Genomic DNA, 57,671 nt, shown 5'->3' on the forward strand with positions numbered 1-57,671 from the left:
GAACGGATTTTTGCCCAATTGTTAGGGGTGTGGCAGAGAGCAGATGCACAGACACGGGCGCGGTTTTATGATTATTTGAACAAGCAATCGGGGGAGGAGCAGGCATGAAGATGCGTGGTTTTCAACAGCTTGATTTTTTTCAAAAGCCCGTTTTTCCTTGTCGCGAACCAGTGGCGCAGATTGATTTAGAGCGGTTTCGTTCTCGCATTAAGCGTGCCATGGCGCGGGCTTTGAGAGAATGCCGGGTTGAGCGCAGTGTGATTGCAGAGCGTATGGCGCATTATTTAGGGATTGGGTGTTTAAGTAAGGCAAGCTTGGATGCTTATGTAGCGGAAAGTAAGCAGGTTGATATTTCCCTGCCGCGGTTTAAGGCATTTGTGCGGGCGACAGAGGCATTTTGGCTCTGGGATGAGGTGGTGAGTGAAGATGGTTTATTGCTGTTGCAAGGGGATGAGGCGCGGTTAGCAGAGATTGCACGGTTGCAGCAGGAACAGCGTGAGATTGCGGCGCGCTTGAAAGCGATGCGTGCAACACCAGTGCGCATTAAAAGTGGGCAGCCATGAAGGAATGGTTTTGTATTGCTGAATTGGCTGAGGCGGCTTTGCCAGGGTTGCCAAAGAGCAAAAGTGGATTTCGTAGGATTTTATCGACGAAATGGCGACATCAAAGTGAATTGCACGTAAAGTTAAAGGGGTTTCTCGTCCTGTTGTAGAGGTTCACATTTCCTTATTACCGGAGGGAGCGAGGACAAAGTGGCAAAGGTGCAAGTTGCACCTTTGCCAAATGATGGTGTCTTAAATGGCAAAGGAACAGTTTTATCTTTTGCCGAACATGTGGCGGACCGTATTGGTTTGTCCTCAAAATCAGTAAGACGTCTTAACAACATTGTTCAGCATCTACAGCCGGAGTTGCGGTCGGTTTTGCGGGGGACGGCATTGGCAGATAATCAAGCGCAGTTGTTAAAATTAGCGAAGATGGAGCCGGTTGCGCAACGGCGTGTGGCAATTGCTTTGCAACAGGTTGAGGGGGATTTACGGCGGGCTGTTGATTTGGTCAATGGGATTAATACGCCTCCGCAAATTAATGAACAGGAACGGATTTTTGCCCAATTGTTAGGGGTGTGGCAGAGAGCAGATGCACAGACACGGGCGCGGTTTTATGATTATTTGAACAAGCAATCGGGGGAGGAGCAGGCATGAAGATGCGTGGTTTTCAACAGCTTGATTTTTTTCAAAAGCCCGTTTTTCCTTGTCGCGAACCAGTGGCGCAGATTGATTTAGAGCGGTTTCGTTCTCGCATTAAGCGTGCCATGGCGCGGGCTTTGAGAGAATGCCGGGTTGAGCGCAGTGTGATTGCAGAGCGTATGGCGCATTATTTAGGGATTGGGTGTTTAAGTAAGGCAAGCTTGGATGCTTATGTAGCGGAAAGTAAGCAGGTTGATATTTCCCTGCCGCGGTTTAAGGCATTTGTGCGGGCGACAGAGGCATTTTGGCTCTGGGATGAGGTGGTGAGTGAAGATGGTTTATTGCTGTTGCAAGGGGATGAGGCGCGGTTAGCAGAGATTGCACGGTTGCAGCAGGAACAGCGTGAGATTGCGGCGCGCTTGAAAGCGATGCGTGCAACACCAGTGCGCATTAAAAGTGGGCAGCCATGAAGGAATGGTTTCGTATTGCCGAATTGGCTGAGGCGGCTTTACCAGGGTTGCCAAAAACATATAAAAGTCTTGAAAACCACGGACGGGCATATTGGAGAAAAAATTCTAAACTCTCGAGGAAGGTGGGAGGCAAAACCAAGCCGGTTTGGGAGTATCACATTTCCTTATTGCCGGAGGGGGCGCGGGCGGCATTGTTGGTGCGGGCGGGTGGTGTTGATGTTTTGCAAAAGGCAGAGCTGACGAGACAAACAGAAGCGCTTTGGGTGCGTTATGAGGGGCTTTCCAAGGCGCATAAAAGGCGCTGTGAAGAGCGTTTGAAGGCGCTTTGTTTTTGGGAAGATTTGCTCCATGGCGGTATGGGTGTGCATGATGCGGCAAGTTTTTGTGCGGTGCAATTTGGAGTGAGCCGGATGTCGCTTTTTAATTGGCGGCAGATGGTTGAAGGGTATGAGCGCCCTGATTGGTTGGCAGCGCTTGCGCCTTGTTATGGTGAGGAGACTGTTTCACAATTTGCGCCGTGTCATGAGGGGGCGTGGGAGGTTTTATGTTCGGATTATTTGCGCTCGTCTCGCCCTGCTTTTTCGGCGTGTTATCGGCGGATGGTTTCGGTTGCGCAGGAGAAAGGTTGGGCGCCCATTCCTTCTGAGCGGGCTTTGCGTCGTCGTTTTAATGCGCAAGTTTCCAAAGCGGTTGTGGCGTTAGCGCGTGATGGCGAAGAAAAGGCAAAAAAGCTTTATCCGGCACAACGGCGTGATCGCTCGAGTTTGCATGCTTTGCAAGCGGTGAATATGGATGGGCATAAGCTAGATGTTTTTGTGCATGTTCCTTGGGGGCAAAAGCCTGTGCGGCTTTATCTGATTGCCATTCAAGATCTTTATTCTGGTAAGATTTTATCGTGGCGCTTATCGGATGCTGAGACTTGGGAAATCGTGCGTTTGGTGATTGGGGATATGGTGGAGGCTTATGGGATACCGGAGCGTATGACCTTGGATAATGGGCGTGCTTTTACCAGCAAGTGGATTTCTGGAGGTGTGCAAAACCGTTTTCGTTTTAAGATTAAGCCGGATGATCCGCAAGGGCTTTTGACGAGTTTGGGTGTGCAATTGCAATGGACGACCCCTTATAGCGGACAGTCTAAACCAATTGAGCGGGCATGGCGTGATCTGGCAGAAGCGATTTCCAAACATCCCTTTTGTGCGGGGGCTTATACGGGTAATAAACCGGATGCTAAGCCGGAAGATTATGGCAAGCGCGCGATAGGATTTGAAGCGTTTAAAGCCCATGTTGGTGCGCAAATTTGTGCACACAATGCGCAAGCGGGGCGTAAGGCGGTTAATTGTGCGGGGCGCAGTTTTGATGAGACCTTTACTGAGAGCTTGCAAGCCGCGGGGACGATAGTTCGGCAAGCGAGCGCAGCACAACGGGCTTTATGGCTTTTAACCTCTGAGGCGTTGCGTGCGCAAAAGGGTACGGGCGAGATCCATTTTTATGGCAATCGTTATTGGGCGCGTGAACTTAACCAGTATGCGGGGCAAAAGGTGATTGTACGCTTTGATCCGGATAATTTGCACCAAGATTTGCGGGTTTATGATTTGAATAATCGGTTGCTTTGTTTGGCACCATGCCTTTGTGATGTAGGTTTTTATGACCAGCATGCGGCGCGCTTGAATGGGCGTTTGCGTAAAGAATATGTGAAGGCTGTTAAAGCAGAAAAACAGCTAGCAGCAAAGCTTGCGCCTGATCAGTTGGCTGATGTTTATGGGCGCTTTGAGAAAAAGGATGAAGCGTTGAAATCCAAGGTTCCGATAAAGCCAAAGGTGAGCCGCTTGATGCCAAACCATGCGGGGAACTTAGCTGTGAAAGTGCAGGATGATGAGGCTTTGGACGCCCAAGAATTCAGTCAACACTTGCATAAAGCTTTAAGAAAGTTTTCCGCCTCTGATGAGGGGCGTGAAGTGATTAAGTTTCCTAAACGATAGGAAAGGAAAGAGGGGGGATTTGTAAGAATTCTCAAAAGGAAGCTGGTTTTGTATCGCGTACCAGCTTGAAGATTTAACAAAGAAAGGGGGGGAGAAGTCTTAATCCTTTAAAAGTTTAAATCAATACAATTAAATTTTTAGGCAAATCTTCAGATGCCTTTACCTGATTAGGTGAGGAACATGGAGTGATTCAACTTTCCCAAAAGACGAAGGAGAGGGGGATTTTATAAGGTTAGCCGTTTTAGTATCGCGTACGGCTTTAAATGTTTATTGAAGACAAAAGATAAGGGGCGGGTGGGAGCCCTTCCCCTTATCAGTAGTCTAAAATCAATACGAAAGGGGAATATACATGAAAAACGCGATAAATGCAACGGTCGATAAAAATCCTTGGGCGCGACCTAAAATCCAGCCCAGTGGGACAGCCCAAAACCGCAACAGTGATGACATTGCTTTATGGAATGAACTTGTGGATGCAGTGAGAGCTTTGGGGCAAATGAATGATTGGTCGAAAGCGGAGGTGGCGCGGCGCATAGGCATGCCGGATGGGACGTTTTCGCAATGGTATGCGGGCAGTTATGCGGGGCAATTGGGTAAGCAAAATGCGAAGGTTCAACAATGGGTTGAGGTTTTTAAAGAAACGGCGGGGTTTTTGGAAAAGATCCCTGAAAAACCAGCCTTTCAGAGGAATCGCATTGCCAGTGAGATTATTGATACTTTAACATTGGCACAAAGTACGGGCGATATGGTGATGATTACGCTTGATGCGGGCAGTGGTAAGACCGAAACCTGCCGCCATTACCGCGCAACCCGTCCGCATGTTTATCTGGTGACAGCAAGCCCGCATACGCGCAGTGTTCACGGTATTTTGAATGATATGGCAGCAGAATTGGAAGTGGTGGAATATAATCCCACCCGCTTAACCCGTGCCATTGGCAAGAGATTAGAGCGCGTGGGTGGTGGGACGCTATTGATCGTTGATGAGGCGCAAAATTTAACGGATGAGGCGATTAATCAGTTGCGCCATTTTGTTGATATTAATGGCACGGGGCTCGCTTTGGTTGGGAATGATGAAATCTCTGGGCGGTTGGTTCACCGTCAAAATGGTCCCTCTTATGCGCAAATTAAAAGCCGATTGGCAATGCATCTGAAGCGCCGCAAACCCTATAGTGAGGATATTGCAGCGCGTATTCATGATTGGGGAATTGAAGATGTTGGGGCGATAAAGTTTTTGACAGGGATAGGCTTAAAGGCTGGGGCTTTGCGGCAAATTGATAAAACCATGATGTTGGCACGTATGGCAGCGCTTGGGGATGGGTGTGAGGTGACATTGAAACATGTCAAAGCGGCATGGAAAAACCGTGACGTGGAGGAATTGGCATGATCCCTTTATGCGACAAAGAATTATCCGATACGCTTGTTGGTCTTTATGACGATTATCAATGTGGTTTTGATATTGGAGAAAAGCTTAAATTGTGTGTTGATTTGGCGTTATTGCTTGAATTGGAGTTGAGTGTTCACCGTTTGGGGGAGGCGGATGCGGTTTTGGAAGCTGAAGTTGCAGAAGTTTTGGCTGAGTGTGAAGGCTCTGATCGAGATGAAGATAAGACCAATCGTGTGATTTATATGGATTTTGGAGGCGGAAAATGATGGAACGGAACCCTTATATGGTGAGAGAGTGCTTGATTGCTTTGCGCTCTGCCTTGTTAAAACATGAAGTGAATGGGATTTTTTTGCATGGACAAGATGTTCGAGAATTAAATGAGTATTTGCGCCGCCTAGCGGGCTATAACCACATTTTGGGTCATGAGCTTATGCGGTGTCGTTGGCAATTGAAAGCGGGATGTGCGCCTTCTTCAGGGGATGTTGTGCCGTTTCGTCGTTTTCAAAAAACATAAGGAGGAAGTTGGTGATGAATCCACAAATTGAACTTGAAGGCACACGTTATATGAAGGATGCAAAAGGGGCTTTGGTGCCGGTAAGCTTGATCCGCCCTGCGGATTTGTTAGAAGATGAAACGGTGCGCAAAATTATGGGTTTTGCGAAAGAGTTATCGGCAAGGATTGCGCGTTTTAACAACCATACGATTGCGGATTTGAGTGGTTTTGATAGCTTGCTTGCGCAAGAATATGGTATGGAGCGGCGTGGTAAAAAGGGCAATTGTACTTACACAAGCTTTGATGGTTTGCAACGCATTAAGGTGCAGGTACAGGAAAGTGTTGATTTTGGACCGCAATTGCAAATTGCCAAAAGCCTTCTTGATGAGTGTTTGAATGAATGGTCTGCGGATGCACGCCCTGAAATCCGTGCGATTATTACGCGTGCTTTTAATACGGATAAAGAAGGCAAGGTGAATCGGGGGGAGATCTTTATGTTGCTGCGTTTGGATATTGATGATCCACGCTGGAATGAGGCTATGCGGGCGATCCGTGAAGCGATCCGTGTGACGACATCTAAGGAGTATGTGCGTTTTTATGAGCGTGAAACATTAGAAAGCGCTTGGCGCCCTGTAACCATTGATCTGGCGAAGACGTGAGGGGGTGAGATGTCTTTAGCTGTCCTTCATATGGGAAAACGCGCGTTAGGTCTTGATGATGAGACCTATCGCGCACTGCTCTATCGCTTGACGGGCAAGCAATCGGCGAAGGATTTGAACTATTCAGAAAAGCGCTTGGTCGTCGCTGAAATGAAAGCGTTTGGTTTTGAGCCGAATGGGAAGCGTTTAGAGGGTAAATATGCCAAGAAGCTCCAGGCGCTCTGGATTGCTGGGTGGAATCTTGGCATTATTCGTGATCGTTCAGATAAAGCGTTGCTTGCCTTTGTGAAGAGACAGACAGGCGTTGATCATGTTCGTTTTTTACGCGATAGCGATGATGCGTGTAGAGCTATTGAAGCGTTGAAAGGTTGGTTGCAGCGTGATGGTGGGGTTGACTGGAAAGGGAAAAAGATTCAAGATTCATGGCAAAAAATGCCAGGATATTTGATTTTGTATGCCCAATGGAAGCGTTTGAATCCTGCTGTTGTGTTTGATGTGGAAGCTTTTCATCAAAGTGTTATGGCGTTAAGTGGTAAAGCTTTGGGTGAGATGGACGAGGGTGATTTTAGAGAAGTGATGAATGTTTGGGGGCGGAAAATCCGTAAAGGTGTTACAAGCGAGGGGTAAGCATGCATGCAAGAGGAAATCTATAGCGATTTTCCTGCCTTATTGCGTGAAATAGCCGCTGTTGCGGGCAGTGAGGCGGCATGGAATATGATGCGTGCTTTTGGCGGACGAGAAGTTTATATCCCTGGGCGTCTTGAGAATGCGGATTGGTTGATTGAAATTGTTGGGTTTGAAGAGGCGGAGCAATTGATCAAGTATTTTTGTTTTAATGGTTCTGGTGTGCGCCTTCTTATCCCCCTTGGTAGAGATGCTGAACGGCGGCAAAAAATGCTAAAAGCGTTGCAAAAAGGCTGGTCTGTGGATGCTGCAGCTGCTGTTTCTGGTATGCATGTGCGCACGGCTTATCGCTTGAAAAAGAGAATTTCTTCACAAGAACCACAAGGTTTATTATTTCCAGAGCTTTATGAGTATTGAGATCAATGACTGACAGTGTCAGGCTTATATTGGGGGAGTGAGACCCGATAAACTGCGGATGAATTTTTATTCATTGAGTGGTTTGTTATGATTTCAATAGATGCCTCTTTTCTTCATTGCCTTGCGCCTAAACTGGCACACCATGCGCGCCAAGATTTTATTATTGTTGAAATGGCACGAGCGTTGCCTAAAGCTTTGTCTTATGGTGCGATCACGACAGGTTTGCGTGTTGCACATTTTTTAAGCCAATGTGCCCATGAGAGTGATGGATTTTATACGGTGTGTGAATATGCCTCTGGGCGCGCTTATGAGGGGCGGCGTGATTTAGGTAATGTCAACCCTGGGGATGGGGTGCATTTTAAGGGGCGTGGTTTGATCCAATTAACGGGGCGGAATAATTATCGCCGTTTTACGAATTTTTGGCGCTTAGTCGATGAACAAGCGGTTGATTGTGAAGCATTTCCAGAAGTGGTGGAAAGATTTCCAGCAGCGCTTTGGTCTGCCATTTGGTTTTGGCAGATGAAAGGTTTGAATAGGTTTGCTGACCAAGATGATTTACTCAGAATTACTAGAGCAATTAATGGGGGCAAGAATGGACTTGTGCAACGTTTGACGTATCTTAATCGCGCTAAAAAGCTTTTGGGGCTGTCATGCGAGGTGAAGTCATGAAACCGTCTTATCGTGGTTCTCGACGTTATTTATGGTGGTCCTTTTGGTTTGCTTGGGGGGTTATTTTTTTGCTCATTTCTGGTGGTTTGTGGGGTGCACCGCATATTGTTGATATGGCCAGCATTTCTATTCCTTCGATGGTTGCGATTATCGTTGGCAATTTGGGTGTGCACCGCGGTTTTGGTTCTGTGGATTTTTCCAATAGGAAACATTCCCATAAGCGGCATAGCAGCTCCTATGATGGGGTGGAGATAACGGGGTGGGGGGATAAGCGCAATGTTTAATCCACTTTCAAAACTGTCTTTTGGTTTGTTGTTTTTGGCAAGTGTGATGTTTACGGCTTTTGGCTTTATGAAAGCGCAAGTTTTAAAGGCGGAAAAGGCGCGTGATTTGTATTGGCAGTTGGAGATTGCCAAGGTTTCAGCACGTGCACAGCTTGAAATGGAGCGACAAAGGCAAGCCGCGTTTGAAGCCGAGCATCAAGCGCAAGGGGTGATTTCGGCTCTGGAACAAAAGCTAGTGAAAATGGAGAAGGTCAATGCAGTATTGCCAACTACTGGCTGTGGTATTGGGCTTGAGCGTGTGCGCTTGCTCAACACCCAAGCCAAGGGATAGTTTTGCGTATCAGTTTTTATCGGTTGAATTGCCGCCTGTTGTTCGCATGGCGTGTGCCCGCCCATCTTTACTGCCAGAGCGTGCTTTGAATGGGCGCGAAGTGGTGCACTATTGGAGCCGTGATCGCGCAGCTTTATTGATCTGCGAACAGCGCAGAAAAGCAGCGGAGAGAGCGCTTTTAGGCAATAGGGAGGGGGCTTTCAAGTGAACTTGGATATCAGTGTGGCGAATGGTTGGTTGTCTTTGCTTTTATCGGTTATTGCGATTTGTGGGGTTTTGAGAGCCTATTTTTCTTCTGGTGCGCGGGAAATGCTGAAAGACATGACAGTGCTTAAAGAGCGTGTGCAAAAGTTAGAGACGGAGATGGACTTTTTGCCTGATCGTGATGCGCTGCAAAGGTTGGAAGTAAATATGGAACGTTTAGATGGTCGTCTCAATACGCTTTCTGCACAATTACAAACGGTGGGGGCGATTGGTGAGCGCTTGCAAGAGTTTTTATTGGAGAATGCCAAGAAATGAAAGCAGATATGGATAAAATCATCCGTGAAGAAGCGCGGTTGATTATTTTAAAAGGGCTTGCTTGTGAGCGCAGTGAAACTTTATCGAGTGCGATGATTGAGCGGCTTTTATACAGTTATGGTATTCGGCGTGATCGCGATTTTGTGCATAATGAACTGGCTTTTATGGAAGATCAAGGTGCTGTCACATTAAAACAGGCAGGTTCAGTTTTTCTTGCGGCATTAACAGAACGGGGAGCGCGTCATTTAGACCGAAGCTTTTCCATTGAGGGGATTAAGCGGCCTAAACGTTCATCAATAAAAGACGAGGTAAAAGATGCGCAAGGTCGGGCGTGGACGTTTAACGGCGATTGATTTATTGCCGCAAGCTTGTGATCAAATCATTGCTGTGGCTGCTGAGGCTTTAAATGGGCGTGAGAAGACACAAATGGCTATTTATGGTGAGTTTAAAGCGGCTTTGAAGGCTTTACAAAAGGAAACGGGTTTAAGTTTTTCCATTCCCTCTTTTTCCAGTTTTAATCGTTATTCTTTGCGTTTAGCGGTGATGTCACGGCGCTTAGAACAGACAAGAGAAATTGCAGCAAGCCTCTCGCAGCGCTTTGATGCCAAAGCTTCTGACAATATTACTCTTTTGACGGCGGCGGCGATTAAAGAACTGATTTTTTCGACATTGAGCAGTGGAAAAAGCCTTTCACCAAAGGCAGCCCAAGAATTGGCTAATGCGCTTAAAGGCGTGTTGGCGGCTGAACATTTGTCGACCACCAGACGGCAAAGATTAGAGAAGGATTTTGCCTCCAAAGCAAGTAAAGCGGTTGAGGTGGCAGCAGTCGCAGCGGGGCTCTCAGAAGAGACGGCACGGGCTATTCGCGCGCAAGTGTTGGGGGTTAAAAATGACTGAAAGGCTTCCCTTAAAAAGTCATGTCTTTGATCATCAAAGTGGTTTTGATATTTGGCAGGCGAGTACTTTTCCAAAAGAGCAAGATCCTTTAGCGGAAGGGATTTTGATGGCGCATCAACGCGCATGGATTGAAGATAAGTCCCCATTAAAATTGGTTGAAAAGGGGCGGCGGACCGGCATTACTTTTGCGGAAGCTTTGGATGATACCCTTATTGCAGCAGCAACGCGTGAAGCTGGTGGCGATAATGTTTTTTATATTGGAGACACCAAAGAAAAGGGACGTGAATTTATTGGTTATGTGAGCAACTTTGCTTCAGCACTTACCAGAAATAGTGGGGATGTGGAGGAATTTTTATTCTCTGATCAAAAAGAGGATGGGTCAACAAAATATATCTCTGCTTATCGGGTACGGTTTGCTTCAGGGTTTCGCATTGAAGCGCTCTCAAGCCGCCCTGAAAATATTCGCGGACTACAGGGCATTGTGGTGATTGATGAGGCGGCGTTTCATCAAGATGTGCGCGCTGTTTTGGATGCGGTCAATGCTTTGTTGATTTGGGGAGGCAAGATCCGTGTGATCTCCACCCATAACGGTGTTTTAAACCCTTTCAATGAATTGATCCGTGAGGCGCGCGCAGGCAAAGTGCCTTTTTCGGTGCATTGTTACCCCTTTGGTGAAGCTGTTAAAAATGGCTTGTTTAAACGGGTTTGTGCCATGAAGGGGAAGGTGTGGAGTTTAGCATCTGAGCAACAATGGGAAAAGCAAATCCGTGCCTCTTATGGGGTGCGTTTGGCTGCTATGCGCCAAGAATTAGATGCGATACCGGCCGATCAAGAAGGGGCGGCTTTAACACGCTTACAGATTGAAAATTGTTGTGCGCCTGATATTGCGGTGTTGCGTTTTGCTTGTGTGGATGATTTTAAAAATCAATCGGATGATCAACGAAGTCAAGCTGCTCTTCATTGGTGTGAGGGGTGCTTAAAGCCTCTTCATATTGGTCTTGACCGGCGGCGCCAACATGTTTTTGGCGTTGATTTTGCCAGATCGGGTGATGCGACGTCGATTGTTGTGATGGAAATTGGGCAAGATCTGGTGCGCCGTGTCCGGTTTATGGTGGAATTGCGCAATACGCCGTTTGACCAACAAAGAGAGATTTTATTTTATGTGGTGAATGGCTTGCCGCGTTTGTTGGGGGGCGCTTTGGATGCACGGGGCAATGGGGCTTATTTAGCCGAAAAAGCGGCGCAGCGTTATGGGGGGCTGGTGCGGGAAGTGCAATTGTCGCAAAGTTGGTATGGCAAAGAGATGCCGGCTTATTTGGAAGCTTTTGGGGATGGGTCCATTGTTTTGCCGCGCGATAGTGACATTGTTGCGGATCATCAAGCGCTTGCTTATGTCAATGGCATTGTGAAAATTCCAGACAATCATCGTTTTAAAGGCAGTGATGGTTTTATGCGCCATGGTGATAGCGCCATTGCTTGTGCTTTGGCTTATTTTGCTAGCCGGCAGACGCCTGAAATTTATGATTATACACCTGTGAGAGAGGCTTATGGTTTTGATGAAAGCTCACTCTTTTCAACGCCTTTTTTTTCAACAATGCGATCAAAGATTTATTGATGGGATAATGAGATGGTAAAACTTTTAGATCAGTGGGGCAGGGCGCTTAATATCAAAGGGTTGGAGCGTGAAGTTGCAAGCCCTACCATTAATGGTGTTCGTGATGTATGGTCACAAACCATTGTGAGTGGTCTAACCCCTGCGCAACTTGCCGATATTTTGCAACAGGCAGCACGGGGTTATCCAGAACAGTTTTTCCAACTTGCCGATGATATGGAAGAGCGTGATTTGCATTATCGTGCTGTGCTTGGCATGCGTAAAAATGCTTTGACAGGTGTGGAGCCTGGAGTGATTGCAGCAAGCAACAGTGCACAGGACAAAAAGATAGCAGATGCGGTGCGAGAAATGATTAGTGCACCCACCTTTGTTGATGATTACGTGACGGATTTATTAGATGCTTTGGGTAAAGGTTATGCGATTGTTGAAACCTTGTGGGACAAGAGTGCTAAGGAATGGTGGCCGGTTGCTTGGAAATGGCGTGACCAGCGGTTTTTTCAATTAGATCGACGGGATGGTTTTCATTTGCGTTTAAAAGAAGAGGGGTCTCACTATGGGATTGAGTTGCCTGCTTATAAATTTTCCATTCACCGCCCAAAGTTAAAAAGTGGTTTACCTATCCGCACGGGGCTTGCACGCCTTGCAGCTTGGGCATTTCTTTTCAAGTCTTATACCTTAAAAGATTGGATGGCTTTCTTAGAAGTTTACGGCATGCCGTTGCGTGTGGGCAAATATGGTGCGAGTTCTTCTCATGAGGAACGGCGGGTTCTCATTCAAGCGGTGCGTGATTTATCTAGTGATGCGGCAGCGATTATTCCCAAAGAGATGGAGATTGAATTTATTGAAGCGGCAGGGGGCAGTGGCAATGCGGTTTTTGCCGCAAAGGCTGAATATTTAGATCGGCAGATCTCTAAAGGAGTATTGGGGCAAACGATGACGACGGATGATGGCGCGTCCTTTTCGCAAGCGCGCATTCATGAAAATGTGCGCCATGATATTGCCAGAGCTGATGCACGGCAATTGGCTTTGACAGCTAATCGTGATTTGATTGTGCCTTTTGTTGAGATTAATTTTGGGCGCCAAGAGCGCACCCCCCTTGTCTATTGGCCGATTTCGGAAAATGAAGATATTAAAGCCATTAGTGATGCTTTAGAAAAACTTGTGCCTCTAGGATTGCGTGTTGGGGCGCAAGAAGTGCGCAATAAGATTGGCTTTTCGCAACCAACAAAAGAAGAGGATGTTTTAAGGGCTGCTTCTCTTAGTCCTGATGATGCGGGGCAACAAAAGGCTCATGTTTGTGCTGATTGTGGGGGTGCTTTTGATGTTTCTGTGACAAGAGAGGGTAAAAGTGGAAAAGAGCAGGGTGGGAAACATCACGACGAATTGGACCGACTTTCTGAAGAGGCTTTAAGTGACTGGGAAGAGGATTTAGAGCCCCTTTTAGAGCCTTTTAAAAAGCTTGTGAGAGAGGCTAAAAGTTATGAGGATATCCTTAAAGGCTTGGATGAATTGTTAGGTGAGATGGATCATCATGCCTTGGCAGCACGCTTGGCAAAGGTGCAAATGATTGCGCGGGGACTGGGGTATCATGGATGAGGAACTTTTTAAAACAGCACCCAAAGAGGTCACCCGTTATTTTGCCGCCAAAAATATTGTTCCAAGCTTTGATTGGCGGGATATAGCACCAGAAGAGCATGCCTTTTCCTTTACGGTAGCAAAATCGGTAGGTTATGACATTTTGGATGAGTTTAAGCGAGCCGTTGGAGATGCCATAAAGCATCAAGTTCCTTTTCAAGAGTTTCAAAAAAATTTAATGCCGATTTTACAGGAAAAGGGTTGGTGGGGGAAAAAGGCCAGCATTGACCCGAAAACGGGTGAAAAGAGTGTGGTGCAATTGGGCAGTCCGCGGCGTTTAGAAACGGTCTATTGGGCGAATACCATGAGTGCCCATGCGGCAGGTGAATGGGAGCGCACACAAAATAATAAAGAATTTTTGCCCTATCTCACCTATGCTTTGTCAAGTTCAGAACATAAGCGTTTAGAGCATGAAAGTTGGGTGGGGTTTACGGCACCTGTTGATGATCCCATTTGGGATTGGCTTTATCCCCCCAATGGTTGGCGGTGTAAATGCAGTGTGCGACAGGTAAGCCGTTATGAGGCGGACAATTTAGGCTATGAAGAGGGGGTAGAGCCACTTCATGTTGAAAAGCAGGTTTGGCACAATAAACGGACGGGGAAAGTTGAGAAGATACCAAAGGGGATTGATCCTGGATGGCATTCTAATCCTGGGAAACATCGCTCACAAAATTTAAGCCGATTTTTGAGTGATAAAGTCTCTGTAATGGGGGACAATCGCAAGCGCATTGCCATTGAAGATATTGTGGGCTCACCACTTTTGGAAGCCATGTTTGAAGGACGTATGCCTCGCGGGTTTATACCCATTGCACCTATACCACAAAAGGTGCGTGATGTTTTTGCAGCGGAAAATTCTCTTATTCGCTTATCTTCAGACAGCGTAAAACATATTTTGTTAGAGCATCAAGCGCGGTCTCTTCACTTGGAGGATTTTCGAGGTGCCATTCAAACACTTATCCGCCCTCATGGCGTTATCAGACGTAAAGATACGCAGGGTGTTATGTTTTTTGGTGAAAGTGGTGGGGCATGGTGGCGCTTTGCAGTCAAATGGGTAGCAAGCAAACAAGAATGGTGGCTTATCTCGATGCATAAAAAGAGCTTTCGCGAAATTCAACGTTTGTTAAACGCGGCTGAAAAAAAGGGCGAGAGGTTGTTGTAAAGAGAATACCGTAAAGCTCTGTTGGTGTTTGTGAGAAGGAACCGGTGTGTGAGGAAAAACGAGAAGGCGTGGAGGGCGGTCAACTCCTCGCAGGTCCGGTAAAACCGTCCTGGCAAAACTGGCTCACGCCTTACATTCAATGATATAATGTTTTTAAGCCAAAAAGCAATCTTTAAAAAACGGCTTGAGAGAGGCTTTTTTGTGTGGAGTGATAAATTGTACCTTTCACTTCACAACGGCGCTCTATCGCCTTTGAAGTGCCTTTGAAAACGATTTTATGGGATGGTTTGGCACGGGGGTTTTACTCACAAGGAGAATAATAGGGAAAAGAGTGCTTTTTTGAGAAATGCTCTTTTGACTGACAGTGTCAGACTTATAGTGGGAGTAAGTTTCATGCATTGTATTGCCAATGACAATTGTAAAGCAATAGGCAATGTATGGAACAGGAATTTCACGAAGATCCAGAAAACAGGGATCCAGAAAACAGGGATCCAGAAAACAGAGATCCAGAAAACAGAGATCCAGAAGATGGGGATGCAGAGACAGTTCATGATGAGGCATTTCATGCTGAGTTTATTGATCTTTGCCAAGATATCACCGTTAGCCAAGCGCCTGAGTGGGTAGAGCTTTTGCCCAAAGCGCCTCATGTGAAGGCACGTGATGGACGACAATGGCATTATAACCCGCAAACGATTTTAAAAGCCTTTGCAGCCAATAAAGGACCGCTTGTGATAGATTATGAGCATGGGCAACATCACCGTGCGAGAAATGGTTTAGAAGCGCCTGCCAGTGGTTGGATTGAAGAATTAGCAGAGCGGGATGGTGCGATTTGGGGACGCGTTAAATGGACCGATATGGCAGCTAAAAAAATTATTGCCCGAGAATATCGCTATCTTTCGCCTGAGTTTCGCCATTCCAAGAAAGGTGAAATTTTGAATTTAGCCGGTGCTGGTTTGGTGAACCGTCCAGCCCTTGTCATGACGGCTTTAAGCCGTGAACAGCCTTCCCCTATAACTTTGACGGAGAAAAAGATGGATTTGACAGCCATTGCCAGTGCACTATCGCTGGCAGAAGATGCTAAAGCGGATGAGGTTTTAGCAACGCTTAAAGCGCGCGAAAAGGAACGCGTGGAATTAAACGCCCAATTAACAAAAGCGCAAGAAGATTTAGCGCTTTTGCAAGAAGAGCAAAAAAACAGTGCCATTGAGAGTCTTTTAGATAAGACCATTGAAGAGGGCAAGATTTTGCCGGCTGCGCGCGAGGAATATCGTGCACTTTGTGCCCTTGAAGGGGGGATGGAACATTTTCAAAGTTTGGTTGAGAAGTTGCCGGCGCTTGCCACAACAAGCCCTTTAGAAGTGTGTGCCTTAGCACAAGAACCAAAGCTTGCTCCAGAAGTTATTGCGCTTGCGGCACGCCATTATCAACAAGAGCAGAAGCAAAAAGGCTTCGACATCACCATTAGCCAAGCGGTTGAGTATATTAGCGAGCAAAAGGAGCGCCAATCATGAGTACGATGATTTTGATTAAATCTTTTCGCGCTGGAGATGTGATCTCACCTTATTGCATTGTTGCAGCCCGCACTGAGGGAATGGTGGCAACGGCTTCTGGAAAAAGTGATAAATTATTAGGCACTGCCGGGTCTTGTGAAGCCAAGGCTGGTGAGATGATTGATGTTGGCCAATGTGGTTGGGGTGAAGTTGTTTGTGGGGGCAATGTTTCCTTTGGTGATTTTTTAACCTCTGACCCCAAAGGGCACGCCATAAAGGCAGAAGCAGCAGACCGCACCATTGGTATTGCCATGAGTGATGGTTCTGCTGGTGATGTTATTTCTTTTAAAATTAATTAATCGAGGCTTAAAATGAACAGACCTTTTCCCATTGATCCAACACTCACTGCTATTGCTATTGGTTATCGCAATCCAGCAGGTTCTCTTATTGGCGATAAAATTTTGCCACGCGTTTGTGTTTTAAGTGAGGTGTTTAAATATAGTGAATTTCCTTTAGCGGAAAATTTTACCGTGCCTGAACTTGAGGTTGGGCGAAAAGGGCGCCCGAATGTGGTGGAATTTTCTGCCTTTGAACGGGAAGCCAGTGTCAAAGATTACGGACTTGATGATCTTATCCCCAATTCAGATATTGAAGCAGCGGCACGCGCCAGGGCTGAGCGACGCTCTCGTTATAACCCCGAAAAGACAGCCGTGGAAGGACTTGCCAATTTGCTAGAATTGGGGCGTGAAGTGCGTGTTGCAGCCCTTGTGCAAAGAAGTGAAAATTACGCACCAGAGCGCGTGATAACGCTCAAAGGTGAGAATAAATTCAGTGATTATGAAAAATCTGACCCTTATGCCACTTTAGATGAGGCGATGGATAAAGCTCTCGTCTATACGCCCAACACCCTTGTGATGGGTAAAGTTGTTTGGTCAAAACTCAAACGTCATCCCAAAATCATTAAAGCCGTTAAAGGGGGTGGCACTGCTGATGGTTTTGTCACCAAGGCGCAATTTGCTGATCTGATGGAAATACACCCCGATCGTTTACTCATTGGTGAATCACAAGTGAATTTGGCTCGCAAAGGGCATTCGGCACAATTGGCACGGGTTTGGGGCAATAAGATTGCACTGCTTTATATTGACCCCACCAAACAACAGGCGGATGGATCGGTCATCAGTTGGGGCTTTAGCGCTCAGTTGGGTGAACGTTTGTCTGGAGTGATCACTGATCCAAATATCGGCTTGTCAGGCGGTAAACGGGTGCGTGTGGGGGAACGTGTGTGTGAATTGGTCGCCGCAAAAGATGCCGGCGTTTTGTTGCAAGACGTTGTCTAAGGGAAACTTTGAAACATGGCTTATGCAAGCAAAACACTGATTGAAGAACTCTGGGGTGATGACTTCTTGGATGATTTGTGCGGGATGGATGAGAATTCTGATCCAGTTTTTTCAGAGCAAGCCATTGCCCGCGCTCTAAACCAAGCAAGCGGTGAGATTGATGTGCATTTGTCTCATCGCTACTTGGTCCCCATTGCTGGACAGCCGGCGGCTCTGGGTATGATCTGTGTCAATATTGCTGTTTATAATTTAGCCATACGCCATACGGCACTGACCACGACCATTGAAGATCGTTACAAACAGGCGGTTGAACTCTTGAAACGCATTGCGGAAGGCAAAGCGGGTTTGGGGGGCGATGAGCCTAAAATTATGAGCGAAGAGGGACCGGTTCGTGATGGGGCTTTTTTCCATGCTAAGCCGCGTTTGATGGGAAGATAACATGTCTGTTTCAACCCATATTGAGATTAAAGAGACAGGGCTTGAAGCGGCTTTATCCTTTTTGCAAAAGGGCGCTGATCGCTCGATGGGAACTTTAGCACAAGGGGTTGGGCGCCTTATCCAAGAGAGTACTAGACGGCGGATTCAAAGTGGAAAAACAACCATGCCCGTACCTCCATTCTTTTTGCTAGTGGGGCGCTTTCACGCTCCATTGATATGAAGGCTTCACCAGAAAAGGTGATTGTGGGGAGTGGGTTGGTTTATGCGCGGATTCACCAATTGGGTGGGGTTATTCGCCCGAAAAATGGCAAGACACTGCGTTTTTTTCTTAAAAGTGGCAATGTACACCGCTTTGTTTGTGTACGCCAAGTGACCATGCCGGCGCGTGCCTATTTGGGGCTTTCAGAGCACAATAAAGTGGAAATTGTCAAAGCGGCAGAAGATTGGCTGGAAAGGGTCTTTTCATGAGTCAAACGATCACACAAGCAGGGCGCATTAATCAGTTTCGTGAAGCGGTGATAAGAAGCCTTAAAGGGGCTTTGCCAGATGTGCGCGATTGCGGCTGTCAATTTGGACGTTTTAACTTAGAAGAATTGGAAACACAGATGCTGGTGGCTCCAGCCATACGCGTTGCAGTGTTAGCAAGCCGTTTCAATTCTGTTGCTTCTGGACAGATGAGTGCCGATCTTCATTTAGGGGCTTTTATTATCACCACGGGCAAAGAGCGTGATGTTTCCAGTTGGCTTTTGGCAGAAGCCATTGCGGTGCTTTGTCATAGCGGGCAATTGTGGGGGCTAACGCATTTGAGTGCCCCGCGGGATGTCGAGATCGAACCGATTATCTCTGCGGCGATTAAGCAGCGTGGTGTATCGATAAGCGTGGTGGAATGGCACCAAGATTTGCATCAGTTGGGACAGGATATTTTTTGCGATGAAGGACAACTCAAAGCTGGTTTGATCTCATGTGATGATGAGGTGGAGGCATGAATGATGCGCACCTTTTGAGTGACACTTTGCGGCAAATGATGAAGCGTCTTGATGCGCTTGAACGCTGTCTTGCCAACCAGCACATGATTGGGCGGGTTGCAGAAGTTGATGGTCATAGGGTGCGGGTAAAACTTTCCGAACAGGGTTCCAATGGACAAGCGGTTTTATCGCCTTGGCTACAAGCGCAAGAAGCTTCTGGTGCTGTTTCAAGCAATATGCCCCTCCATGTTGGTGATCCGGTGCGCTTGTTAAATCCCCATGGCGAAATTGGTTCTGCCTCTCTGGTGGTGCGCGATAGTTATAGTGAGGATGCACCTAATTGCGCACGCTCTTTCCAAGAATTTGCTCTGTGTTATGCCGGTGGTGCTTTGCGTATCACGAAGGATGAGCTTATTCTTTCCCATGGGGAAAACCAAATTCATTTGAGTAGCCAAGGTTTGGTGCTTTCTCATCAATCAACCCGTGTTGCATTAACGGGCAGTGTGCAGATTCAAGCAGAAGATTTACAGCACAATCAAAAATCGGTTGGCGCAAGCCACAAACATGGTGGGGTCAAAATGGGTCCCTCCACAACCTCTAGTCCTCTTTAAAGGAGTTTTTATCATGCGTGAGAATACTTATGTTATTTTAACCAATGCAGACTTTGTTGCAGGTAAGCGTTCACCGGGCAAAGGTGAAGAAATTTGTTTAAGTGAGGAAGCGGCTAAATATCCGTTGCTGCTTGGTCAGATTGCTGAAAAACCAGCCCCTGTTGTTTCTGCGCCCCCAACGGTTTCTACCACAAAGACAAGCAAAGGGGCTTAAAGCATGCGGTGCGGGATGAGCGAAAAGGACGGCTCTCTTTTATATGGCTTTGCGCATTGCCAACAGTCACTGCGTAAATGTCTGACGACAAGAATTGGGACACGGGTTTTGCGTCGTCATTATGGGTGCGATGTTGGAGCATTCCAAGACGCCAATGCTGATCCTGCGACGATGATGCAGCTTTATCAAGCAATTGTTGAAGCACTCGATGATCCAGAGTGTGGAGAGCCTGGGTTTTCACTGCAGAGGATTGATCTGACAAAAGCAACGCGTGAAGGCACATTCCATTTTGTTTTAACGGGTGTTTTTTATCCCGATGGGCATTTGGGCGATTGGTCACACAAAGAGCCAATGAGCATCAATTTAGAGGTTGGTGATGACAGAGTTTGAACCTTTTCCACTCCCACAAATTCCCTCTCCACAACTCCCCCCTCCACAACTCCCTTTGCCACAAATTATTGAAGAGCTTTCTGTTGAAGCCATTTTAGAGCAAAAGATCACGCGTTTGACTGAGCTTTTTGCAGCGCATCATATTCCGTATAATGTGGAAAAGACGGCTTATGATCCGGTAGTCATTCAATTACAAGCGGCTGCTTATGAAGAGTTGCTGTTGCGCCAGCGGATGAATGAAGTGGCACGGGATAATTTACTCGAATTTGCGCGTGGAACAAGTTTAGACCATTTGGGAGATTTCCATGGGGTCACACGCCTTTTAGATGAGGATGATGAGCGTTTTCGCCGCCGCATTCGCTTAAATAGACAAGGACACTCCACAGGGGGCACAGCGTCCCGTTATCAATATTTTGCCCTCTCCAGTGATCTCCATGTCAAAGATGCTTTTGTTTATCGGGTGGGCAAAAGCCCGCTTATTCATGTGGCGCTTTTTAGTGACGCCCCTTCAGGGGTGGCTGATGAGGCTTTAATTGCCAAGGTACAAGCAGCCCTTGATTGCCCCCATGTTAAAATGACCAATGACCACATCTTTGTGAAAAGCGCGGTGCAGCGGATGATCGATATTTCTGCTGATTTTTGGTTGTTACCGGATGAAGGCTCCTTTGTTTTGGAAAGAGCGGAGCAGAATTTAAGAGCAGAATGGGCGCGTGCGCAAAGGCTTGGGCGTGATCTCTCAATAAGTTGGATATTAAGCCGCCTGATGGTTGAAGGCGTTCACCATGTGAACATAACGCACCCTTGTGAGGATATTTTGGTCGCACCGGATGAAGCCGTCGCACTAGGGGATATTGTCTTGTCTGAACGGGGGCGCGCTTTTTGATGCTTTCCTCACTTTTGCCCCCGAATTCGAGCTTGTTTGAACGTTGTTTTGCCGAAGCAATGGCTCTTGACCCTCATGTTAAAACGGCACTCGAAGAAATACCCCGCGCGAAATTTATCACGCGTCCGCCTTCTTGGTTGCCCTTTTTAATAGACGAATATGGCTTACAAGAATTAAACCCTTATGTTCCAAACCTCTATGATTTGATTGATCAAGGGCTTTCATGGAAGAGGGTACGTGGCTCCCTTGCGGCAATAGAGATGGGGCTTGAATGGCTAGGGATTTCAGCACGCTTTCAACCCGCCTGGACGGGGCGCGCATGGTGGAATTCCTTTCAACTTGATTTTGATCACTTGCCTGAACGCAAAAGCCTTGAAGCTATTGAAGCGATTACCGACCTTTCCAAAAGTTTGCGCTCTGATTTTCGCCGTGGGACCTATGGTTATGATGTGCAAGCTATGGAAGCCAATATGTCACGCCTTGATGACAGCATGTTGGATTCTGAGAGCGGTGTTCGCTTAACAGCTGGAGGAACATTGTTTTCCTTTGGGCGCACGACAGAGATAGAGAATGATACTAAAGATAGAAACTGGTTTTTAATTGATGCCTTCATATTTTTATTCCAATTTAGCATCAAAAATTTTACAATGACGCGTACAGTACTGGTGCATCCTAATCATAAATATGCTGCTATATCAGGGTTATTTTAATTTATAGACCACAAGAAAAAGAAAAGATTTTATGAGGAAAATAATGCTATAAAGTCAGAAATTTATACGCAATAAATTAGAGAGATAGATCGAAGTTTTATAAAATACTTTATGAGACAACAGCCGAACATATCTGGCGTTACTTTTACTTATTTTTACAAACGTTCATTTATGTCTTTGCGTTATATTCGTAAAGATCAGATTAATGGTAATCTATAGATAACTCTTGGTTGACAATATGAAAGGAAAGCGTGATACTATAGTAGAGTTTTGCCTGTCTTTATCGTTTAACCAGTAAAAGTGATTACAAATCCGTGATTTCTCCAAAAGTGATTTTTTCATACCTATAAACAAAAGTTAGATCAAAACGACTTTTTTCTCTTAAAACTGTAAACAAATATATTGTAGCCGTATAGCTTGAACGAAGTTAGATATTTACCTGAATAACTACAGTATCTATTTTAAGAATAGAGAAGATATTTCATATCGCTATGATGTTATTAAAGAGCTCTTAAAACAATGATTCCTGGTGTTTTTGAAACATAATCCATAAAAGGAGAATCAACGACTTTTTCGTTTTCTTTTCGTGAAGAAGCATTTCTTAACATTGGCCCTTTATCTGTCATGATAAAGAAGCCCACGTGTGTTACGTCCAATCCAGCAAGTTTCGTATAAATACCAATGAAATCACCAGATTGTAAACGACCTATAACCTCCTCATTAATAAAGTTACTTGGAATGTAGGTTATCGTGCGCTTCACAACTGGCAATCCAGGTAGATAGCTTCCACCATCAGCTTTTTTGTTGAGATATTTTTCTGTTTTTACCGCATGGGGACTTATTTCAGCGGTAATATCAGTGGCGAGTTTATATTCTCTATAAGCCCAGTCCGTAAAAAAATGTTTCCGATTTAAAAAATCAATATTACCGTTAATATAACGCGTTTTTATGACGTTATTTATGAATTCTGTTTGGGATGTTGACTTGCGCAATGCTTCAACATAATCTAGATAAGTAAAGCAATCTAAGCCTCTAAAATCAATAATCAGTTTTTCTGGTGTATTTTCTGAGCCATGTAACATATTTGCTTGGTAAGGTGTCCCTAAAAAAGCTTCAGAAAGAAAGTCAATTAGCGCCCCTTTTTCCTGATAATTGGTCTCTGAACGTTTTTTGAGAAGAGCATTTAATTTATTTAGAGTATAGGGATCTAGGTTTACGTTGGTTGTTTGTTCTATTTCTATTTTATTTTCTAAAACACTCTCTTGTGAATCAGAATCCTGAACATCACATCCTGTTACCAACATTAAAATGAAAATTAATAGGGATATTTTTCGCATTTTATACACCATTTTTGAATTAAAAATTCATGACGAACTATTTCTAAAAGTGCTATTTTTTTTAATGCTGATCATGATCATCGTTAAATTTAATGGTAGCATATAATCATTAGGAGTACCAATGAATATAAAGATAAAATCATGATTTTTAAGGTTACACAAATTGCAAGCGATATGAATATTTTCTAAAATTATAGAATTAAAGAGTTTTTCTCTATAATATACTTATTTTTTTAAGAGCTTATCTTTTAAAAGGTTTCAATTGCTATAGGATATCTAACGTATCCAATGGAATTGAGATTCCTGAAAACGGTGGTATGAGAGGGGGAAATGATGTCTGATAAAATTCATCATAATGTCTCTAAAACTATTGAAAATACTCTGTGTTTCATGAAATTTTGTTCATGAGTTTGTCACATAAATATTTTGTTCGTATAATGCGAAAAATATTTTTTATGCTTTGACAATGATATACCAATTAAAACGTAATTTTATAGTTTTATCTTGACTCTTACTTAAATTTTTACTTTGTTATTATTTTATATGTGAAAAGTATACGGTATAGAATACTTTTAAAAGGAAAAGGGAGTTAAAAGAGAGGGGGGAGTAATTGTATGCGTAAAATAGTGTGTATGTTATGCAAGACCAAATGCTCAATCCGAAATTTGTTCAGCGTGGGCTCATTTTAGTGTTCATCACTTTATTGTTAGATATTCTTGGCATTGCAATTATTTGTCCTGTTTTGCCTGAATATTTTTCTCAATTAACTGGAAAAGATGTCAGTACAGCTTTTGTAGAAAGAGGAAAATTACTTGCAGCTTATTCAGTGATGCAGTTTTTGTTTGCTCCTGTTATTGGCAATCTTTCTGATCGTTATGGTCGTCGTCCTATTTTGCTTGTCTCTATTATCTGCTTTGCTCTTGATAATCTGATATGTGCTATAGCATGGAGCTATTCTATGTTATTTATCGGGCGTCTTTTGTCAGGGATAAGTGGTGCTAGTTTTGCAACTTGTACAGCTTATCTTGCGGACATATCCAATGATAAAACCCGTACACGTAATTTTGGTCTGTTAGGTGTTGCATCCGCATTGGGGTTTATTTTAGGATCGTTTATTGGTGGTTTTTTAGGTCAGTTTGGTCCGCGTATACCGTTTTATTTTGCTGCTGGTTTTTCACTCATTATTTTATTTTTGCTTGGCTTATGCTTCCAGAAACTCTTTCTCTATGGAATAGGCGCTTTTTTGATATTAAGCGGGCAAACCCCTTAGGTGCTTTTTGGCATCTGAAACAATACCCGATGGTTCTTTGGGTGTTATTGGTCTTTTTTCTTTATTGGTTTGCGGAATCTGTATGGTTAAGCATTTGGGCTTTCATTGCAAAAGAACGCTATGATTGGAGTTCTTTTTCTATTGGGCTCTCCTATAGTGTTTTTGGGATAGGCCAATTTATTGTAGTCGCTCTCATTTTGCCTTATTTTTCTAAACGATGGAGTGATTGGCATATTGTTATAGTGGGGCTTTTGTTTGCTTCCGTTGCTATGCTAGGCTATACATTCGCGACGCAGGGGTGGATGGTTTATATGGTTTGTGCGTGTACAATGCTTGAATATCTTGTTCATGCACCTATACGTGCTATTGCTTCAGCGCAGGTACCGACAAATGTACAAGGAGAACTGCAAGGAGCGATGACATCTGTTATTTCGTTAAGTTTAACATTTGGTTCTGTTTTTTATGTGTTTCTTTTTGAATGTTTTACAGATAAAAATGCACTGTTTTATTTTTCGGGTGCTCCTTTTGTTGGAGGCTTTTTTCTTCTTGTCGTTGCAACAGTTATTTTTGCCTTGCGGGTACGTTAGTTTGTTGAAAGGGGCTGGTACATACTATTTTGCTAGAAGAATGCACAAGATAAACAAAATGTATCATTTTATAGGCAGAAAGTTTTTTGTGATATTTGTTTCACAAAGTGTTGTATAAAATATCGATATATTCTTCTCATTTAGTGCAAATAATTTTTTTATTTTGTGATATTGTTTGTATAGTAGAGTCCGTATTTTTTCTATTGCTTGCAAATTAATATCCAGTGCTAATGCAGCAGCATATTGAAAACAAAGATTAAAACGTATCTGCGTTAGATGTATCAGTACTGTATGAACAATTCCAAATTTTATATGGCAAATTGGAAGTAAAATATTGCGTATATTTGTTTGCATCACTTCTGGAATCGAAAGAAAACCTCATTTTGGAAGAATATAAAGTTGTAAAATTGAAAAGCCGTTTCCTGTTTTGACATCACTTTTTTATTCGGCTTTACAGCTTTCAAAACCATCTAAAGCAATATCTTTTAAAAAGTAGAGATTTGTTGCATTGTCTCACACTTTAATTTTTTTATTCTTTAATAGGAATTATGCTTTTCATGCAAAATAGAATGCTTAGAATTGTATTGTGAATCCAATACTTATTTGAAGGTTAGACACTTTACTCTTTTTAAAAATGGTTTTTATCGGCACATTTATCTTGCTTGGGGGGAGAAGCCAATGATTTTGATGGATACGACCTTAAGAGAAGAGGAATGAGAAAAATTTAAGCTATTCAGTGTTCTCTTTTTAGTGGCAAAACGATAAATAAGATCACTTATTCAATAAGTTGTCGGTATAAAAATAATATAGTTGTGTGTGGGAAGATGATATAATTTAAAGGAGAGAAGCTAGAAGGGGGGATATTTTATTTTAAGATATTTTTTTATAATTCATAATGAGATCACAGAAATGCTGAAAGAGATAGTGGCTATCTTGTGGTCCAGGAGAAGCTTCAGGGTGATATTGAACAGAAAAAACTGGTTTTCCAATGATTCGGATACCACAGTTTGAACCATCAAAGAGAGAAATATGTGTTTCTTGGACATGTTGGGGTAAAGTGGTTGCATCTACAGCAAAACCGTGATTCATCGATACAATCTCAACTTTTCCAGTGTTAAGGTCTTTAACTGGGTGGTTGGCACCGTGATGTCCTTGGTGCATTTTCACGGTTTTTGCACCAACCGTAAGAGCGAGAAGTTGATGACCAAGACATATTCCAAAAATTGGTAAATTATGATCAATTAATGTTTTGATCGTTGGAATGGCATATTGAGCGGTAGCTGCGGGGTCTCCTGGTCCATTAGAAAGAAAAACGCCATCAGGGTTCATTGCTAGAATTTCTTTTGCAGTTGTGTGGGCAGGCACAACAGTAATGCGTGCTTTTTGTGTTGCCATAAGGCGAAGAATATTACGTTTAATACCATAGTCAATTGCAATGATATGAAGATTGTGCACATTGTTTGTACCATATCCTTTATTCCAACTCCATGGTTTTTCATCCCATTGCATTGATGATTGGGATGTCACGTCTTTCGTAAGGTCAAGATTGATGAGACCGTGCCATTTTTGCGCACGTTTCTTTAAAGAAGGAATATCAAAATTTCCATTAGAATCATGTGCAATGACAGCATTTTGTGCACCTTTTTCACGAATAAGAATTGTAAGCGCACGTGTATCAACACCACAAAGTGCAATAATTTTACGCGTTTTAAGCCATTGATGAAGATTTTCATTGGCACGATAATTTGAGGGATGTGTAATGTCTGCCTTGAATATGGCGCCAACAGCACCATGACAATTGAGAGGAGTGAGAGCTTCAATATCTTCACTATTTGTCCCTACATTTCCTATATGAGGAAAAGTAAAATTAACGATTTGTTGTGTGTATGACGGGTCTGTGAGGATTTCTTCATAGCCTGTGATGGCGGTGTTAAAACATACTTCAGCTTCAGCGATACCTGTAGCACCTGCTCCTTTGCCTTCAATAACGGTTCCATCAGCTAAGACTAAAAGGGCTGTAGTTTTTTTGATCGTCCAAGGGAGGCTGGGTGAAGTAGTTTGTATCATAGTATGTATCCACAATTTATTCTCTGAAAGGTATAATGATCAACTTTACACAAAAACCATATCTTTAACAGATGCTGTGTATATTATTCTGGTAACGTTTCGCTTGAAATAGGCAGTATAAGTATATTCCATGAAGAGGTAAAGTTTTGTTTTATCTTTTCGAAGATCGAGTCCTTAATTATTTTTTTATCCTCCATTGCAAGATGGATAAAGATTGGTTAAAAGGCATTTTCTTCTTGGACAAAATTGGGTAAATTTATGTTGCGTAACCAGATTGATGGGGCTCTTAGGGCTGCTTTGAAAGCGGAAGATAGTGCGCGTCTTGCTACACTTCGTTTAATGAATGCTGCAGTGAGGGATCGTGATATTCTTTATTATGATGAAGGGAAGCTAGAAGTGGATGATCAGCAGATACAATCTGTTTTCACTAAAATGCTTCGACAGCGTGAAGAATTGATACGAGTCTATAAAGAGTCTGGTTGCTTGGAATTGGCAGAGAGAGGACAAGCAGAAATAGAAGTTATTCGTGAGTTTCTTCCCTATCAACTTAAGGAGAGGGAAGTAGAACAGGTTCTTTGTGAAGCTTTGGCACATACAAAGGCTGAAAAATTACGTGATATCGGTAAGGTGATAGCATGGCTTAAGGAACGGTATGCGGGGCAAATGAATTTTTCTAAAGTGTGCAATAGTCTTCGTAAAAAATTGCAATAGATCTTATTAATTCAAGGGGACTAGAAAATATTTTGTATTGTGCTTCGCCTTTGTAAGTCAGTAGGATGTTGATAAATATCATTTATCTTATACATACATAACTATTATCAAAAAATATTTTTTATTGAAATAAACGAATCTTTTTTGAAGCTCATAGAGCCATAAAAACATCTTTTATGTATTATATTTTTCTGTTCTTCAAAACTGTTAGATCATTAACAAAACAAAAAAATTATAGAGTTTTTACTTTTTAAAAAAGATCTATTGTCTGCACTGTTAAAAATTTTAAAATAGGATGATTAGGCTAATTGATACAGATTTCCAATTTTGGGGAGTGTGTTGTTGTCTTTTTTGCTGTTTCAAAGCATTTCTTGATAAAGAGTTGCCGTATTTTTAGAGTGGTGATTATTCAGCAAGAAATTTAAATGTAGATGGTTTTATCAATATAGTGTGTATCTTCTTAATTCAAGCGCTGGTTTTAATGATAAGAAAATCAGAACTTTAAAACGTTTTTTCTATGGGAGACATTTTTAAGCTGAGTTGATGAAATGAAAAGATATTTTGAAAAGAAGTCTTTGTTTGTACTGTGTTTTGAGATGATTTTGAAATTCTTTTCTCTGATTAAATCCCTTATAAGTTATATAAAATCTATAAATTGTGTAGAATAAAATGAGTAACCTTTATTTGTGGGGATACAGTGGTGAATCCGTTAAAAATAGTTCAGTTAGCAACAATGGCTTACTCGTTAACCGCAAACGGGAACGGCGTGCCCATAGCGCACCTTGTTGACCAATATGAATGTAATCGCGGGTTAATTGGTCATGGTTAAATAAATAATGTCCTAGAGGTACAGTTCCCAAATGCATCAAGGCTTGATTGTGTAGGAGGGTTTCTTGTGGAATTACAGTGCGTCCAAGGAGCCAAGGTTTATTATCTCCCATCAATATAATTTCGCGTAGCCAATAACGCGCACTTTCAGGGAGATGCTCTGCTTCTTCCGTTAATTTATCTTGCGTAATAAAACATTCGCGTTGTGGTTGAACTTGGAGGCAGGTACAATATTCCTTTAATCGAAGCGTCATTGAGCCCGATTCCATGAGCCAATTGCGAATGTTTTCTGGTATTGGAGGATTTTGATCAGAAAACCACTTTAGAGGTGGTAAGATGGAATCTTCAAGATCAGACATCATTTTACTCCACATTTAAAGTCTTATTCCATATGTTATGTTGGGTGAATTAAATAAATAGCTCTATTGTAATACAAGGAGTATAAAAGCAGCAAGATTTTGACAAGAGGATAACAAAGGGAAAGTCGAAAGCAAAGATCTTTAAAAGAAGATAGGCGGGAAATATATTATAGGATCATTTTCATTAAACAAGAAAAATAAGGTATTATGTTTTGTCCAAGGCGCTTTCACACAATGCATTACGGATTTTTTCTTTATCGCATGAGCAATGGGAAAAGTGTTTTGTGCTTTAAAATTCGTTTGTAGCGCATATAAATTACATCTATGTCAGATGATATAAAGAGGAAACTTTAAGAGGCACAAAACTTTATTTTCTACTTTAGAAAGTGAAGAGAGATTTAAACCTTTTGAATTGAGATGTAAAGGAGATCGTATTCTTTATAAACAGGAAGTTTACAGTGATGCATATATTTTATAAAAAATTAAAATAGATTATAGTATTAAAATTGTAAAAAATTAATTCATATTACATAATATGTAGTAATTCTATAATAGAATACATTAATATTATACATATTTATTTTATTATGTTCTTTTCTTTTAAAGATTAGGAAAAAATTCTTTATCATTTTTTTCTTACTTCTCTCTTTATTTCTTAAGAATGCAAAAGAGTTCTTCGAGTTTTTTAGTAAAAAGAGTAATGTTGATGAAGTGTATAGGTGTTATGCGATGGAATATTTAATCATCGTTAGTGATTTTTGTAACCTTATGGGTTGTTATTACAGTGAGATGAGCTGGATTTGCGCACGTAGTACAAAAATAAGTTCGTATTTCGTTAAAATAACGCAACATATCTTTCCTGATATGCGTAAGTTTATATAGGTATGAAATGGTGCGTTATAAAGGTCTTTACTGCATTTCGTTTTAAAATACGGTGATAGTGTATGCCCAAAATCGCAGCTTAAGCATCTCACCATCGTATCAAAACTGGTAATAACGAGTTACAAGGAAATGTTTCAAACTTTGCTAGTTGTTTCCCAGTTTTTTATTGAATTTCAAAAGATATAAGAAACAAATGTTTTATGATCGAATTTTTTGTCCTATCCATATAAGAATACAGGCTCCTATAAAACCTGAAATAAGATAGCCAAGCCAACCAGCAAAACTTACACTTAAAAGACTAAAAAGAAAGCTTGCTAGCGCAGCGCCAATAATCCCTAAGATAATATTTAACAATATTCCTGTTTGGCTTTTCATAATATACTGTGCAGCCCAACCTGCAATCCCGCCGATAATAATAGCTGCAATCCAACCGATGTTTGCATCTTCCATGATACCCTCCTTTGCCTGAATTTAAATTGTAACTAGAGTAAACTTTGTCAAAATCAAGGCTTATTCCTTTTTTACCCAATGGAAAGGATATTTCTGTTAGAGATCTTATTTATTACTTTCATTTATATTAAAATAATATTAACACTTATATCACAATACTACTTAATAAGTATAAATATATAATATATTTCAATTTATAAATAAATTACTTAATTGAGAAATATGAATAAAAGAAGAAAATATTAATGAAAGTATTTTAATAAGTCATAAAGTTTATTTATATGCTTTTTTAACCTCTCTCTTAAGTAAAAAAAACAATTGTGATTAAAGCAATAAGTAAAATGGATATTTAAAAGTTTGGAGTTTGCCAATTGATATCAATGATGGTTGAAATGAAATTAAAACTGTTTTGTTGACACGTTATAGAATGCTTGTATAGGTTGAGCCTCTACCAATCTTGATATAAACGTTGCATTTTGTGGGGATTTGCATTCCTTATAGAGCATTTCTGTTTTTGCTGCTGCTGTGGGGCAATTCTCTTTTTACAAGGCGAGTTTAGGTTGAAACCATTATACTCTTGACTTCCTCTTTACGTGTTTACCAGTCTTGGCTTGGGGGTGGTTAGGCATTTTTACGTCTTTCTTCAAGAGTTCTATTCTATATGCTGCTTTATTTGTAATGTGCAAGAAGATGACTTTGAGTAATTCATCATGACTGGATTTTAAATGAAAGAAATCTATGATGAAGAGAGCTTTTTTAAATTGTCAAATAATAAAATATTTTTATAAAATCAACATCTTGACCATATTCAAAATCGAGTCATCGATGAGATGTGTTTCTTATTCAAGTTATTTTAAAAGTTTAAGGTTTTTCTGTTTGTTCTTCAGCAGGATTGCGTAGGCGAGAACTTTGAAGAAGTCCCTGTTCTTCTAAAATGGGGTAGATCATTGAGGTCAAAAGAGAGTTGATTTGTTTGAGGTCGCGGACAGTGTCGAGATGAAGACTGGATGATTCTACATTTTTGAGATCCCCTTCACGCAAACGTTTAAAATGTTTTAAACTCATCTCTTTTTCTAAGTTTCGTAGTTGATCTTTTTTTTGTACCAATAGGTGTGCAGTGTGTGTATCACGTGAGACGAGAACGTTAAATGCTATATGCGCGTTGGCTAGTACAATGGCGTGGAAACGAAGGAGATCACTCCAGCCCTCGCTGCTGAACTGTAAACCTTTTTGTTGTTTCTTTTTAACCAGCATCAGCATATTATGAATAATGATATCGCCTGCTTGGTCTAATTTTATACAGGCGCCTAGAAGTTCTTGCGTTTGAAGAGCTTCTTCGTCAGATAATTTTTGTCCCGCTAATCGTGCAAGATAAAGTTTGATGGCGATATGTTTTTTGTCCAATATGGTGTTGAGATGGTTGAGTTCACGAATAATATTGGGATCAGGATTTTCATAAAGCCCCATGATTTTTTCTAGCATGATGTCCACAAGATCACAAATATGAATGACTTCACGCATGACATTCGAGAGAGCGAGAGAGGGGTGTTCAAGAACACTGTCATCAAGAGCTGTTTGATCCGATAAATTGAGTGTTTTATCGGCTTGCGTTTTTTTTGCACTTATATGAACAATTTGAGAGGTTAATTTTAAAACCCATTTTGAAAGCGGTATTCCGGCAAGGAGAATGAAAACATTAAAAATAATGTGGGCGTTAATCACTTGAGTAGGGGCGTTATTACCAAGCCATGTGATGGGAGGCTGAAAGGAGAGAAATAAGATAAGTATGAGGATTGACCCTGCCCCCCGCATGAGTAAATTTCCTAAGGGAACGAGGCGGGTATTAGGAGGGGCATTGCGCGTTAAAAGTGGTGCTATAAGAGAAGAGCCAAAGTTGACACCAAGAACCATGACAACACAAAGTTGCGTATGAATAAGATCGTAGTTGGCAAAATTGACCAGCAAAATGATTCCTGCAATGGATGAATGTAAAAGGTAGGTTAAGCCAGCAGCCAACAAAAAAGTGGAAACAGGATCGGTTGAAAGATAACGAATGATGCTAGGCAAAATTTCGCTTTCACGTAGAGGTTCTGTCGCTGTACTTATCATCTCTAAAGATAAAATCAAAAGACCAATACCGATGACAATACGTCCTATTTGACGCCACTCACGTTTTTCTGTTGTCATGAAGATACAAGTGCCAATTAAAAGACAAAGGGGCACAACAAGAGTAAGATCATAGGTGAGAATTTTTACAACGATTGCTGATCCTAATTCTCCTCCACGTACAGCCATAAGTCCCGCTACTCCAGAGACAAAACCAGATTCAACGAAAGAACCAACGAGGAGCGTTATTGCTGTAGAGCTTTGTAAAATCATTGCTGTAAAAAGCCCAAAACTTACAGCAAACAATGGTTTTGAAATGACGTGGCACATTTTATATTTAAGCCTGTCACCATAGGCGCGTTCAATCCCTGTGCGCACCATGCGTGTGGCCCAGAGAAGTAAAGAAATAGCGCCGGCAAGATGAAGGAGTACCAATGAACCATTCATGATACTTTATTCTTTCTCTGTTGTTGAGAATATGTTTGCTTCAAAATTGATAAATTGAAGTTTATTGTTTTTATTTTGTTTTTGCTTTTAGTACTTGATTAAAATCATAACCGCTTGGGTTTTGAAAAACCTTTAGACCAAAACAGGGCAGAATGGAATAAAGGTGATCAAAAATATCACCTTGAATTTGTTCATAGTCTATCCAAACGGTGGTGTTCGTAAAGCAATAAATTTCCAAGGGTAAACCGTTTTCTGTAGGAGGTAATTGCCGTGCCATAAAGGTCATATTAGGGTTGATGTTTAGATGCTGTTGTAGATAAGCAAAAACATAAGCACGAAAAGTTCCAATGTTGGTTAAACGGCGCGTATTGGCTAAGACATCATGATTTTTATCTAATTTGGCGTTCCATTGATCAATTTCTGTTACTTTTTGCGTGAAATAATTTTCTAATAAATTAAATCGGGAAAGATATTTTTGTTCTTCTTCTGTGAGAAAATGGATACTTGATTGATCAATAAAAAGGGAGCGTTTGATGCGTCTGCCACCTGATTCTTGCATTCCACGCCAATTTTTAAAAGGGTCGGTCACAAGTTTACGGATAGGAACTGAGGTGATGGTGTTGTCGAAATTTTGAACTTTAACAGTATGCAGGGCAATTTCAATAACATCACCATCGGCACCGAGATTGGGAATTTCAATCCAATCACCAACGCGAACCATATCAGTGGATGAAATTTGAATACCGGCAACGAGAGAAAGAAGCGTATCTTGAAAAATTAACATGAGAACCGCGGCCATTGCACCAAGACCGGAGAATAGAATAAGAGGGGAGCGGTCAATCAATGTAGCGACCATTAAAATTGTTGCAACAGCAAAAAGTGCAATTTTAGCAATTTGAATATAACCTTTTATTGGTTTTAACCGTGCTGTTGGTCGTTGTTCGTAAAGGATGTTAATGACATTGAGACAGGAAGAAATTGTCAGGACAACAAAAAAGATAATGAAGGCGTTGGCAACATTGCCGATAACAGTGCTAAATGCATCGGGCAATGTTGGTATAAAATTAACACCAACTGAAATAATAAAGGCTGAAGTGATATCCGCTATGTATTGAATAGCATTATTAATATCGATCGTTGTATTTTGGGGGAGAAAAGAAGAGAGTTTTTTTGCTCCGTGAATAAGTAATTTTCGTCCTAGAAAGTTGACCAAAAGGGCAGCTATAGTAAGAATAATAAGCCAAGAAATAGCCTCTAACCACGGATATTGAACAATAAATTCGATCACTTTTCCACTCTCCATTTCTAAAATTATATGCAGTTAAGAGTTTAAAATTTTACAACTACTTAAGAGGAAGTATTGGAATTATGCTCTAAAGTCGTTAAATATGCAAAAAAGAATTTTTAAACTCTGTGAGAGATAATGCGTTTTCCGCCTGATTTCCTTAATGAACTACGTACGAGACTCCCAATTTCAACAGTGATTGGTCAACGGGTGGATTTTGATCCTCGAAAGAGTAAGCCTTCACGGGGAGATTTTTGGTGTTGTTGTCCATTTCATGGTGAAAAAACGCCAAGTTTTCATTGTGAAGATCATAAAGGACGCTATTATTGTTTTGGTTGTGGTGTAAGTGGAGATATTTTTACCTTTTTGTGTGAGCTTGATGGATTGCACTTTTCAGAAAGTGTAGAGCGTTTGGCTGAGTTTGCGGGAATGAAACTCCCCATTTTGGATTCACAAAGTCATAAACGTCAATTGGAAAAAGCTGATCTTTATGATGTGATGAAAATTGCTACAGATTTTTTTCAATATAATTTACGCGATAAAGGAGGTGCACAAGCACGTCGTTATCTAGATGCACGTGGCGTTACACCAGAGCTTGTAGAGCGTTTCCGCATTGGTTTTGCGCCGGTAAGGCGTACAGCTTTGAAAGAAGCTTTGAGTGCACGGGGCATTTCAATAAAGCAAATGGAAGAGTGTGGACTTCTCACAGTGCATGAGGAGAGTGCGGATTCTTATGACCGATTTAGAAATCGCATTATATTTCCTATTGAAGATTTGCGCAGACGTGTGGTGGCTTTTGGAGGGCGTGCATTAGAGAAAGAGACACGAGCAAAATATCTCAACAGCCCTGAAACAGTGCTGTTTCATAAAGGAAACATACTTTATAACGCGGCAGCTGCTCGCAAAAATAGTCGCTTTGTTAGCGATGAAAAAATTCATTCACTCCTTGTTGTTGAGGGGTATATGGATGTCATTGCATTGACTAAAGCTGGTTTTGAAGGAGTCGTAGCGTCCTTAGGGACAGCATTAACGGAAGCGCAAATTGAGCTTTTATGGCAGATGGGGAAGGAGCCCATTTTGTGTTTTGATGGTGATGATGCGGGTTTAAAAGCTGCTTTCCGTGTTGCTGATCGTGTGTTGCCTCTTTTAAAGGCTGGGGTTTGTGTAAGCTTTGTTTTGTTGCCACAAGGGAAAGATCCTGATGAAATTGTTTGTGCTGGTGGAGCACAACTTTTTTCTTCTTTTTTGCAAAAAGCAATTCCTTTGAGCGAGCTTTTATGGTGGCGAGCTACCTATGGAAAGCATTTTGAAACTCCAGAGACACGAGCAGCGCTCGAAAAACAACTAAAACAACAAATTTTTACGATTAAGGATGAAGATGTCCGTCGTTATTATTTGCAAGATGTAAAAAAACGCCTTTTTGATTTTTTTCGTCTCTCTTTTTCGAAAAAAAGGGGGGAAGGGCGATATGATCAATCTTCACCAAATAGGATCTTTAAAAATCAATCCTTTTCTCTATTAGCAAATTCTGAAATAGTACGAAATTCTTCACAATCTATTCCTTTGCGTGAAGCAGTGATTTTACTCACTTTAGCTTACTATCCTGAGTTGTGGTATGAAAATTTTGAAATTCTTTCTGAGTTAGAATTAAAAAATACTCAATTGATCATTTTTCATCAAGCTATGTTGGAAATTCTTGGGAATCAACAGCTTCATGACAAAGAGACGATGGTTGCGTTCTTAGAAAAAAGAGGGCAAAAGGCTCTGTTAGAGCGTATGAAACATCTTGTACAAAATATTGGTATGCGTATTATCTTTGGTGGAGCCCCTATAGAGGATGCACGCGCTATATTAAAACAAGCTGTCTACTTGCATCTTCAAGAACACCACCTACATAAGAGGTTACAGGATATTGAAGAGCAACTTGTAGAAAATCCTAAGAGTGAGGTTTTTGATCTGCTTCGTGAGGTAAAAAATGAGTTGGAGCAGATGCAGGCAACAGAAGCGTTAATTGAAGGGTTTGGAAGTTGGTTGGATGAAAAAATAGACGGGAATACACAAGATACGATAAAATGATTCGCTTTTTTAATGCGAATCAGTCACTTAAATTTTAGATGAGGAAGTTTATGTGGAGTGACATTTTCATAAAGATGATAATTAAATTTTAGGAAAAGCGGGTAAATTTTAGGAAAAGCGGGAAATTGGTTCTTACGATAGGGTGCAGAGATTATCTCAGAAGGGCTGAGAGGTGTCGGGGAGACTTCTTGAGTTTTCCCGCGTTTTTGTCTGGATGTCAAGTTTGTCTGGATGTCAGGGTGTATACAAAATGTATTCTTTCCAATAGTAATCTCTTAAAAGGAAGTATATATGAGAAACTATTGGTAGATCTTAGTGAGAACAAAAAAACTGGTCACATGGAAACTATGGTTACATGGAAATTGTGAAGTGATCGAGTGGAGTTATGGTATGGCAACAAAGGTTAAACAGAAAGATAATGCAGAAGTAACAAGCCAAGCGAGTTTGGATGGTCCTCTTCTTGATTTTTCTGATGATGCCATCAAGAAAATGATTAAACTTGCCAAAAAAAATGGTTACGTAACAATGGATGAACTCAATGCAGTTCTTCCTTCTGACGAGGTTACATCCGAACAAATTGAAGATATCTTGGCGATGTTCTCTGAGATGGGGGTTAATGTTGTGGATGATGAGGATGAAGTTGAGTCTGAAAATTATGAAGAAGAAGTTACGGTTGAGGGTGGTGATTTAGTAGAAGCCTCTAGCCACGCAATTGCAACGACAACGAATAAGCGCGAAGTAACAGATCGTACGGATGATCCGGTACGTATGTATTTGCGTGAGATGGGAGCTGTTGAGCTTCTTTCGCGGGAAGGCGAAATTGCCATTGCTAAGCGTATTGAAGCAGGGCGTGAGACAATGATTGCGGGGCTTTGTGAGAGTCCCTTAACTTTTCAGGCTCTTATTATCTGGCGTGACGAGTTAAAAGAACAGCGTATTCTTCTTCGTGAAATTATTGATCTTGAAACGACTTATGCTGGTCCAGAAGCAAAGCAGGCGCCTGTTATTGAGCGAAGTGAAGTTAATAAGACAGAAGAAGAAAAAATGTCTTCTGGTATGCGTAATATAGGGGAGAGCGCAGGAGAGAGAAACATTGAAGAAGATGATGAAGAAGACGATGATGATGTTAACTTATCACTTGCTGCAATGGAAAATGAACTTTGTCCTCAGGTTATGGAAACATTGGATTTTATTGCTCAAACCTATGTGAAATTACGAAAATTACAAGATCAGCATGTTGAAAGCAGTTTGGCAGAGCGTAAAGAGGGGGCTCTTACATCTTCTCAGAAGAAGAAATATATTCAATTAAAGGGTGAGTTGATTCAAGCAGTAAAATCTCTTTCTTTAAACCAAAATCGTATCGAAGCTTTGGTTGAACAGCTTTATGACATCAATAAGAGATTGATTCATAATGAAGGTAAGCTGAAACGGATTGCCAATAGCTATGGCATTGGCCATGAGGATTTTTTAAAAGAATACCAAGGGCGTGAATTGGATGCAGATTGGATGAATTATATTGCTGCTTTGCCTAAACCTGGTTGGAAAGAGTTTTCGGTGCGTGAAGCAAAAGAAATCCAAAAACTGCGAAGTGAGATACAAAATCTTGCGCAAGAAACGGCTATTTCGATTGGTGAATTTCGTCGGATTGTTATGCAGGTGCAGAAAGGTGAACGCGAATCAACAATTGCAAAAAAAGAGATGGTAGAATCTAATTTGCGCCTTGTCATTTCAATTGCAAAAAAATACACTAATCGTGGTTTGCAGTTTCTTGATCTTATTCAAGAGGGCAATATCGGTTTGATGAAGGCTGTGGATAAGTTTGAATATCGGCGTGGCTACAAGTTTTCAACTTATGCCACATGGTGGATTCGTCAGGCTATTACACGTTCAATTGCTGATCAGGCGCGTACAATTCGTATTCCTGTTCATATGATTGAAACAATTAATAAAATCGTTCGTACTTCACGTCAGATTCTCCATGAAATTGGACGAGAACCAACACCAGAAGAATTATCTAGCAAGCTTTCGATGCCATTAGAAAAGGTGCGAAAAGTTCTTAAAATTGCAAAAGAACCCATTTCACTCGAAACGCCTGTTGGTGATGAAGATGATTCTCATTTGGGTGATTTTATTGAGGATAGGAATGCGTTATTACCAATTGATGCAGCTATCCAAGCTAATCTGCGAGATACGACAACACGCGTTCTTGCTTCATTAACACCTCGGGAAGAACGTGTTTTGCGGATGCGTTTTGGAATAGGGATGAATACGGATCACACGTTGGAAGAAGTAGGACAACAATTTTCAGTTACGAGAGAGCGTATTCGGCAGATTGAAGCAAAGGCACTTCGTAAATTAAAACATCCTAGCCGTTCACGAAAATTGCGCAGTTTTCTCGATTCTTAAATAAAGAAATGCGTGTTCATTTTAATAAATCCCTCTTTCTTCCTAATGAAGGGGGAGGTCCGGTGCCGTTGTACTTGGCTGCTTTCTTGAAAAATATGGGAAGAATTTGAATAATCTAGAAAGTGTACGATTTCTTAGCTGTGGAATTTTGTATTCCTCTTTCTGAAAATAACAGATGTAGGGAAAAGACTGGTGTGCTAGTCATTAAAAAAATGAAAGATAAAACATTATCTTGCGTGTAGAGGTTCGTTTCTTAAGAAATGGGATCTAATAAGAATAAACTTATATTGCAACATACGGACTTTTTGATGAGAAATGTATATTCGTTGCGAGATTTTTTTATCATTTTAGGTGACGCATTTTATTCTTTGTCAGTTTATAAAGGGACGTTTCAATAGGTGATATTCATTTATATGCGCTATTTTTTGAATATTTTCTTTTATTCAGATAGATTAAAAAAAATGGTTTAAAGCATACATTGAGTTGAATCTTTTTAAGAGACAGAAATAGATAAAATTATAGAAATTAAACGTTTCATTTTTTATAGATCGTCTTAATTAAAAAGGTGTGTCTGAGTTTATGAGTGGAGAACTTCCCTTTTGGAAAGTAAAAAAATTAGAAGAGATTTCCATTTCTGAGTGGGAGAGCCTTTGTGATGGCTGTGGCCGTTGTTGTCTCCATAAAGTTGAGGACGATGATACGGGTGACCTTTATGCAACCAGCATTGCTTGTCGTCTTTTAGATGGGGAAACTTGCAGGTGTCGAAATTATGCCCATCGTAAATCAATTGTACCAGATTGTATATCGCTAGACATTACCACAGTTAAAACAGCGCGTTGGCTTCCAGAAAGTTGTGCTTATAGATTAATTTATGAGGGAAAAGATCTTTATTGGTGGCATCCATTGGTATCAGGAGATTGCCAGACGGTACATACAGCGCATATTTCTGCACACGGACAGATAGAGGTTTACGAAGACGAATTATTATCTGAGGAAGATTATCTTCACCACATTACTGGTCTTCTGTGTAAAGGCCAGTAATATGATTTTTTATACAACAGTTGGTGACTTAATCGATTGCAAAGACGACAGTGACGCTCACATTATAATTTAATTCACCACCTGCAAAATTTGTATCTGCGTAGCTTGCATCTGCTGCTCTACTCATGAGACGTGGTGTTGGGTGGTAGTAATCATCCCTTTCATTGATTTCAATAATTTTTCCTAATTTCAAATCGGCTGCTTGCGCTATCGTTTGCGCTTTTTCAATGGCTTCAGTAATGGCTTTTTTACGTGCTTCTTGATAAAATGGCTTTGTATCTGCGTTGGTAAAAGTAATGCCGTTAACTGAATTAACACCTAGTGACATCGCTTGATCAAAGATTTTACCAGCATTAGTAAGATCACGAATGCGCACGGTTAAAGAATTTGAAACATGATAAAGTTTTTCATTATTCTTTTTTTCATGGTGTTTATCAGAGGTCGATTGATAAATGGATAAGCCTGATGTTTGCAAATCATTTGCTTGGATGCCATTGTTTTTAAAAGCTTTTATAATATCATTGATGGATTGATTATTGGAAGCTAATGCCTTTTGGGCAGTTTTGTCATAGGTAACAACGGCTAGATTAATAATTGCCATATCCGGTGCGGCTTGACTTTCTCCGATTGCAGTCACTGTAATCGTTGCATTTTTCATTTTATTTTCTTCAGCATAAGCACGTACAGTCAATGATGTGGCTAAGAGTGTAAATGCTAATATAACTGTTTTAACCAGAGAACCCTTCAGTGGTTGAATTTTCTTTTCTATCATATCTATTCCTTCATATTTATCAGTTAACTATTCTCTCATTTTTAAGAGTTCTTGTAAAGAAATTAGGGCACTGAAAAAAAAACCAATAGAAAAGAGAAAAAGATGGGTTATAATCTTTGTCAGCTCTTGTATCATAGGGCATTTTAGTTTAGAGAGAAACAACCTATGTGGGGCCTGTAGCTCAATTGGTTAGAGCCAGCGGCTCATAACCGCTTGGTTGGGGGTTCGAGTCCCTCCGGGCCCACCAATAGGGAAATGCCCAATAGAAAAATGGATAGCTTATATAAAAGTTTTGAGATTCTACTTTTTTCATTTTTTATTTAGTTGTTTTCCTATTTGTTCTAGAATCCTTACATCCTTGTTTGTTGTAGTTTTTTTCTCAGTCGCTTAATATGAAGTGAGGGTATGTTTTTTTAGTCTCATCAAAGAAGTGCTCTCATTCGCAACATTGTAGCATTTGGATTAACTGATATGCATCGCTATTTACTTTCTTAATTCATGTACTGTTTTGTACTCTTTCTGTATAATGTTTTTCATAAAATAGAAGGCTAAAAGCTTCATTGAATAAGTTTATTTATGCTTGTTCTGCAAATAAACAGATCTCAATAAGACCAATTTTAAAGATTGTATCTGTTCAGAATAAATGGCTCAAAAAACATTTAGTGTAAATTTGCTTTTTTCTGAGTGATGTTAATGTCTTTTAGACGTTCGAATAGCATTATCGTGATGAAAGGTTGTATATAAGAGAATGTGATCCATAGGTGTTCATATTATAATATATCACGGGGTCAACGATGATAACATTTGTTGATATTGTCTTTTTTCCAAGAGAGGAGTTCTATTTGATTTTTGAGAAATATTATTCATAATGACGGTGGCGTGTTCTGTAAAAAGAATTTCATCAATTGTTCTTTGAAAAGTCAATTGAGTGATTGCTTCTATCGCTTTGCATCATCTAGATTTTATTGTAATAAGCATTTTATTATTCTGTAAGAAATGCTTTCTATGATATTGGAAAATTCGTTAAAATGCCGTTTTCTGTTTTTATGTATTTTTTCTTAATGCTCAAATTATAGAGTTTTCATGTAACCCGAATTATTATTGAAGAGCAGACGTCTTTTTTGATTTTACTTTCATAAGGGATTGGCAATATTTCGGTAAAACTAGCACCTTTTTGTATTGCTAATATTTTTCTCGTATTGATTGTGTAGAGAGTTTTATCTTGGTTATGAGTTTTCTCTCTTATAAAAACTTATTGGCAGAGAGGGTGATTTTTTTGGAAAAGTACACTTCTTCTTCAAAGTTACACTTTGAAAATATAATTCTTCATTTACATAAGGGAATTTTTCTCTTGTTGTAAATCTGCATACAATTTACGTACAAAGATTATGCGTGGTGATTCGTTTTATTTTTTAATAGTATTATTTTTGCTTATGATAAAGACTTATATTAGTATTTACAAAGTGCGTTTAGAGGGGAGGTTACCTGTAAACGTGTTACAGAGTTTTAGGTAGTGTGTGGCTCTGTTTATAAGAATTTATTCCTATAACATTGTTATATTCGTGCTTTGCAATATTGTTGAAAAAACATAGATGGTGCTATGTAGAATAAAATTGTGATGTATTTTTTTCAAAAAAGCTTTTTCGTGTTCTCTTATATAGAGTTCAGGAGTGTCTTCAGGGATATTTTTACATTAGTTTTTATTGGTCCGAATCATAAGTTATGCGTAACATTATTCGCGTTTTTGATAGATCATACCAATTTCCATAAGAAGGTTTGGATCACGTGATGCTTGTTGTTTCACCATGGCACATGGCTAATAGAACTTCATCTGATTTTGTAAAATAAGTTTGTACACAATTGCTTCCATACTGCCTATTGCAAATATTTTTTTCTAAGGTATGAGATACATTTAAACGCTTTAGCGTTATACAGTTTGACTACATGGAGTATGACTATGAAGAATGATAAAAAATTTGAAACAACTTTATCTGACATTATTGTGAAATGGGAGTCTTTATCGACGTCTCAAAAGCAAGCGATATTGGATAGAGTAGAAAATTCTACAGGTTCTGCTCATTCAACAGAACATTTAAGGCTTCAATCTTCTTTTTATCTCCAGACGAAATCAAAGTTATGAGTTTTAAGTCTTCATCGGAGATGTTGAAACCAGTTATTACATATATGGCACTAGCATTTCCCAGTGTGTTCAAAATAGCCATGAGTTTATCTACTGAAGGCCTCTTGCCTCCATTTATCATTTGTTGGACGTAATTTTGTCCACAGCCTGCAGCTCTGCTTATTTCAATCATTGTTCGTCCGTCACTTTTAATCAATTCAACTAAGCGTTGGAACCAATCTTTTTCAGTCTTTGTCATTTTTAGACCTTTACATATTTACGCTATAGCGTTAATATTGCGTTGCGAATCCAGAATATATGATACAAGGAGCGTGAAAATATCCATGTGTAGCTCTTCGCTAATGAAGCATATAGAGTTGTTTTTAACTAATAACAAAATGTCCCCATACACTTTCAGATTCGAATCAATAAAAAATGGTTGCTTGGTTCCACGGTTGTGAAGAAACAAATGTGTATACCAGAAACGGCGATACACACTCGTACGCTTATGAGATTTTACTGTGATAGTATACGTAGCAGCATTATAAATCAAGATATACCCGAATATCAGAATTTGTAAAAAATTCTGCGTTGAGGTGGTGTGTGAATATAATGAAGCTTTAGAGCCTTAAGAGATAGGATAATGGCTGTAGAAAAAATGTAAATTCATAGGCAAAAAATACTAATTTCTTCTTTGATTGTAATAAATTAGATCACTATCAGATGGTAGATCGTATATATGCGTTAAAAAATTTTGGAAATATCAAAAAAAGTGATCTTGGATATTTTATTAAACAGGAAGGTAATCTGAGTCACAAAGGTGGTTGTTTGGGGAATTGTACATTCGATCAATGCCCTTAGGGGGATAAATGTGTTTTTATGATGCTGCGTTTTATAATGAAGCCTGTGTTTACAATGATATTGTTATTGATAACAAGGCATTAACATATGGTTGTGTAGTCGTTCGTAAGGGTTTGCATATTTATGAAAGATAAGCACTTTATCGTTATTTAAATATGAGTGGAGATGCATATGTTTACGCTAATGCGGTCTTTTTTGATCAAGTTTTGAATGCTCAATGTATTGAATTTTATGGCGATACTCGTGATTGTAGAAAGGCTCGAGTTATAATGATGCTTTAGTTTATGGTGATGTAAAGATTTTTGGGAAGGAAAAATTTTACAGAAATGCTGTGCTTTGTGACACTGAAGATTTTTGTAATCATGAAAAACTTTCATATATAGCTGCATTCCACATGGCGTAGAAAAGGAAGATAGGAACGATTTGGGTAAGGCTTGTATGATTGCATGGCATCGTTAGTTTTATTTTACGTTCCTTATTTTTGTATTTTGTGTCAATAAATGTGTCGCAAATAATTAGTGTAAGCGTGTAGATTTAGCCGCTTTCAGAGATTTTTTTTGCGTCATTTATCAATGCTTTAATGGAGAAAATAAGAATGCCGAGAGTGATTGTTCACACTTGGAACATGCAGTTTATTGTATTCTTTTTTTGATTGAGGATAAAACAAATTGGTCAAGATGATCACTTGAGCGACAATTAAGGGAGATCCAAATGAGTGTAAACGAAATTTTATTGGGAGCAATGGTTGTTGTTTTGTTGTTCAGCGGGGTTATATTTCGGTTTTCTTTATATTATCGCAATCAAGTGAAAGTTTTAAAAGAGGAATCTAGAAGAATAAAGCATGAGTTTTTAAGAGATTCTATGAAGATGACTGAAGAACGAGATAGAGCTATTAGAGAGCAAAGTATGGTGATTAAAAGACGTGACCAGGCAATTGAAAAACTGAAAAAACAAATTAAGCAATATGAAAAACATGAAAAGAAATATCAAAAAATGCTTAAATCTGAAGATGATAAAGAGTGATTGTATTCATATTTTGCATTAAAGAGCTTGGAAATTGTTAGGAAGATTGGAATGATGAGAGAGATAAACTTTAATGAAGCCAATTATGATGCTGATGGAGAGATTGTATTGGAAGAGAATATTCAAGTCTACTCTGATTTTATGAAAGCATGTAAGTTTATAAGACAGAGCGTTGTTGGTTATAAAATAAGAGTTTATGATGATAAACCAGTTTATCGGTATGTTGGTTATTAAAAAGCACGTCTATACAATCCAGCAATTTTATATTATTGCTGGAAACAATTTTGCGTGTTCCTTTTATATGTAAGGTATAAATGCTACGATAGTTTCAACTAATAAGTATCAAAAATTGCATGATAATAGAAAAAAAGAGATATCTGATTTTTATGAAGATGAAATAGGTAAGTCAGTTATGATTATCAAATGCAGAAGAGGAATATAAAGGTAAAAGATATTAATATTTGGTAGAGTAATTGTATTTTATCATTGATGATTTAGCTTCTTTTCATGTGCGTTTATTTTTATGAAAAATAAAAGACTTAAAAGATTTTCTTTTTTATAAATGCTATAGAGAGTTGAGTATGATTGAAAATAAACATAGTAATATGCAAGAATTTAATCGTTATTTATGAGTATTAGAAATAACACAAAAGCTCCTACCCTTTGAGGGAAAGACGATTGCTTTTTATTTGTCACAAAAGTAACTCACATACCATTATATAAAATGAACACTTGTTCTAATGGTAAAGAACGTTAGGACTGTAGTTCTCTAATAAGAGCCTTATGTGTAATTTCTTTGATTTGCTCAATATTGATTAAGATATCTTGTTTTGTTGGATAACCTTTACTAGAAAAAGCAATCTTTTGTGCATCTCCTGAGATTAAACGCCAATACCATTGATTGTGAACTCCTTGAAACACCTCAAAATACATGCTTCCCACCTCATAAAATAGCTGATAATTTTCAGGAATAAATATTTAACTAATCCATTTATGAACATTAATGTATGTCTCTATAGGAAGTCGTCAATATATTGCCCTTAAATTTTCTGACCTTAAAAAATAATTTCTATGAGAGCTATTATCCTTTTAACAAGAAAAAAATTCTTGTCAATAAGATATAAATGAGAACTTTATACTAAAAAATTATTTTTTTTAATTTAAAGACACTATACTTTCATTTACAATGCGAACGTTGTTATTGTCGTTACAGAAACAAATTTTATAAATTAGACAAAATTCCACCAGCGCGGATAAAGTAAAAAATACTTTTCTCCATACTGGTAGAGTTTAATCATTTCTTGTTTTTGCTATTTGAAATAGACGTTTATTGATTAGCTATAGCCTCTTTTTGGGATACGCTTCGAATAAGTAAATCAATGAATAAACTAAGGGTATAAGAATTGGCCATTTTAGCTTTCATATCGATAAGAGAGGTTGTAGTTTTAGGGTTAAAGTCATTTGATAAACCTTGTCTTGACAAATATTGCTGCAATTTTTCATAAGAACTATCAATTTTTTCTTGATTTAGTTTTTCGTTACGATCACTATTGGCAAGTGTTTCTTCCAATCCCTCGATTTTTTTAATAAAATAATTCCAGTCAAAATCACCTTTTGTATATTCGGTGTCAAACATTTTTCCTTGTCCAGTTAAAAGCCAATTAATATTGACACCATATAACGTGCGGTATGTTTGTAAGACACTAAGATTGGGCTCTCTCTCTCCACGCTCATAAAAAGCAATAGAATTTTTTGTCATGCTAAAATTTTTAGCTAAGGTTTCACGTGATGGATCGCCTAAAGCAAGACGTACATAACGCAAACGTTTTCCAAATATGGTTTTTGATTCAGTTTCAGGACGTGCCACGAATTATCTCCCTCAGTAAATCATCATGGTATAAATCATTAAATAATAAAAGCACACTATGTATTAATATTATATGATATAATGTCAATATTTATAGCTTTAATTTCTTTTAATTTTCGTGGATAGAAAAAAAATCTTTCACTTATTGTATTGACAATTGATATTCATTTCAAAACAAAATCCTCTGTTTGCTACATTTGTCTCTTGCTTTTTTTGAGAGAATTTTCATGTAACTTTACCATATATATTCTATACACCTCTGCATTAATAGATGCAACTTTAAAGAGATGCAAACTTTGGATTTGTACTGAGTGTACTTTAGATGAATTAGAAATAAACTTTAAGGAATGATCATGGCCCTATTACGCTATTTTGGGTTTGCTTTTTTTTTCACGATTATTGGTGTCTTTTTAGGAGGGATTATTGGTTGGTTTGAAACGGAAAGTATTACTGGTTTTCTTAAATATTTTTTTATTTGCTTTGTTTTAGGAGTTTTGGAAATTTCTTTATCTTTTGATAATTCTATTATCAATGCGCGTATTCTTAGTAGAATGGATCCGTTGTGGCGTCGTCGTTTTCTTATATGGGGCATTTTGATAGCTGTATTTGGGATGCGAATTGTTTTTCCATTATTGGTGGTTGTCGTTGCTGTTGGGATTAATCCAATTGCGGCAGTCAAATTAGCGATATGGGAACCACATCTATATGCTGAAGTTTTAACCGATGCACATATGGGGATTGCTGCTTTTGGAGGCACTTTCCTTATGATGGTTGGCTTAAAATATTTTTTTGATTCTGAAAAAGAGGTGCATTGGCTTAATGTTATAGAGAGACCTGCTCAAAAGTTTGGGGCGCTTGTTGGGATTGATATTGCAATTGTTTTGATTTTGATCTTATTTGTTTCAGGGCAGATTGACGCAGAAAATAAAATAACTTTTTTATTGGCAGCCCTTTATGGACTTTTGACCTTTATCGGTGTTGAAGTTGTGGGTCATCTCTTGGATACTCCTCAAAAGACTTTAACAACAGTAGCTCACGGGGGAGTAGGGGCGTTTCTTTATTTAGAAGTTCTTGATGCTAGTTTTTCTTTCGATGGCGTAGTCGGTGCTTTTGCCTTTTCACACAACCTTTTTATTATTGCGATAGGTCTTGGTATCGGCGCATTTTACGTTCGTTCTATGACAATTATGTTGGTTGAATCAGGGACATTATTGCATTATCGTTATTTGGAGCATGGTGCTTTTTATGCAATTCTAGTTCTTGCAGTGATTATGTATCTGCAAACGATTATATCGGTTCCTGAAGTTTTTACAGGACTTGTAGGAGTCTGTATTATTGGAATGGCATTATATTCTTCGATTCGTTTTAAGAATCGTCAATTGGATAAACATGTTGTGTCTAAGTAATGGAGATTTCTTATTTTCTCAGGTATTTTTAAAATCGCATCTCTTTGAATAGAAAGAGGTCTTTCATGCAAAATGAAATACTATTTTATTGCTTATTTGCGTTTTTGTTTTAAAGTTGAGTCCATCGCATGATACTACCTATGAAGGGAATGGTGTACAATCTCTAGGATGTTTTTTGACCTAAATTTAAGAGAGAAAGCTGATGCTATACTTTTGACCAGCTTTCAATATTATGACAGGCTCCTGCATTTAATGGTTCATAAGAAGCATTTTTACTGTTTTTTTGAATGATTTTTATTCATACATTGATTCTCTTTGTAACGTGTAAGATAATGGTTTTGAAATAGGTTTGAAATCAGAGAATTTACGATATTCTGGACTCTCACTTAAATATGTGAAAAATAATTTATCCTTTATAAATCAGTATATTATAATGGTAGATTAGAGAAGAATATTTTAAGAGACCATTAAAAGTTCTATACCAGCTTCGTTCATCGTTTTAAGCATAGTGTTTAGTGATCCGTTTACATCAATACCAGCGCAGGCATTTAATGAAACACTGACTTTAAAACCGCATTGTATAGCATGAAGAGCAGAAAATCCGACACAAAAATCAGTTGCTAAGCCACACATAATGAGCTTGGTAAAACCATGTTCTTTGAGATAAACTTGTAAACCTGTTGGTGTTTTTTGATCATTTTCAAGAAAAGCAGAATAGCTATCCATTTTTTGATTATAGCCTTTTCTAAGGATAAGTTGTGCCTTTTCTACTCTAAGAGATGGATGAAATTCTGCTCCTTGTGTTCCTCGTATGCAATGATCAGGCCAGAGTATTTGAGGACCATAGTCAAGAATGATGGTATCATAGGGCTTTTTTTCAGGATAGCAGGAAGCAAAGCTGCAATGGTTTTTTGGGTGCCAGTCTTGGGTTAAGATAACGTGGTCAAAATGATTTATGAGATTATTGACGGCGGGTAAAATAGCATCACCTTGTGGTACGGCAAGTGCTCCACCTAGTAAGAAGTCATTTTGAACATCAATGACGATTAAGGCTTTTTTTTCCATAAATATATTCCTATATGAGATGATCTTTTATCGTATTTTTAAAAAGCTATATGTCGTCTTGAAGTTTTGAAATGATGTGCTGGATATTGATATTATTTGTATAATTATCAAGCCAAAAGAGGGGGATGGATAAGTTTTTACAATTGGTTTTATAATTTTTTACAAATTGTAACCACGTACCAATGGGAAGTGCACTGTAGTTATTTTTTGCTACGTGTTGATGCAAAGCTTTCATGATCATTGGGCTTGGAACGTCAGATCCCATAAGGCGGCGTTCGTTTTGTAAACGTAATTTAAGCCATATCAAGGCAAGGGGGGAAGACCATTGTTTTCCGTAGCAAAAAATCGATGAAAAAAGGGAAGGATTTTTTACTGCGTAATATAAAGCCCATAAAGCGAAAAAAGAAGGCGCATAGAGAATTGCTTTTCTTTTTGGTACCATATTACATTGATAAGTTGGTTTAATACGATAAAAATACAATGTTATATCTGGTATGGAAAAGAGAGGCAATGTTTGATAACAGGTTTCAGGTACAGCTAAAAAGATTTGCTTTTTGCTTTTTTGGGGGATGTTTTTTTGCATTCAGTACCATACTGGGGCTTGTGAGATTAGAAAAAATGTACCAATATAAAGTGAAAAGCTTTTGATACGATGTAAGTGCTATTTACTGTACAGTTTCAAAAAGCAAAAGCAGTTTATTTCAAAATCCTAATCTTTAATATCGCACAATATAAAGAGAAATTTATGGCACGTCAATTTATCTATCATATGGCTGGGCTTAACAAGTCTTACGGCAATAAAAAAGTTCTAGAAAATATTCATTTGTCTTTTTATCCAGATGCGAAGATCGGTATTTTAGGGTCGAATGGTGCAGGGAAGTCAACTATTTTACGTATTATGGCTGGGCTAGATAAGGAATATACGGGAGAAGCATGGATTTCTGAAGGAGCACGCTGTGGTTATTTACCACAAGAACCTTTGCTTGATACGAGCAAAGATGTGCGTGGCAATGTGATGGAAGGTGTTGCAGATAAACAAGAAATTCTTGAGCGTTATAACGAATTGATGATGAATTATAGCGAGGAAACGGCGGATGAAAGTGCACGGCTTCAGGACATTATTGACAGTCAGAATCTTTGGGATTTAGAAAGTCAAGTGGAAATGGCTATGGCTGCTCTTGGTTGTCCGCCAGCCGATGGAGATGTAACAAAACTTTCGGGTGGTGAGAAGCGGCGTGTTGCACTTTGTAAATTGCTTTTGTCAAAACCTGATTTATTGCTTTTGGATGAACCGACAAACCATTTAGATGCTGAAACGACGGCTTGGCTTGAAAGGCATCTACGTGAATATCCTGGGGCTGTGCTTTTGATAACTCATGATCGTTATTTTCTCGATAATGTAACGGGGTGGATTTTAGAGTTAGATCGCGGGAGAGGTATTCCTTATGAGGGGAACTATTCTGCTTATTTGGGGGCTAAAGCCAAGCGTTTGGCTCAAGAAGGCCGTGAAGAGGCAGCGCGTCAACGTGCTTTATCACGTGAGCAAGAATGGATCGCTTCTAGTCCAAAAGGGCGACAAGCAAAGTCAAAAGCTCGGATTAAGGCTTATGATGAGTTGGTTCAAGCAGCACGTGAGCGCCGTCCTGGAGAGGCGCAAATTATTATTCCTATTGGAGAAAGATTAGGACAGGTTGTTATTGAGGTTGATAATCTCTCTAAAGTTTATGGTGAACGTGTATTGATTGCTTCTCTTTCTTTTAAGCTTCCTGCTGGTGGCATTGTCGGTGTTATTGGGGCCAATGGTATGGGAAAGTCGACTTTGTTTAAAATGTTGACGGGACAGGAACAGCCCGATACAGGTCAAATACGTATCGGTGAAACAGTTCACATGAGTTATGTGGATCAGAGTCGCGATTCCTTGGTGGGGAATAAAACTGTTTGGGAGGAAATTTCTGGTGGAAATGACATTATTAAATTAGGCAAATATGAGATGAATAGCCGCGCTTATTGCGGGGCTTTTAATTTCAAGGGGGCAGATCAGCAGCAGAAGGTGGCAAATTTATCAGGAGGGCAGCGCAATCGTGTCCATTTGGCGAAACTTCTAAAAGAGGGGGGGAATGTGCTTCTTCTTGATGAACCGACAAATGATCTTGATACTGAAACGTTGGGTGCATTGGAAGATGCATTAGAAAATTTTGCTGGTTGTGCCGTGATCATATCGCACGATCGTATGTTTCTTGATCGATTGGCAACGCATATTTTAGCCTTTGAAGGTGATGGCCATGTGGAATGGTTTGAAGGTAATTTTGCTGAATATGAGGCTGATAAAGTTCGCCGTCTTGGGGGTGAAGCCCTTAACCCTAAGCACGCAAATTATAAGCCTCTTACACGCTAGAATTTCTTATCTTATGGGAACTTTATTGAGAAAATAGTGTGTTTTTGTGTTTATGATTTCATCAATAATGTCGTGTGTATTCCGTGGAAGTTTTTATTCATGGGAAAGAGGAGAGGCTCTTTATGAGACCATGACGAAAAGAAAGCTATTCTACTTGTGAATAGAGCTGTTCCTGCTTGTAAAATTGCCATGAAGAGGGGAAATCTTTCATAGAAAGTGCCATTGTACAAATGCTCTGGTCGTTGAGCATTAGCGTCTTTAATTTAAAGCTACAAACTGAAACCATCCTATTATTTATTCTCTTCCAATGTTGGATAATTTTTGTTTTGAGATAGCTATAAGAGGCATTTCACTCATTTTCTGTGTTTTTGTCCATAGTCCGCCATTTCTGAGGTGCAAGAGAATAGTTTAATTGATTTACCATGAATAGGTTTGAAATGAGAAAAGATGACGATATTTAGTCTTTTATTTAAGTTAAAAATGATAAATAATCATTATAAATCAAATTGTTATAATTATTTATGGGTAATGAGATAAGATCTTTTCATCTTTTACAGTAGCCTATTTTTTTCATAGGATGATAAAATGGCGGGAATGAAATAGATAAGAATATGCGCATTATGCTTGACTTTTTTTTCTATAAACAAATGTTTATAGGAAGGTTTAGGGGATAATTATGAAAAAAAGTACAAGTTTAGATGCAATGACTGTGCTGCTGAAAGCGGTAGCAGAAGTAAACCATTTACGTGTTCTTAGGCTCTTGCATCATGAAGATTTAACAATCGCTGATTTTATTTTTATTCTTGACCAGTCGCAAGTGTGTATATCACGATATTTATGTTTATTGTACGAAGCACGATTGATTGAGCGTTATCAGAAGGGAGGTTGTCTTTATTTTAAGCTTTGTCATGATTTTTGGGGTAAAGATATTGTGATGGGCATTTTTTCGGCTTTTCCAAAGCATGATGTGTTGTTAGCGCACGATTTAGAACGTTTGAAGTATGTCAAAAAGCAGCGTCAAAAAACGAGGAAGAAGCATTTTTTACAAAATATGTCGCAATGGGATCTCTTACGATCGTCCTATATGGTAGATCACAGTGTGGAAAATGCTTTACTTAAAATCGTGGGTGATAAGCCATTTCAGACGATGCTAAATATTGGAATGGGTGGAGATTTTGTTTTAAAATTGTTTTCTGATCTTTATACGCATGCGATTGAAATCGTGCTTGATCGTGATGTTTTGCACTTGCCTGTTGGAGAGACAACTTTTGATTTAGTCATTCTTCATTGGGTTTTACATTTTCTTGAAAATCCTGAAATGGCTCTTCATAAGATATCAGGTGTTTTGCGTCCTCATGGGCGTTTATTGATTGTGGATTTTGGTTATCATAAAGCTGAATCTTCACATTCTGATCAAGCGCATATGGGGTTTGGATTTTCGGCTTTACAAATAGAACAATGGCTAAAAAATGCCGGACTTATTCTAGAACAAACGGTTTGTCTTACTCCTATACAAAATGAAAACAGTGAGGAGGGCATGGTTACACTTTGGCTTGCTCGTGATTCGCATTTATTGGTTGACGATATCAAAGATAAACAAGTAGATTTTGCATAAAGAGCGTTTGTTAACGTGCTTTATTTTCTGATTTTTATCAAGGAATAGCGCAGAGATAAAACTTTATTTAATCATTAATAACCTATTGTTTTTTACATTTGTATTATGTTTTTATATGAGAGTCTTGGTGTTTCATAAGGGCGTGTAGCCTGTAATCATGAAAGCACTTTCTATAGAGTTATAGCCTATGAGGATCATTATTTAAGGTGTCTTAATATCATATTTGTTTTATTAGACAATACATTGATTTTAAACGACATTTATTTTTAGACTTCAATGAGAGGCTCAAATATAAGAATATTTTTTCATTTCAAATTTCCTGTTTCAGAATCCAAAAGAGTCTGTTTGTCTGTTACAAGAGAAGATATTTATCTAAATAATACCGTTTATAAAAGGAAATACATTTTCTAAATGTGAGAGTGGCTGCAATATGATATAATAGCGCATAATATAATATAGTGATGGCTCATACCTTCATAAATCTCAAAAATGGTGGTGCCCAATAGATCTTAAGGTGTCTTTTAAAAACAGCTACTTAGATAAGAAGTACCTTGGAATTTTTAGTGATGGGTGCAAAAAGATGCTCTAAAAAGGCGAAAAAGTAAAAGGGTAAGACAATGCATGATTTTCATTATTTAAAACACAGCGTTATGAGCGTGTTTGAAAGTCGTAAAGGCAAATGAAGGGGATGGTAAAGATGGCAATAGGTTTTTTATTGTTGGCTTTTATGTTTCGTTCAAAATAAATGATGGCTTTTTTAAGATTACTCAAACAGACGTAAATATTTTTACTCTAATTGGGCATATAAAAGCTGGGACTGTTTACATGGTTCTCATTTGCTCTAGTCTTTATCTCAAGTATATTGCCATGCTAGGAGCAGGTGTTGATTTACAAGTAATAGCAAAAGTAAAAGCTTGGTAGATGACGCCATAAAATTACTCATAAATTAGTAATGGATTGGAGTGATATTCTGAATTTTAAAAATATTTTGTACAACAATGGTTATAATAGCGTATCTGGCTTTACGTTTATTTCTTTCTACAAGCATTCATATATTGCGTTCGTCTATGTGTTTTGCATTATATTCATAAAAATAAGATTGACGATAATCTATGGATAGTCCGTGGCTGAGAGTAGAAAAGAAAAGCGTGATATTACACTAAAGTTTCGTATCTCTTTATCATGAGAAGTATGAAGGTTATTAAATAAGTCCATTTTTCTTGCCAAAAGTGATTTTTTCTTTTTATGCTTACCGCTCATTTTATGACGCAGCCCGTTAGTATAGCGTAAATTGATAGGGCATCATCGTTTTATGTTTTTTATCCATATGCTTTTTCTTGTTTGTGATGTGCGATAGTATGGCTATTCATTGATTCAATAGACGAAGATTTAAAATAAGGGAATCTTACGTTCTTTAGATCTCTCATGTAAATTGTAAAATAATGTGTTATGATTGTAAATCAATGCATTATTTACGTTAGAAGAACAGACTATAACAATTTTTGAGCATAGAAACTACTGTGTATGTTATTTTACGGGATCATTTAAATGATAGAAATTAAGAGAAACTGTCTGCATTGATCTCGGTTTGTTATGTTAAAATGCGTTAGAGCCTGTTGGTTATTGTAAAATAGTTTATCGTTATTTGGAATGATTATAGGACGTGATTCGAAACAAATACCTTCAGAGTTCTCATTTTTTACGGTTATTTGTGTAAGATTTTAAAAATCTACATTTTTATTTTTGTGGTGATTGCTGTTGGAAAAGTGATTCTACTTTTACATAGTTTGATTTTTATAGGGTGGATACGTAGAAATTACGTTTTTTTTATTATGATCATCAGAGTTGTGAAAGAAACTATTTAAAAGTTATAACGATCGTAGATTCTAATTGATGCTTCTTGGAATAAAATTGCTTCAAATTGGTGCATTTTAAACTTTTTTTGCCTAAATTTAGACATTTTTAAACGATTTGTAACTCTTTGATGTTTTTTTGCATAGAAGATGATAAGAATTTCTTGTTGTTTAAAGAATTTTATTCCATAGCAAGAATATTGCATCGGCTATCTTAGTGGTTGATGTGAGAGGACGATCGGGGAACCTCCTCCCCCCCCCGCGTGGATCCCCTAGATTGTCTGGCCTGACTGAGGATTTCCTCAGTCAGGCTTTTTGTAATTGTTTAGGGGGTGTTGTAGGTGTTATTGGGGGAAGTCTAAGATCTGTTATTAGTTTCGCCTATGGTACCTGAATACGTAGAGGGGCAGGTCTTATTGGGCGGATAGTGTTAGCGTATTCATTTTCAATAACTTAATTTTTCTTTATTGAGGCATTGTTGAATGCTATAAGGAGAATCGTAAAAGGAATCTATGTTTGTGTTCTGTGATCTTTAGGTAAGAGATAATGGAATCTTTTTCTCGTCGTATTGTTTTTATTTTATTTATGTTTTTTATTTTTGGCGCTGTCTTTTTTGCTTCTCGAAGTGCTGTTGTTTATCAGTTTTTTTCCGATTGCTCTTCTTTTTCTTCTCAGAAGCTTGATGTAACGGAGGAGGAGTTGTTAGAGAGATTGTCCGTATTTTTCCAGATATTATCAAGCATCTTTCTAAGATGAGTTCTCAACAGCAAGAGTTGTTTATTGCGCAGCTGCGTTGCGATGTAATTGCGCTTGCTTTTAAAAGTGGTCAGAGTCGTGAGCAGGCGCACAAATCTGGTGAAACTGTTGCTATGGCTTTCTCAAAAGCGATTTCTCGTCCTGCCATTACTAATGCTTATTTTTAGCTATTTTTTTTATCGCGCTTTTGGATTTTATTTTAAAGAGCGAGAGCTTTTCGTGAAGTTTTGAAAAAGTGTGAGGGGATAATCAATTGGTAAGGTAATTAGCAAATTATCTTACTCAAAAGGTAAGCAATCAGAGTATAAGGATAATGTTGCAATCATTACAGGAGTGATAGCAAATCTATCAAGGGTGTTGCTCGCGTTAATCGCATTTTATATGCTAGTTGTTTTTTATTTGATATGAGAAAATAAAATTTTAAAGGATTTAAGATTCCTTTGTTCTACGGATTTTAGGATATTTATTCACTTGTATGATTTGTGAAAATGAGGTGCAAGGTTGATAAGGTAATAGTCTGTAACAAAGAAAAAAATATTTGAATGAAGATTGAGAGGTCTATTTTTATTTAAAAAGGCTTTAGGGCTGTGAGTTTTCTAACATTTTTCAAAAAAACAGACAAAAGTAATTGTTAAGCTTTGCTGTAGGGACAAAGACGGATATGGCTTTTTTAGCATATTGTTTTATAATGATAATTTATCATTATTCATATTGAATAAGAATTTTAAGAATTGTAAAATTCTCTCATTTTAATTTGTCCATGGTGAAAAAATCAAAATCAGTTTCTTGTACATTCCAAGTGGGAGGCTAGTGTGGATAAAAGCTCTTTTAAAAAAGAAGTAAAAAGCTTCTTTGGGGCATCTTGAGAGCTAAAGGTCTGTTGCAATATTTTGAATTGGTAAAGAGTATGATGGTTTTAGTATATTTATGAATTTTTATGCGCAACGACGGGGGAGGCATTTGTGTGACATGTTGAGTTTTATCGGACATAAAGAGTGCTGTGGGTGTTTATTGACCAGAGAGAAGCGTTGATAACGGTTTATATTTTCTATGAAACTTTTTTGATATTGAGGACCTTCGGTAAAAAGATGTTCTTGTCTCTCTTACTTTATGGGATTGATCTCAATAAAAAAAATAATAATCTTATGTAAAAAATGTTACATCTATTTAAGATGTGATTTTTTTAATATAAAATTTAATATAAAAATTGAGTGATACAATAGTGATAGCAAAAATTTATAGCTTATATCATTTTATTTAATACGCTATAAGATTAATTATAGTCTCTTTATTTCTTTTATTTTATGATATAGAGAAATCTATAATTTGTGCATAAAGAGATTTTCTTCTGTTGCAGAATTTTATCTTGAAATTGTCTTACTCTTTCCTTTTTCAAGCCGTTCTTTTGCTTTCTTTTTTTGTACAATACGTTCGCAAATTATTTGCAGCTAGAATTTGAGAATGTTTGAGTGAAGAGAAAGAAAATGCAATTTTTGAAAATCTTGTTAAATACAGCGTGTGCTGTATTTTTTGTATTTGATATAAGTTGGACTCATAATGTCTTAAATGTTGCGGAATCAGGAGAACCTTCAGTGATTGTTGCTTCTAAGATTCCTGATCGCCCTTATGAGTTTCTTATTCAGAAACTTGCGAATAAATATAATGTTCCCGTTAATTTAGCACATGCTGTTGTAAAAGTTGAAAGTAATTATAAGGCAGGTATAAAGGGGGCTGCTGGTGAAATAGGTTTGATGCAAATAAAACCCTCTACGGCACGAGGGTTGGGTTTTAGTGGTTCTGTACAGGATTTGTACGATCCAGCGACCAATCTTGAATATGGTATGCGTTATTTGGCACGGGCGTATAAACTCAGTGGTGGAAGTACGTGTGGTACAATTCTTAAATATAACGCAGGTCATGCTGCAAAAAAAATGAATTCTATTTCGGCGAAATATTGCGCAAAAGTGAAAACTTATCTGGCTTCATTAAAATAAAAACATCTTGTTAGACAGGTTTGCTATAAAATATTTTAAGATGCTATTTTCACGGAGCAGAAAATGTTTTATAAATTAGTGCGTCAGTCGGCTGGGCAGCCGCGCTTGTCTAATGCTGAAATGCGGCAGGTGAGGAAAGTCCGGGCTCCATGGAAAGACGGTGCCGGGTAACACCCGGCGGGGGTGACCCTAGGGAAAGTGCCACAGAAAGTAAACCGCCTATTTTTATAGGTAAGGGTGAAAGGGTGGAGTAAGAGCCCACCGCGCATTCAGTAATGAATGTGGCAAGGTAAACCCCACCGGGAGCAAGACCAAATAGAAATGACGTGCAAAATTTAATTTGCAGCCGATTTCCGGGCGAGTCATTCGGGTAGGTTGCACGAGGCGGGTGGTAACATCCGTCCCAGATGAATGGTTGCCATGTAAAGTGTAAGCTTTACTCTACAGAACCCGGCTTATAGGCCGACTGATATTTCATGACGATACGCGATATTTTATAAGATCAATTATATATGCTCTTTTATGGAGTCTATGTGTTTGAAATGGACACTTGAGCAAAGAGTATTTTAAAAAATTATAACATTTCTTTAAGTATAATGCGTTAGGATCTGTTTTTGGATAACTTTAGTTTTTCGTTCATTGTGGTTAATATGAAAGTTGAAGGCTAGGTTATTCTAAGATCAGTTGCTATGAGAGAGCTGTTGATTTGAGACAGCATAACTTCAAGACGGATTATTTTGAT

At 39.2% G+C, this 57,671-nt stretch carries 53 protein-coding genes, 1 tRNA gene, 1 other RNA gene and 7 pseudogenes (1 of these 62 running past the window's edge); 50 read left to right on the forward strand and 12 right to left on the reverse strand.

What is annotated here, in order from left to right; genetic code table 11:
* The 33 genes and pseudogenes from PVV60_RS02130 to PVV60_RS02295 all read left to right on the forward strand — a co-directional run.
* Nucleotides 1-108, forward strand: a pseudogene (locus tag PVV60_RS02130) (chromosome partitioning protein); the annotation flags it as partial.
* Nucleotides 105-563 carry a hypothetical protein gene (locus PVV60_RS02135; RefSeq protein WP_273722786.1) on the forward strand — a complete coding sequence of 153 codons (459 nt, stop codon included), beginning with the start codon at nt 105-107 and terminating at the stop codon, nt 561-563. The pseudogene PVV60_RS02130 and the gene PVV60_RS02135, both read left to right, overlap by 4 nt.
* Nucleotides 560-747: pseudogene (locus PVV60_RS02140) on the forward strand (hypothetical protein); the annotation flags it as partial. The gene PVV60_RS02135 and the pseudogene PVV60_RS02140, both read left to right, overlap by 4 nt.
* Nucleotides 747-1,199 (forward strand): annotated as a pseudogene (locus PVV60_RS02145) (chromosome partitioning protein); the annotation flags it as partial. The pseudogenes PVV60_RS02140 and PVV60_RS02145, both read left to right, overlap by 1 nt.
* Nucleotides 1,196-1,654: a hypothetical protein gene (locus PVV60_RS02150; protein ID WP_273722786.1), complete on the forward strand. Its 459-nt coding sequence runs from the start codon at nt 1,196-1,198 to the stop codon at nt 1,652-1,654. The pseudogene PVV60_RS02145 and the gene PVV60_RS02150, both read left to right, overlap by 4 nt.
* The gene (locus PVV60_RS02155; protein ID WP_273722790.1) at nt 1,651-3,633 is read left to right on the forward strand and encodes a transposase domain-containing protein; all 1,983 of its coding nucleotides are present in this window, start codon (nt 1,651-1,653) and stop codon (nt 3,631-3,633) included. The genes PVV60_RS02150 and PVV60_RS02155 overlap by 4 nt, the downstream gene beginning before the upstream one ends.
* A 349-nt stretch (nt 3,634-3,982) precedes the next feature.
* Nucleotides 3,983-5,014: an AAA family ATPase gene (locus tag PVV60_RS02160; RefSeq protein WP_273722792.1), complete on the forward strand. Its 1,032-nt coding sequence runs from the start codon at nt 3,983-3,985 to the stop codon at nt 5,012-5,014.
* A complete protein-coding gene (locus PVV60_RS02165; RefSeq protein ID WP_273722794.1) occupies nt 5,011-5,280 on the forward strand; it encodes a hypothetical protein in 270 nt (89 codons plus the stop codon). The genes PVV60_RS02160 and PVV60_RS02165 overlap by 4 nt, the downstream gene beginning before the upstream one ends.
* Nucleotides 5,277-5,528 carry a hypothetical protein gene (locus PVV60_RS02170; RefSeq protein ID WP_273722795.1) on the forward strand — a complete coding sequence of 84 codons (252 nt, stop codon included), beginning with the start codon at nt 5,277-5,279 and terminating at the stop codon, nt 5,526-5,528. Before PVV60_RS02165 ends, PVV60_RS02170 begins: the two co-directional genes overlap by 4 nt.
* A 14-nt stretch (nt 5,529-5,542) precedes the next feature.
* Nucleotides 5,543-6,166: a DUF3164 family protein gene (locus PVV60_RS02175; RefSeq protein WP_273722952.1), complete on the forward strand. Its 624-nt coding sequence runs from the start codon at nt 5,543-5,545 to the stop codon at nt 6,164-6,166.
* Between the two features lie 9 nt (nt 6,167-6,175).
* Nucleotides 6,176-6,793: a regulatory protein GemA gene (locus tag PVV60_RS02180; RefSeq protein WP_273722797.1), complete on the forward strand. Its 618-nt coding sequence runs from the start codon at nt 6,176-6,178 to the stop codon at nt 6,791-6,793.
* Between the two features lie 6 nt (nt 6,794-6,799).
* The gene (locus PVV60_RS02185) at nt 6,800-7,207 is read left to right on the forward strand and encodes a helix-turn-helix domain-containing protein (protein WP_273722799.1); all 408 of its coding nucleotides are present in this window, start codon (nt 6,800-6,802) and stop codon (nt 7,205-7,207) included.
* A gap of 87 nt (nt 7,208-7,294) precedes the next feature.
* The gene (locus PVV60_RS02190) at nt 7,295-7,876 is read left to right on the forward strand and encodes a peptidoglycan-binding protein (RefSeq protein ID WP_273722801.1); all 582 of its coding nucleotides are present in this window, start codon (nt 7,295-7,297) and stop codon (nt 7,874-7,876) included.
* Nucleotides 7,873-8,160, forward strand: a complete 288-nt coding sequence (locus PVV60_RS02195; RefSeq protein ID WP_273722803.1) for a hypothetical protein — start codon at nt 7,873-7,875, stop codon at nt 8,158-8,160. The genes PVV60_RS02190 and PVV60_RS02195 overlap by 4 nt, the downstream gene beginning before the upstream one ends.
* Nucleotides 8,153-8,491, forward strand: coding sequence for a hypothetical protein (locus PVV60_RS02200; protein ID WP_273722805.1), 339 nt, complete (start codon nt 8,153-8,155; stop codon nt 8,489-8,491). The genes PVV60_RS02195 and PVV60_RS02200 overlap by 8 nt, the downstream gene beginning before the upstream one ends.
* Complete coding sequence (locus PVV60_RS02205) at nt 8,457-8,699, forward strand: hypothetical protein (protein WP_273722807.1); 243 nt, start codon at nt 8,457-8,459, stop codon at nt 8,697-8,699. The genes PVV60_RS02200 and PVV60_RS02205 overlap by 35 nt, the downstream gene beginning before the upstream one ends.
* Entirely contained in the window at nt 8,696-9,010 is a 315-nt protein-coding gene (locus PVV60_RS02210) for a DUF2730 family protein (RefSeq protein ID WP_273722809.1), read from the forward strand. The genes PVV60_RS02205 and PVV60_RS02210 overlap by 4 nt, the downstream gene beginning before the upstream one ends.
* The gene (locus PVV60_RS02215; RefSeq protein WP_273757093.1) at nt 9,007-9,363 is read left to right on the forward strand and encodes a hypothetical protein; all 357 of its coding nucleotides are present in this window, start codon (nt 9,007-9,009) and stop codon (nt 9,361-9,363) included. The genes PVV60_RS02210 and PVV60_RS02215 overlap by 4 nt, the downstream gene beginning before the upstream one ends.
* Nucleotides 9,326-9,907, forward strand: coding sequence for a phage protein Gp27 family protein (locus PVV60_RS02220; RefSeq protein ID WP_273722813.1), 582 nt, complete (start codon nt 9,326-9,328; stop codon nt 9,905-9,907). Before PVV60_RS02215 ends, PVV60_RS02220 begins: the two co-directional genes overlap by 38 nt.
* Complete coding sequence (locus PVV60_RS02225; protein WP_273722815.1) at nt 9,900-11,522, forward strand: hypothetical protein; 1,623 nt, start codon at nt 9,900-9,902, stop codon at nt 11,520-11,522. Before PVV60_RS02220 ends, PVV60_RS02225 begins: the two co-directional genes overlap by 8 nt.
* A 12-nt stretch (nt 11,523-11,534) precedes the next feature.
* On the forward strand, nt 11,535-13,115 hold the full coding sequence (locus PVV60_RS02230) for a DUF935 domain-containing protein (RefSeq protein WP_273722817.1): 1,581 nt from the start codon (nt 11,535-11,537) through the stop codon (nt 13,113-13,115).
* Nucleotides 13,108-14,313 carry a phage minor head protein gene (locus tag PVV60_RS02235; protein ID WP_273722818.1) on the forward strand — a complete coding sequence of 402 codons (1,206 nt, stop codon included), beginning with the start codon at nt 13,108-13,110 and terminating at the stop codon, nt 14,311-14,313. Before PVV60_RS02230 ends, PVV60_RS02235 begins: the two co-directional genes overlap by 8 nt.
* A gap of 437 nt (nt 14,314-14,750) precedes the next feature.
* Nucleotides 14,751-15,824 carry a phage protease gene (locus PVV60_RS02240; protein ID WP_273722820.1) on the forward strand — a complete coding sequence of 358 codons (1,074 nt, stop codon included), beginning with the start codon at nt 14,751-14,753 and terminating at the stop codon, nt 15,822-15,824.
* Nucleotides 15,821-16,162, forward strand: coding sequence for a hypothetical protein (locus tag PVV60_RS02245; RefSeq protein WP_273722821.1), 342 nt, complete (start codon nt 15,821-15,823; stop codon nt 16,160-16,162). The genes PVV60_RS02240 and PVV60_RS02245 overlap by 4 nt, the downstream gene beginning before the upstream one ends.
* Nucleotides 16,163-16,174: 12 nt before the next feature.
* A complete protein-coding gene (locus PVV60_RS02250) occupies nt 16,175-17,140 on the forward strand; it encodes a capsid protein (RefSeq protein WP_273722822.1) in 966 nt (321 codons plus the stop codon).
* A gap of 15 nt (nt 17,141-17,155) precedes the next feature.
* A complete protein-coding gene (locus tag PVV60_RS02255) occupies nt 17,156-17,578 on the forward strand; it encodes a gp436 family protein (RefSeq protein ID WP_273722824.1) in 423 nt (140 codons plus the stop codon).
* Between the two features lies 1 nt (nt 17,579).
* Nucleotides 17,580-18,046: pseudogene (locus tag PVV60_RS10735) on the forward strand (phage virion morphogenesis protein).
* Nucleotides 18,043-18,564 (forward strand): hypothetical protein, encoded by a 522-nt coding sequence (locus tag PVV60_RS02270; RefSeq protein ID WP_273722828.1) that lies wholly within the window; start codon nt 18,043-18,045, stop codon nt 18,562-18,564. The pseudogene PVV60_RS10735 and the gene PVV60_RS02270 overlap by 4 nt, the downstream one beginning before the upstream one ends.
* Entirely contained in the window at nt 18,561-19,154 is a 594-nt protein-coding gene (locus PVV60_RS02275) for a baseplate assembly protein (protein ID WP_273718809.1), read from the forward strand. Before PVV60_RS02270 ends, PVV60_RS02275 begins: the two co-directional genes overlap by 4 nt.
* 13 nt (nt 19,155-19,167) lie before the next feature.
* Nucleotides 19,168-19,368 (forward strand): hypothetical protein, encoded by a 201-nt coding sequence (locus tag PVV60_RS02280; RefSeq protein WP_015856807.1) that lies wholly within the window; start codon nt 19,168-19,170, stop codon nt 19,366-19,368.
* 3 nt (nt 19,369-19,371) lie between these two features.
* The gene (locus PVV60_RS02285) at nt 19,372-19,758 is read left to right on the forward strand and encodes a GPW/gp25 family protein (RefSeq protein ID WP_273718804.1); all 387 of its coding nucleotides are present in this window, start codon (nt 19,372-19,374) and stop codon (nt 19,756-19,758) included.
* Nucleotides 19,745-20,641, forward strand: coding sequence for a baseplate J/gp47 family protein (locus tag PVV60_RS02290; RefSeq protein WP_273722830.1), 897 nt, complete (start codon nt 19,745-19,747; stop codon nt 20,639-20,641). The genes PVV60_RS02285 and PVV60_RS02290 overlap by 14 nt, the downstream gene beginning before the upstream one ends.
* Nucleotides 20,641-21,213 (forward strand): annotated as a pseudogene (locus PVV60_RS02295) (phage tail protein); the annotation flags it as partial. The gene PVV60_RS02290 and the pseudogene PVV60_RS02295, both read left to right, overlap by 1 nt.
* A 638-nt stretch (nt 21,214-21,851) precedes the next feature.
* Here PVV60_RS02295 and PVV60_RS02300 read toward each other — a convergent pair.
* Nucleotides 21,852-22,688, reverse strand: a complete 837-nt coding sequence (locus tag PVV60_RS02300) for a DUF1460 domain-containing protein (protein ID WP_273722832.1) — start codon at nt 22,686-22,688, stop codon at nt 21,852-21,854.
* Nucleotides 22,689-23,325: 637 nt separating this feature from the next.
* Between PVV60_RS02300 and PVV60_RS02305 the strand changes: the two are divergent.
* Nucleotides 23,326-24,545, forward strand: a pseudogene (locus tag PVV60_RS02305) (MFS transporter).
* An 870-nt stretch (nt 24,546-25,415) separates the two neighbouring features.
* Here PVV60_RS02305 and carA read toward each other — a convergent pair.
* Nucleotides 25,416-26,612 carry a glutamine-hydrolyzing carbamoyl-phosphate synthase small subunit gene (carA, locus tag PVV60_RS02310; RefSeq protein WP_273722834.1) on the reverse strand — a complete coding sequence of 399 codons (1,197 nt, stop codon included), beginning with the start codon at nt 26,610-26,612 and terminating at the stop codon, nt 25,416-25,418.
* Nucleotides 26,613-26,870: 258 nt separating this feature from the next.
* Between carA and PVV60_RS02315 the strand changes: the two genes are divergently transcribed.
* The gene (locus PVV60_RS02315) at nt 26,871-27,323 is read left to right on the forward strand and encodes a GatB/YqeY domain-containing protein (RefSeq protein WP_273722836.1); all 453 of its coding nucleotides are present in this window, start codon (nt 26,871-26,873) and stop codon (nt 27,321-27,323) included.
* 680 nt (nt 27,324-28,003) lie between these two features.
* On the opposite strand, the gene ubiC is transcribed toward PVV60_RS02315, so the two are convergent.
* From ubiC to PVV60_RS02335, 4 genes are all read right to left on the reverse strand, one after another.
* On the reverse strand, nt 28,004-28,513 hold the full coding sequence (gene ubiC, locus PVV60_RS02320; protein ID WP_273722838.1) for a chorismate lyase: 510 nt from the start codon (nt 28,511-28,513) through the stop codon (nt 28,004-28,006).
* A 1,077-nt stretch (nt 28,514-29,590) separates the two neighbouring features.
* Nucleotides 29,591-29,842 (reverse strand): GlsB/YeaQ/YmgE family stress response membrane protein, encoded by a 252-nt coding sequence (locus PVV60_RS02325; protein ID WP_273722840.1) that lies wholly within the window; start codon nt 29,840-29,842, stop codon nt 29,591-29,593.
* Between the two features lie 861 nt (nt 29,843-30,703).
* Nucleotides 30,704-32,395 (reverse strand): Na/Pi cotransporter family protein, encoded by a 1,692-nt coding sequence (locus tag PVV60_RS02330; protein ID WP_273722842.1) that lies wholly within the window; start codon nt 32,393-32,395, stop codon nt 30,704-30,706.
* Nucleotides 32,396-32,465: 70 nt separating this feature from the next.
* Nucleotides 32,466-33,683 (reverse strand): mechanosensitive ion channel family protein, encoded by a 1,218-nt coding sequence (locus PVV60_RS02335; protein WP_273722844.1) that lies wholly within the window; start codon nt 33,681-33,683, stop codon nt 32,466-32,468.
* A 135-nt stretch (nt 33,684-33,818) separates the two neighbouring features.
* On the opposite strand from PVV60_RS02335, the gene dnaG reads away from it, so the two are divergent.
* From dnaG to PVV60_RS02350, 3 genes are all read left to right on the forward strand, one after another.
* Nucleotides 33,819-35,756: a DNA primase gene (gene dnaG, locus PVV60_RS02340; RefSeq protein ID WP_273722845.1), complete on the forward strand. Its 1,938-nt coding sequence runs from the start codon at nt 33,819-33,821 to the stop codon at nt 35,754-35,756.
* 390 nt (nt 35,757-36,146) lie between these two features.
* Entirely contained in the window at nt 36,147-38,162 is a 2,016-nt protein-coding gene (gene rpoD, locus PVV60_RS02345; RefSeq protein WP_273722956.1) for an RNA polymerase sigma factor RpoD, read from the forward strand.
* A 579-nt stretch (nt 38,163-38,741) separates the two neighbouring features.
* Complete coding sequence (locus tag PVV60_RS02350) at nt 38,742-39,203, forward strand: YcgN family cysteine cluster protein (RefSeq protein ID WP_273722847.1); 462 nt, start codon at nt 38,742-38,744, stop codon at nt 39,201-39,203.
* Between the two features lie 28 nt (nt 39,204-39,231).
* Here the strand turns inward: PVV60_RS02350 and PVV60_RS02355 are convergent, their stop codons facing one another.
* The gene (locus tag PVV60_RS02355) at nt 39,232-39,975 is read right to left on the reverse strand and encodes an SIMPL domain-containing protein (RefSeq protein ID WP_273722849.1); all 744 of its coding nucleotides are present in this window, start codon (nt 39,973-39,975) and stop codon (nt 39,232-39,234) included.
* A gap of 170 nt (nt 39,976-40,145) precedes the next feature.
* Here PVV60_RS02355 and PVV60_RS02360 point away from each other — a divergent pair.
* Together PVV60_RS02360 and PVV60_RS02365 are read left to right on the forward strand one after the other, a co-directional pair.
* A tRNA-Ile gene (locus PVV60_RS02360) sits at nt 40,146-40,222 on the forward strand.
* 1,710 nt (nt 40,223-41,932) lie between these two features.
* A complete protein-coding gene (locus tag PVV60_RS02365; RefSeq protein WP_273722851.1) occupies nt 41,933-42,115 on the forward strand; it encodes a hypothetical protein in 183 nt (60 codons plus the stop codon).
* On the opposite strand, the gene PVV60_RS02370 is transcribed toward PVV60_RS02365, so the two are convergent.
* Nucleotides 42,039-42,353 carry a helix-turn-helix domain-containing protein gene (locus PVV60_RS02370; RefSeq protein WP_007347852.1) on the reverse strand — a complete coding sequence of 105 codons (315 nt, stop codon included), beginning with the start codon at nt 42,351-42,353 and terminating at the stop codon, nt 42,039-42,041. The genes PVV60_RS02365 and PVV60_RS02370 overlap by 77 nt on opposite strands.
* Before the next feature lie 1,313 nt (nt 42,354-43,666).
* Between PVV60_RS02370 and PVV60_RS02375 the strand changes: the two genes are divergently transcribed.
* Both PVV60_RS02375 and PVV60_RS02380 read left to right on the forward strand, forming a co-directional pair.
* A complete protein-coding gene (locus tag PVV60_RS02375; RefSeq protein WP_273722855.1) occupies nt 43,667-43,978 on the forward strand; it encodes a hypothetical protein in 312 nt (103 codons plus the stop codon).
* Nucleotides 43,979-44,029: 51 nt separating this feature from the next.
* The gene (locus PVV60_RS02380) at nt 44,030-44,212 is read left to right on the forward strand and encodes a hypothetical protein (RefSeq protein ID WP_273722857.1); all 183 of its coding nucleotides are present in this window, start codon (nt 44,030-44,032) and stop codon (nt 44,210-44,212) included.
* A gap of 519 nt (nt 44,213-44,731) precedes the next feature.
* Here PVV60_RS02380 and PVV60_RS02385 read toward each other — a convergent pair.
* Nucleotides 44,732-44,911, reverse strand: a complete 180-nt coding sequence (locus tag PVV60_RS02385) for a DUF1508 domain-containing protein (RefSeq protein ID WP_142416545.1) — start codon at nt 44,909-44,911, stop codon at nt 44,732-44,734.
* Nucleotides 44,912-45,305: 394 nt separating this feature from the next.
* Entirely contained in the window at nt 45,306-45,845 is a 540-nt protein-coding gene (locus PVV60_RS02390) for a helix-turn-helix transcriptional regulator (RefSeq protein WP_273722862.1), read from the reverse strand.
* Between the two features lie 353 nt (nt 45,846-46,198).
* Here PVV60_RS02390 and PVV60_RS02395 point away from each other — a divergent pair, with 353 nt between their 5' ends.
* Nucleotides 46,199-47,251: a DUF475 domain-containing protein gene (locus tag PVV60_RS02395; RefSeq protein ID WP_273722864.1), complete on the forward strand. Its 1,053-nt coding sequence runs from the start codon at nt 46,199-46,201 to the stop codon at nt 47,249-47,251.
* Between the two features lie 456 nt (nt 47,252-47,707).
* On the opposite strand, the gene pncA is transcribed toward PVV60_RS02395, so the two are convergent.
* Both pncA and PVV60_RS02405 read right to left on the reverse strand, forming a co-directional pair.
* Nucleotides 47,708-48,316 carry a bifunctional nicotinamidase/pyrazinamidase gene (gene pncA, locus PVV60_RS02400; protein ID WP_273722866.1) on the reverse strand — a complete coding sequence of 203 codons (609 nt, stop codon included), beginning with the start codon at nt 48,314-48,316 and terminating at the stop codon, nt 47,708-47,710.
* Between the two features lie 46 nt (nt 48,317-48,362).
* On the reverse strand, nt 48,363-48,899 hold the full coding sequence (locus PVV60_RS02405) for a hypothetical protein (protein WP_273722868.1): 537 nt from the start codon (nt 48,897-48,899) through the stop codon (nt 48,363-48,365).
* Between the two features lie 162 nt (nt 48,900-49,061).
* On the opposite strand from PVV60_RS02405, the gene ettA reads away from it, so the two are divergent.
* From ettA to rsmH, 7 genes and pseudogenes are all read left to right on the forward strand, one after another.
* Complete coding sequence (gene ettA, locus PVV60_RS02410; RefSeq protein ID WP_273722869.1) at nt 49,062-50,711, forward strand: energy-dependent translational throttle protein EttA; 1,650 nt, start codon at nt 49,062-49,064, stop codon at nt 50,709-50,711.
* Nucleotides 50,712-51,387: 676 nt separating this feature from the next.
* On the forward strand, nt 51,388-52,326 hold the full coding sequence (locus tag PVV60_RS02415; RefSeq protein ID WP_273722871.1) for an ArsR family transcriptional regulator: 939 nt from the start codon (nt 51,388-51,390) through the stop codon (nt 52,324-52,326).
* Between the two features lie 660 nt (nt 52,327-52,986).
* Nucleotides 52,987-53,247 carry a hypothetical protein gene (locus tag PVV60_RS02420; RefSeq protein ID WP_273722872.1) on the forward strand — a complete coding sequence of 87 codons (261 nt, stop codon included), beginning with the start codon at nt 52,987-52,989 and terminating at the stop codon, nt 53,245-53,247.
* 1,478 nt (nt 53,248-54,725) lie between these two features.
* Nucleotides 54,726-55,102: pseudogene (locus PVV60_RS02425) on the forward strand (hypothetical protein).
* 1,317 nt (nt 55,103-56,419) lie between these two features.
* Nucleotides 56,420-56,929 carry a lytic transglycosylase domain-containing protein gene (locus tag PVV60_RS02430; RefSeq protein ID WP_273722873.1) on the forward strand — a complete coding sequence of 170 codons (510 nt, stop codon included), beginning with the start codon at nt 56,420-56,422 and terminating at the stop codon, nt 56,927-56,929.
* Between the two features lie 83 nt (nt 56,930-57,012).
* Nucleotides 57,013-57,403: RNase P RNA component class A (rnpB, locus tag PVV60_RS02435), an RNA gene on the forward strand.
* Nucleotides 57,404-57,666: 263 nt separating this feature from the next.
* On the forward strand, nt 57,667-57,671 hold the 5' end (the start) of the coding sequence (gene rsmH / locus PVV60_RS02440) for a 16S rRNA (cytosine(1402)-N(4))-methyltransferase RsmH (RefSeq protein ID WP_273722875.1). The gene runs 994 nt beyond the window's last position; only the first 5 of its 999 coding nucleotides appear in the window; its start codon is at nt 57,667-57,669; its stop codon lies off the right edge, out of view.

The organism is Bartonella sp. AU18XJBT (assembly GCF_028618595.1).
Lineage (GTDB): Bacteria > Pseudomonadota > Alphaproteobacteria > Rhizobiales > Rhizobiaceae > Bartonella.

What these genes read in the sequence shown, in the direction of transcription:
- PVV60_RS02135 (WP_273722786.1), top strand. Translation starts at nt 105, where the DNA reads ATGAAGATGCGTGGTTTTCAACAGCTTGATTTTTTTCAAAAGCCCGTT.
- PVV60_RS02150 (WP_273722786.1), top strand. Translation starts at nt 1,196, where the DNA reads ATGAAGATGCGTGGTTTTCAACAGCTTGATTTTTTTCAAAAGCCCGTT.
- PVV60_RS02155 (WP_273722790.1), top strand. Translation starts at nt 1,651, where the DNA reads ATGAAGGAATGGTTTCGTATTGCCGAATTGGCTGAGGCGGCTTTACCA.
- PVV60_RS02160 (WP_273722792.1), top strand. Translation starts at nt 3,983, where the DNA reads ATGAAAAACGCGATAAATGCAACGGTCGATAAAAATCCTTGGGCGCGA.
- PVV60_RS02165 (WP_273722794.1), top strand. Translation starts at nt 5,011, where the DNA reads ATGATCCCTTTATGCGACAAAGAATTATCCGATACGCTTGTTGGTCTT.
- PVV60_RS02170 (WP_273722795.1), top strand. Translation starts at nt 5,277, where the DNA reads ATGATGGAACGGAACCCTTATATGGTGAGAGAGTGCTTGATTGCTTTG.
- PVV60_RS02175 (WP_273722952.1), top strand. Translation starts at nt 5,543, where the DNA reads ATGAATCCACAAATTGAACTTGAAGGCACACGTTATATGAAGGATGCA.
- PVV60_RS02180 (WP_273722797.1), top strand. Translation starts at nt 6,176, where the DNA reads ATGTCTTTAGCTGTCCTTCATATGGGAAAACGCGCGTTAGGTCTTGAT.
- PVV60_RS02185 (WP_273722799.1), top strand. Translation starts at nt 6,800, where the DNA reads ATGCAAGAGGAAATCTATAGCGATTTTCCTGCCTTATTGCGTGAAATA.
- PVV60_RS02190 (WP_273722801.1), top strand. Translation starts at nt 7,295, where the DNA reads ATGATTTCAATAGATGCCTCTTTTCTTCATTGCCTTGCGCCTAAACTG.
- PVV60_RS02195 (WP_273722803.1), top strand. Translation starts at nt 7,873, where the DNA reads ATGAAACCGTCTTATCGTGGTTCTCGACGTTATTTATGGTGGTCCTTT.
- PVV60_RS02200 (WP_273722805.1), top strand. Translation starts at nt 8,153, where the DNA reads ATGTTTAATCCACTTTCAAAACTGTCTTTTGGTTTGTTGTTTTTGGCA.
- PVV60_RS02215 (WP_273757093.1), top strand. Translation starts at nt 9,007, where the DNA reads ATGAAAGCAGATATGGATAAAATCATCCGTGAAGAAGCGCGGTTGATT.
- PVV60_RS02220 (WP_273722813.1), top strand. Translation starts at nt 9,326, where the DNA reads ATGCGCAAGGTCGGGCGTGGACGTTTAACGGCGATTGATTTATTGCCG.
- PVV60_RS02225 (WP_273722815.1), top strand. Translation starts at nt 9,900, where the DNA reads ATGACTGAAAGGCTTCCCTTAAAAAGTCATGTCTTTGATCATCAAAGT.
- PVV60_RS02230 (WP_273722817.1), top strand. Translation starts at nt 11,535, where the DNA reads ATGGTAAAACTTTTAGATCAGTGGGGCAGGGCGCTTAATATCAAAGGG.
- PVV60_RS02235 (WP_273722818.1), top strand. Translation starts at nt 13,108, where the DNA reads ATGGATGAGGAACTTTTTAAAACAGCACCCAAAGAGGTCACCCGTTAT.
- PVV60_RS02240 (WP_273722820.1), top strand. Translation starts at nt 14,751, where the DNA reads ATGGAACAGGAATTTCACGAAGATCCAGAAAACAGGGATCCAGAAAAC.
- PVV60_RS02245 (WP_273722821.1), top strand. Translation starts at nt 15,821, where the DNA reads ATGAGTACGATGATTTTGATTAAATCTTTTCGCGCTGGAGATGTGATC.
- PVV60_RS02250 (WP_273722822.1), top strand. Translation starts at nt 16,175, where the DNA reads ATGAACAGACCTTTTCCCATTGATCCAACACTCACTGCTATTGCTATT.
- PVV60_RS02255 (WP_273722824.1), top strand. Translation starts at nt 17,156, where the DNA reads ATGGCTTATGCAAGCAAAACACTGATTGAAGAACTCTGGGGTGATGAC.
- PVV60_RS02270 (WP_273722828.1), top strand. Translation starts at nt 18,043, where the DNA reads ATGAGTCAAACGATCACACAAGCAGGGCGCATTAATCAGTTTCGTGAA.
- PVV60_RS02275 (WP_273718809.1), top strand. Translation starts at nt 18,561, where the DNA reads ATGAATGATGCGCACCTTTTGAGTGACACTTTGCGGCAAATGATGAAG.
- PVV60_RS02280 (WP_015856807.1), top strand. Translation starts at nt 19,168, where the DNA reads ATGCGTGAGAATACTTATGTTATTTTAACCAATGCAGACTTTGTTGCA.
- PVV60_RS02285 (WP_273718804.1), top strand. Translation starts at nt 19,372, where the DNA reads ATGCGGTGCGGGATGAGCGAAAAGGACGGCTCTCTTTTATATGGCTTT.
- PVV60_RS02290 (WP_273722830.1), top strand. Translation starts at nt 19,745, where the DNA reads ATGACAGAGTTTGAACCTTTTCCACTCCCACAAATTCCCTCTCCACAA.
- PVV60_RS02300 (WP_273722832.1), bottom strand. Translation starts at nt 22,688, where the DNA reads ATGCGAAAAATATCCCTATTAATTTTCATTTTAATGTTGGTAACAGGA.
- carA (WP_273722834.1), bottom strand. Translation starts at nt 26,612, where the DNA reads ATGATACAAACTACTTCACCCAGCCTCCCTTGGACGATCAAAAAAACT.
- PVV60_RS02315 (WP_273722836.1), top strand. Translation starts at nt 26,871, where the DNA reads ATGTTGCGTAACCAGATTGATGGGGCTCTTAGGGCTGCTTTGAAAGCG.
- ubiC (WP_273722838.1), bottom strand. Translation starts at nt 28,513, where the DNA reads ATGATGTCTGATCTTGAAGATTCCATCTTACCACCTCTAAAGTGGTTT.
- PVV60_RS02325 (WP_273722840.1), bottom strand. Translation starts at nt 29,842, where the DNA reads ATGGAAGATGCAAACATCGGTTGGATTGCAGCTATTATTATCGGCGGG.
- PVV60_RS02330 (WP_273722842.1), bottom strand. Translation starts at nt 32,395, where the DNA reads ATGAATGGTTCATTGGTACTCCTTCATCTTGCCGGCGCTATTTCTTTA.
- dnaG (WP_273722845.1), top strand. Translation starts at nt 33,819, where the DNA reads ATGCGTTTTCCGCCTGATTTCCTTAATGAACTACGTACGAGACTCCCA.
- rpoD (WP_273722956.1), top strand. Translation starts at nt 36,147, where the DNA reads ATGGCAACAAAGGTTAAACAGAAAGATAATGCAGAAGTAACAAGCCAA.
- PVV60_RS02350 (WP_273722847.1), top strand. Translation starts at nt 38,742, where the DNA reads ATGAGTGGAGAACTTCCCTTTTGGAAAGTAAAAAAATTAGAAGAGATT.
- PVV60_RS02355 (WP_273722849.1), bottom strand. Translation starts at nt 39,975, where the DNA reads ATGATAGAAAAGAAAATTCAACCACTGAAGGGTTCTCTGGTTAAAACA.
- PVV60_RS02365 (WP_273722851.1), top strand. Translation starts at nt 41,933, where the DNA reads ATGAAGAATGATAAAAAATTTGAAACAACTTTATCTGACATTATTGTG.
- PVV60_RS02370 (WP_007347852.1), bottom strand. Translation starts at nt 42,353, where the DNA reads ATGACAAAGACTGAAAAAGATTGGTTCCAACGCTTAGTTGAATTGATT.
- PVV60_RS02375 (WP_273722855.1), top strand. Translation starts at nt 43,667, where the DNA reads ATGAGTGTAAACGAAATTTTATTGGGAGCAATGGTTGTTGTTTTGTTG.
- PVV60_RS02380 (WP_273722857.1), top strand. Translation starts at nt 44,030, where the DNA reads ATGATGAGAGAGATAAACTTTAATGAAGCCAATTATGATGCTGATGGA.
- PVV60_RS02385 (WP_142416545.1), bottom strand. Translation starts at nt 44,911, where the DNA reads ATGTATTTTGAGGTGTTTCAAGGAGTTCACAATCAATGGTATTGGCGT.
- PVV60_RS02395 (WP_273722864.1), top strand. Translation starts at nt 46,199, where the DNA reads ATGGCCCTATTACGCTATTTTGGGTTTGCTTTTTTTTTCACGATTATT.
- pncA (WP_273722866.1), bottom strand. Translation starts at nt 48,316, where the DNA reads ATGGAAAAAAAAGCCTTAATCGTCATTGATGTTCAAAATGACTTCTTA.
- PVV60_RS02405 (WP_273722868.1), bottom strand. Translation starts at nt 48,899, where the DNA reads ATGCAAAAAAACATCCCCCAAAAAAGCAAAAAGCAAATCTTTTTAGCT.
- ettA (WP_273722869.1), top strand. Translation starts at nt 49,062, where the DNA reads ATGGCACGTCAATTTATCTATCATATGGCTGGGCTTAACAAGTCTTAC.
- PVV60_RS02415 (WP_273722871.1), top strand. Translation starts at nt 51,388, where the DNA reads ATGAAAAAAAGTACAAGTTTAGATGCAATGACTGTGCTGCTGAAAGCG.
- PVV60_RS02430 (WP_273722873.1), top strand. Translation starts at nt 56,420, where the DNA reads ATGCAATTTTTGAAAATCTTGTTAAATACAGCGTGTGCTGTATTTTTT.